Source organism: Xanthomonas sp. MUS 060, assembly GCF_000963215.1.
Classification (GTDB): domain Bacteria; phylum Pseudomonadota; class Gammaproteobacteria; order Xanthomonadales; family Xanthomonadaceae; genus Xanthomonas_A.
Genome location: NZ_JZIM01000002.1, coordinates 343,250 through 398,191 on the forward strand (window position 1 = coordinate 343,250; position 54,942 = coordinate 398,191).

Sequence of the window (54,942 nt, forward strand, 5' to 3'; positions counted from 1 at the left end):
GGCATAGACTTCGTTGAGGCTGTACTTGCCGCTGGTCGGGCCGGCTGCCAGGTCGGTGGAGATGCCCGCTTGCGCCATTGCATCCGGAGAGAAGCTGCCGCTTTCCTGGCGGTGTTCGGCACCCAGTGCCATGGCCAGATCGCCCGCTGGCAGGCTGAAGAGGCTGCCGGTAATGTTGGCGAAGAAGTTCTTCGTCTCGGTCTTCGACACGGCCTGACCGTTCTGGTACAGGAATTTCTGCACGTTCGGGTCGCGAAGGCTGTTAGGCGAGTTGTAGCCGAACGGAATCAAGGGATTCCACGGCGTGCAGTTGCCACCGGAGCTGCCCAATGGGATGGGATTTCTTGCGCTTCCGCACTGAGCCACGCCATTGGCATTGATGAAAGACGGACCGGTTGCTTGGCTCACCGCAAGGGTGTTCAAGTTGCCCGTGGTGACCTGCATGCCCTTGTTCTGGTTGTACAGATAGCCTGCGTCCCAATCCCAGAACTTGCCCTCGGCCAGTTCGAAGGTGCCGCTGAACGCGCCGGTGAAGCGGTAGGTGGAGAGATTGCTGTGCACTTCGCGCGGCACTTCCCAGCCACGACGCACGTATTGGACGGCTTGCGGGGTGGTGCCCGGGGGCAGGCCGCCGGTGGCATCGTTGCCGACCGGATTGAACACGCTGTCTGCCGACAGACCGCCCTGGGTGAGGGCGAAATCGGCACTCTTGAACGGATAGCCTGCGTTCTGTGCGAACGAATCGCGATCGGTGTAGAGGATGCTGGTGTCGAAGTGGACGTTGTCGGAGAAGTTGAACGTGCCGTTCAAGAACGCCGATTTGCGCTTGATGCCGCTGTAGACGGTCGAGGCCAGCGACGGGTTGGAGACATCGGAGCTGTTCAGTGCCCGGTAGCTGTTGATATTTGCCGGATCCAGGCCGGCAGTATCGCGGCGCAGGGTGCGGGTTTCGTTACCAGCGCTGTCCTTGTAGACGAAACGGCCAAACTGCGTGGTGCCGGACAGGCCGCCCTGACGCGGGGCGGACTTCTCGCCGGTCGGGAAACGGTTGCGGCTGAACCAGCGGTCGCGCGCCCACACCGGATCTTCCTTGCTGTATTCGACGCCGGCGTTCAGCGAACCACGATCGCTGCTGCTGCCCATCATGAAGTCATAGACCTGGCGCTGGCCGTCGCCCTGGCCGTACTGGCCGATGTAGGCGCCGGCTTCGGCGCCGTCGAAATGCTTGCGGGTGATGATGTTGATCACGCCGGAAATGGCGTCGGAACCGTAGATCGAGGAGGCGCCGTCCTTCAGCACTTCGATACGCTCCACGGCCACGGCGGGAATCGAGGACACGTCCTGCAGGCCACTGTTGGTGCTGCCCAAGCGCTTGCCATCGACCAGCACCAGCGTGCGCGCGGCGCCGAGGTTGCGCAGATCGATGTAGTAACCACCGACGTCCTCACCGCTGGCCAGGGGAGAGGTGCGGCTGAGGGCTGGAGAGCCGGCGGTGGGGATGTTCTGCAGGATGTCGGCGACGGACTTGAAGCCTTGCTTCTCGATCTGGTCGCGGCTGATCAGCATGACCGGTTGCGCGGTCTCGGTGTCGACCTGGCGGATGCGTGAGCCGGTGATTTCGATACGATCCAGGGTGGTGGCGCCGGCATTGCCCGCGTCTTGAGCGATGGCCGCACCTGCGGTGCCGCCAGCTCCCACGACCAGTGCGAGCACGACTGCGTCGCGCAGTTGGTTGGTCTTGCAATTCATTATCTCTCTCCGAATGAGATTGGGCTATCGCCCGAGGTGTGCCTGTCGTGCGGAGTCGAAAGTGCAACTCCAGGGCCGCCAGGTTGCCGGGATGGTAGCCCGACCGGAGAAAGAATTAAAGTACCGTTAACAAAGTGCTTATTTGAAGTGAATCCGTACTTTGTTCGTGCACTGTTCACGAAGTGCCAAGTGCGACTCGCTTTGCCGCGTGTCGCCGATGGCGTGCTACAGATCCTGCTCGTAGCGCACGTAGGGGATGGTGCCCTCTTCGGTGCTGATGTTGTTCGGGGCGAAGGGGTTCTTGCCGCGGGTGATGACGTTCTCTGCGCCAACGGTGAGCTGTCCACTCCAAGGAGTGCGCCAGGTCAGTCCGACCCCCAGACCCGACCACTTGCCTGGCTGGCCCGGGGCGTCGACGACGCGGCCGATGATATTGGCGCTGAAGGAGCGGTAGCCGCCGCCGATGCTCAGGCTCTTGCTGTCCCACTGATCGACCAGGGCGGGCGAGGCGTCGGCGATTGGCACCAGGCGCGCGCGTGCATACGTGCCGCCAATGGAGACGAAGCCTTCGCGGCCGATGTTCTGCTGGGCGAACACGGTCAGATCGTTTTGCTCCATGCGCATCGACGGCGTTTTGTTGGCGCCGGCCAGCCATGCCGGGAGGTTCTCGCGTCCGCTGCCGACGGACAGCGACAGGTGCCCGCCGGGACGATTGAAAGAGGTGGTGGCGGCAATGTGGTGGCCGATTGCGCCATCCTCGTCGCCCAGGCTGGCGAGCATGCAGTGGCTGGCCAGTCCGCTGATACTGCTGCCGCTGGCGCTATTACACAGTAGGCCGAGCGAGTCGCCGGAGGACAGCCCAAACGCCGCATCCAGTGAGTTGCCACCGAAGTGCCAGCGCGCGCCGACGGCTTGTTCGCCGGTCGGCTCCAGGTACAGCAGAGCCTCGACCTTGCCACTGCCCTTGTTCCAGATCGGCAGCACGGTGTGATCGTTGGGGTTGTCGGGCTTGCTCTGCGCGTGCGCGCCCGTCATCGCCGAGAAGGCGATCAGTAGGGCTAGCGGCAGGCGCAGGAGGGCTCGCATCGGTTGTTTGATACTCATGGAGGGAACGAAAGTTCCCGCATGGCAGGGGTTCGGATGATAGTTTGTTTATGTTTATTTAACAAGTCGGGTGTCCGGCTCCCGACGCGTCCTCCTGTTACTGCATGCGCTCCGATGACGGAGGTTCAGGCTGCGTTACGGCAAACAATACGCCGAATTCTGCCAATGGGAAATCGTAGCGGTGTCCGCAGAACTCGCAGCGGATCTCGACCTGCCCCGTCGCCTCGGCTGCGGCTCGCGCCTCCTCCTCGCCCAGCGAGCGGAGCATTGCCGCGACTCGCTCGCGCGAACAGGAGCAGCCGAAGCGCAGTGGTCGGGTTCCGAGTAATTGCGGCGTCTCTTCATGGAAGAGTCGGTGCAGCAGGGTGTCGGCCTGGGTGATCAGCAGTTCTGTCGCGGCGAGCGTCTCGAACAGGGCACCGGCGCGGTTCCAGCCGTCGGCGTCGCCGCTATCGCCGGGCAGCTTTTGTAGCAGCAGACCTGCCGCCTGGGTTCCTTCGGCGGCCAGAATCAGTCGGGTCGGCAATTGCTCTGACTGGCGGAAGTAGTCCTCAAGTGCCTCGTCCAGTTCGGCCGATGACAAGGCCACCAGGCTCTGGTAGCGCTGCGGTTCGCGCGGGTCCAGGCCGGGGTTCTCGATGGTGATCGCCAGCAGGGCAGCGTCGCCGAGTGTGCGCAGATCCCGTGGTGCGTCCTGGCCTTCGTCCAACTGGACGATGCCGCGCAGGGTGCCGGCGGCGGTGCATTCGGCGAACAGGGTGCGTAGCGCGCCTTGGCTGCGTAGTTGCACCGATAGGCGTCCATCGACCTTGGTGTGGCCGGTGAACAGGGCGGCGGCGACGCAGGCTTCGCCAAGCAGTTCGGTCGCGGCGGTCGGATAATCCGCCGGTGCCTGGATCTCGCGCCAAGTGTCCTGCAAGCGCACATGGACGCCGCGCACGCCGGCTTGGGGGAGCAGGAAGCGGGTCAGGCGGTCGTCGGAAGAGTGCATTGCGGCCTCGCTTGGCATGGGAAGATGGCGACCGCAGGAGAATGGATCATCGCGGTGGACCAGATCGAAGAAAGCATTGCAATGGGGGCGACACGACATGAAGCAAGTGCCATGCCTGCGCGCAGATCGCCTGCGCGACGCTGGCTGCGCGGATTGCTGCTGTTGCCGTTGATTTTCGGATTGGTGAGTGTCTCGCAAGTGCTGGTGCTGCGTTTTGTGGATCCGCCGTTCTCGGCGATGATGCTGGAGCGTCAGGTCGGTGCCTGGGCCAGTGGCGAGTGGTCGTTCCGTATCGCCTATCGCTGGCGCGATAGCGCGCAGATTGCGCCCAGTCTGCCGATCTCGCTGGTGGCGGCGGAGGATCAGCGCTTTCCCCGTCACCATGGCTTCGATTTGCAGGCGATCGAGAAGGCGCGCGACCACAATGCGCGCGGCGGGCGTCTGCGCGGTGCCAGTACAATCAGTCAGCAGGTGGCCAAGAATCTGTTCCTCTGGTCGGGCCGCAGTTGGCTGCGCAAAGGGCTGGAGGCCTGGTATACGGTGCTGATCGAAGCGCTGTGGTCGAAGCAGCGGATTCTGGAGGTCTACGCCAATCTCGCCGAGTTCGGCGACGGGGTGTACGGTGCGCAGGCGGCGGCCGCTCGCTTCTGGGGCAAGGACGCGGCGCAACTGACCCCGACACAGAGTGCGTTGCTGGCTGCGGTGTTGCCGGCCCCGCAGCGCTATGACGCCGCGCGACCTGGGGCGTATGTGCAGCGCCGCGCCGACTGGATCCAGCGCCAGGCTCGACAACTGGGAGGCCCAGGTTACTTGCTGTCACCTTAGCGTGACCGAACAACACCTCGCCAGTCACTAATCACTAATCGTGCGGGCGCGGACAGTGCGCAGGAGCCGCAGTGTGCAGGTGCTACAGGAGCGTTCCGCGCACTGTTGCGCGCGCGGCGGTGCTGCGGTCGTTTTAGGTTTTTAGCCACTGCTCGTGCGCGTGATGCAGGTGGTCCGAGGGCATGGAGATGTCGGTGCCGCTGCGTCGGCGTTGGATATTGCGGCCATTGTCTGAGGCGTGCGGGATCACTGGTGCAGTTGCGCCACCCTTCGTACCATTCACGGATGGAACCCGAACGTCTCACCGTCGTCGTTACTGCGTTCAACGAGGCGCAAACGCTGCCGTTGTTGCACCCGCGCATCCTTGCCGCGCTCGATGCGCTGGAGGGGGTGCAAGGCCGCGTGTTGTACGTAGACGACGGTAGCCGCGATGCGACTTGGGACACCATGCTGGCGCTGGCCGAGTCCGATCCGCGGGTCGGGGCGCTGCGGTTGTCGCGCAATTTTGGCAAGGAACTGGCCTTGACCGCAGGGCTGGATTTCGTCGAATGCGGCGCGGCGATGTTGCTGGATGCCGATGGCCAGGATCCGCCGGAATTGATCGGGCAGTTCGTCGCACACTGGCGTGACGGCTACGACGACATCTACGGCACGCGTATCCTGCGCGAGGGCGAAAGCTGGCTCAAGCGCGGCACCGCCGCCTTGTTCTATCGGGTGATCGGGTACCTGTCGAAGACACCGATCCCGGCCGACACCGGCGATTTCCGCCTATTGTCACCGCGTGCACTGGCCGCGCTGCGTCAGTTGCGCGAGCGCCACCGTTTCATGAAGGGCCTGTTCGGCTGGGTCGGTTTCCGTCGCTTTGCGGTGCCTTATCGGCGCGCGCCGCGTTTGGCTGGGCACAGCAAGTTCAGCCTGTGGCGGCTGTGGAATTTCGCCCTGGATGGGATCACCGGTTTCTCCACCGCGCCGTTGCGGGTGGCGACGTATCTTGGCCTGGTGACCGCCGTTGCCGCATTTGTGTTCGGGCTGGTCGTGGTGGTCAAGGCGGCGCTATGGGGCGATCGGGTCGCCGGCTGGCCGACGATGATGGCGGTGATTCTGTTCCTGGGCGGCGTGCAGCTGATCGCCTTGGGGCTGATCGGCGAGTATCTCGGTCGCTTGTACGAGGAGTCCAAGCAACGTCCACTGTATTTGGTGGATACCTGGCGTGCACCCGGCGAAGGAGTATGCTCGGACCCGCGATCCAGCGAACCGGGAGGCAGTGATGCGTACGGTACGGCATGTGTTGAGCGAGAAGGGCGGTGAGATCCACGCGATCGCACCGGATGCGGCGGTGATCGAGGCACTGCGGTTGATGGCCGACAAGGGCATCGGCGCAGTGCTGGTGATGCAGGACGGGCATCTGGCCGGGATCCTGTCCGAGCGCGACTACGCGCGCAAGGTGGTGTTGCAGGAGCGTTCTTCGGCCACCACGCCGGTGCGCGACATCATGAGCGACAAGGTCCACACCGTGGATCCTGCGCAGAGCGTGCAGCAGTGTATGCAGCTGATGACCGGGCACCGCATCCGTCACTTGCCGGTGGTGGAGGCGGGTGCGGTGATCGGGCTGATTTCGATCGGCGATCTGGTCAAGGCGGTGATCGAGGAGCAACGTCAGGAACTGGATCAGTTGCAGCGCTATATCGCCAGTTGAGCCGCCTGGTGTTTGTGAATTCGAGATTCGGAAAGGCACCGGCATGTGGTCGCGCGTCGGTGCTTCAGCTGTTTGTCTTTCCGCGTTCTGGTGCCATTTAGAGCATGGATGCTGGTGCACAGACGCGTTATCGGTGAAGCGCTGTCGCCTGAGTGGTGCGAAATGCGGTGGCGGCGGCCTCAGAGCACTTGTCCGGTCACCGCGACGAAATGGCAGACGCTGCCGGCGAGGACGAACAGATGCCAGATCGCGTGGAAGTAGCGCACGGTGTCGCGTTGATAGAAATAGGTCCCAAGGGTGTAGAACAAACCCCCGGCCAAGAGCCAGCCAAGTGTTCGCGCATCGATCGCGCGCAACAGTGGCTCGATCGCGACCACGATCAGCCAGCCCATGGCGATGTACAGGAAGGTCGAGAGCAGACGGAAACGCCCGGTGAAGAACAGCTTGAAGATCACTCCGGCCACGGCGATGCTCCAGATTGCCGCGAACAAGCCCCAACCCCATGGGCCACGCAGTCCGATCAGGGTGAATGGGGTGTAGGTGCCGGCGATCAGCAGGTAGATCGCGCAGTGGTCGAAGATTTGCAGACGTGCCTTCGCACCTGGATGTGAGATGGCGTGGTACAGGGTTGAGGCCACGTACAGCAGCAGCAAGGTCACGCTGAACACGATGGCAGTGGCCAGTTGCCAGCCATCGCCGTAGATCGCCGCAAGGGTAATCAATACTGAGCCGCCAGCTAGCGCTGCGATTGCGCCCAATCCATGGGTCAGCGTGCTGGCGAGTTCGTCGCGCCAGTCCGTGGAGGGGGACGTATCTGCGTGTGTGGAGGCGGGCGAGTGGTCTGCGTCCATGGCGACATACGTTAAAGCAATTGCGAGCGGTTCGCATCCATCGTGGTGCAACATGGCGCTGCTGGTTGGGCGTGCGCTCAGGTGTCGTAATACATCGCCGCGTTGTCAGCGGTTTGTAGGGTGGCTAACAAAGCGGCTGTGTCACCGCCGGACGGGCGCGGGCAGTGCTCGGAATCCTCACCTCAGTATCCCCATCAGTACACCGGGTCCTTGGGCGCTGTCCGCGCCCACCCGGCAGCGATTGACGACGTTGTTAGCCACTCTTAGTCCAGCGCCACGCTGTGCGCGTGTTCGCGGGTGGCGGCGAAGCGCACGTCCGGCGCGCGTTCCTGTGCCAGTTGTAGATTGACCCGGGTCGGTGCCAGGTAGACCAATTCGCCAGCGGCGTCGATGCCGAGGTTCATTGCGTTTTTCTCGCGGAATTCCTCCAGTTTCTTGGCGTTGTCGCAATGCACCCAGCGTGCGGTGACGACGCCGACCGGCTCGAAGCTGGCATCCACGCCGTATTCGTCCTTGAGTCGATAGGCGACCACGTCGAATTGCAGCGTGCCGACCGCACCGAGGATCAGGTCGTTGCTCATCAGTGGGCGGAAGAACTGCGTGGCGCCTTCTTCGGACAACTGTGCCAAACCTTTCTGCAATTGTTTGAGTTTGAGTGGATCGCGCAGCCGCGCGCGGCGGAACAATTCCGGTGCGAAATTGGGAATGCCGGTGAACGACAGCGCCTCGCCCTCGGTGAAGGTGTCGCCGATGGAAATGGTGCCGTGGTTGTGGATGCCGATGACGTCGCCGGGGTAGGCTTCGGCGGCGATCTCGCGGTCGCTGGCCATGAAGGTCAGCGCATTGGCCAGTTTTACTTCCTTGCCGGTACGTACGTGCAGGGTCTTCATCCCGGCACCGAAACGACCGGAGCAGATACGCATGAACGCGACGCGGTCGCGGTGTTGCGGGTCCATGTTGGCCTGGATCTTGAACACGAAGCCGCTCAACTTGTCTTCCTCGGCCCGCACCTGGCGGCCGGTGGTGGCGCGTGGCTGCGGCGGCGGTGCATGTTCGGCGAAGAAGTCCAGCAACGGCTGCACACCGAAGTTGTTGACGCCCGAGCCGAAGAACACCGGCGTCTGCTTGCCGGCGCGATAGGCGTCCAGGTCGAACGCATGGCTGGCGCCTTGCACCAGTTCCAGTTCCTCGCGCAGTTCGGCCAGCATTTGTTCGCCGATTTTCTCGGCCAGGCCGGGCGCGTCCAGCGATGGGAAGATGGTCGAATCCTGGCGGGTGAAATTGCGGCCCTGCTCGTACAGGTGTACTTCGCCGCTGATCAGGTGCACGACGCCCTTGAGCCGTTGGCCCATGCCGATCGGCCAGGTTACCGGCGCGCACTGGATGCCGAGCACGGTCTCCACTTCGTCGAGCAAGTCGATCGGATCCTTGCCTTCGCGGTCGAGCTTGTTGATGAAGGTCATGATCGGCGTATCGCGCAACCGGCACACTTCCATCAGTTTGATGGTGCGTTCTTCCACGCCCTTGGCCACGTCGATCACCATCAGCGCCGAATCCACCGCAGTGAGCACGCGGTAGGTGTCCTCGCCGAAGTCGGCGTGGCCGGGGGTATCGAGCAGGTTGATGATCTTGCCGTCGTAGGGGAACTGCATCACCGACGAGGTCACCGAGATGCCGCGTTCCTTTTCCAGTGCCATCCAGTCCGAGGTGGCGTGGCGTGCGGCTTTGCGGCCCTTGACCGAGCCGGCCATCTGGATCGCCCCACCGAACAGCAACAGTTTTTCGGTCAGCGTGGTCTTGCCGGCGTCGGGATGGGAAATGATGGCGAAGGTGCGGCGACGCGCGGCTTCGGTGGCGACTTCGGACATGGGCAGCACGCCCGGCGGGCGTCATCGGAAACGGGGAAGCCGGCGATTATAGCGGGCTTGTCTGTTGGCCCGTTCGGTTGCCATGCCGGACTTCAGTGAGATCGGGATGGGCGAAGCGCAGTTCGCCGAGCGGGCCGGTCATGCGCAACGGTACCGATTCCAGGCGCAGGCCGCGATTGAGCTGCACCACGAAGTGCAGGTGCGGCGCGGTCGTCAGGCCGCTATTGCCGGACAGACCGAGCCGCTCGCCGCGCTGTACGCTCTGTCCAACCCGAACCTGCACGCCGCCGGCGGTCAGGTGGGCGTAGAGCGCCATGCTGCCGTCCGCATGCACGATACGCACCAGATTGGCGGCCTGGCCCAGGCGTGCGGCATCGGTACCGGACTCGCGAAAGTCGTCGCGGATTTCCATCACCACGCCCTCGCGCGCGGCCAGAATCGGAGTGCCTTCGGGCAGCGCGAAGTCCAGTGCGTAGAAGTTGGCCGGATCGTGGTGGCTGAAGCCGCCGCCGAATCCCTGATCGATGCGGATTGGCACGCCCTTGAAAGGCAATTGGTAGAGGACAGGCTCGGCGTGAGCGTGCGGCGAGCCGGGGATCGCCTCGATGTGCAGGTCCGCGCTGGCACCACTGGCGTCGGTGCCGCCGTCGAGCGGGTACAGGCAGCTCGCCAGGCGGCGTTCGCCCGCCGCCAGTTCGATGTCGCGCGGCAGTGCCGGAATGGCCTTGAACCCATTGACCTCGCCGTAGAGCCGGATCTGCACGGGTCCACCCAGTGGATTGCCCAGCCAGATTTCACGCAGGCCGTTGCGGCGTGGAGTGACCGTCAGCCAAGTTGGGGCCGTATGCGCGACCGGGTGGGGCGCGTTCCAACGCAGCAGTGTTTGTGCACATGTGCTCCACGCAAGCGCCAGCAGCCAAGCCATTGCAAACCAGCGGTGAGAGGAGTGTCGGCGCACGTAGAGCGGTGCTTGGTCAGGGCGTGGGAGTATGGCCGATACCAGGGAGTCGACATGTTTTGTATCGCTTCATCCGAATAAAGCGATTGACATTGCCGAAAAACGCTGGCATCGTGGCATCACCATCGAGACCGGCGGAGGGACAGGCCCTTTGATGCCGGGGCAGCCAGCGGGCGCGCAAGCGCTTGTGTCGGTGCCAAATCCTGCGGTGACCGACGCGTCCGCCGAAAGATGGTTCGATCCATGCTCTGTGCATGGCGAACGCGAGCTCCGCGAAGCTCGATGGCCGTTCCTCACTGGATACCGCCATGCGTCTCGTGAATACGTCCGATTGCTCTACCTCTCTCCCTGCGCCTCACGACCGCTATGGCGTGTCGGCGGTGCCTGCCGATGGCGTGCGGGCCATGCGCGGTGAGATCGCGGTGGCGCTGCCGCTGCGTCATGCGGGCGTGCAGTTGCTGCGCTTGCGCTATGAGCTGAGCGGCCCGGCCAGCGTGCCGGTGGTATTCGTGGCCGGCGGCATTTCCGCGCATCGTCATCTGGCTGCCAATGCCACGTTCCCCGAGAAGGGCTGGGCCGAGGATTTGGTCGCGCCAGGACGTGCGCTGGATCCGACCCAGTTGCGGGTGCTGGCGTTCGATTTCGTCGGTGCCGACGGCAGCCTGGACGCACCGATCGACAGTGCCGACCAGGCCGACGCGATCGCCGCATTGTTGGATGCCCTGGATATCGTCCAATTACATGGCTTCGTCGGGTATTCCTACGGCGCGCTGGTCGGCCTGCAATTGGCGGTGCGCCATCCGCAGCGTCTGCGCAAGCTGGTCGCGGTCAGTGGCGCCCATCGCGCGCATCCTTATGCTGCGGCATGGCGCGCGTTGCAGCGCCGTGCGGTGGCGTTGGGTCAATTGCAGTGCGCCGAACACCATGGACTGTCGCTGGCGCGGCAGTTCGCGATGCTCAGCTATCGCACGCCCGAAGAATTCGGCGAACGCTTCGATGCGGCGCCGGAAGTGATCAATGGCCGTGTACGCGTCGCCGCCGAGGATTACCTCGATGCCGCCGGTGCCCAGTACGTGGCGCGCACCCAGGTCAACGCTTATCTGCGCCTGTCCGAATCGATCGACCTGCACCGCATCGATCCCAGCGCCGTCGCCGTGTCCACCGTGGTGGTCGCGGTCGAGGGCGACCGCCTGGTGCCGTTGTCCGACCTGGTGACCCTGGTCGAAGGGTTGGGGCCACGCGGCAGTCTGCGCGTACTGCGTTCGCCCTACGGACACGATGCCTTTCTGAAAGAAACCGATCGCATCGACGCGATCCTCGCCACTGCCCTTCGCCCCACCGGAGTTGACGCATGAGTAACGCACACGACACCGATCTGCCTTGTACTGCCGCCACCGCCGCAGTGCGCGCCGGCATCGACCGCGACACCACCCACGGTGCCGTGACCCCGCCCATCGTGCTGTCGTCGAACTTCAGCTTCGATGGCTTCGGCAACAAGCGCCAGTACGACTACACCCGCAGCGGCAACCCAACCCGCGACCTGCTCGGCGAAGCGTTGGCGGAGCTGGAAGGCGGTGCCGGCGGTGTGGTCACCGCCACCGGCATGGGCGCGATCAATTTGGTACTCAATGCGCTGCTGCAGCCGGGTGACACGTTGGTGGTGCCGCACGATGCCTATGGCGGCAGCTGGCGGTTGTTCGATGCGTTGGCGAAAAAAGGCCACTTCGTTTTGATCACCGTCGATTTGACCGATCCGCGCGCGTTGGCCGAGGCGTTGGCGCAATCGCCACGGCTGGTGATGATCGAGACCCCATCCAATCCGTTGCTGCGCATCACCGATCTGCGTTTCGTCATCGACGCCGCGCACAAGGCCGGTGCGCTGGTGGTGGTCGACAACACGTTCTTGTCTCCGGTGCTACAGAAGCCGCTGGCTTTTGGCGCCGACCTGGTGATTCATTCCACCACCAAGTACGTCAACGGCCACAGCGATGTCGTCGGTGGTGCGGTGGTCGCCGCCGATGCCGAATTGCACAAGCAACTGGCATGGTGGGCGAACGCACTGGGCTTGACCGGTTCGCCGTTCGATGCGTTCCTGACCTTGCGCGGCCTGCGCACGCTGGATGCGCGTTTGCGTGTACACCAGGAAAATGCGCAGGCGGTGGTGGAGCTGCTGCAGACGCACCCGGCAGTGCGGCAGGTGTACTACCCAGGCATCCCCACGCATCCCGGACATGCCATCGCGGCGCGTCAGCAACAGGGCTTCGGCGCGATGATCAGTTTCGAACTGGCTGGGGCCGAGCCCGAAGTGCGTGCCTTCGTCGATGGATTGCGCTATTTCACCCTGGCCGAATCGTTGGGCGGTGTGGAAAGTTTGATTGCCCATCCGGCGTCGATGACGCACGCGGCGATGACCCCGCAAGCGCGGGCCAACGCTGGTATTTCCGATGGCCTGTTGCGTTTGTCGGTGGGCATCGAGTCCAGCGCCGACCTGCTGGCCGACCTGCAGGCGGGTCTGGAGCGTGCGCAGCGCGCCAGCGAGGCGGTGCCGCGTAAACGGGTGGATGCGTGAGCAACGCGTTGGCCGATGCGTGTTCGCTGCCGTTGGGGCAAGTCGCGCGGGCCGTGCCACAGTTGGGCTTGCTAGGCACTGGCACCGTCGGTCGCGCCTTCGTCGCGCGCTATCAGGCGCTGCAACGCCGCCGTGTCGGTCTGCCTGCGTTCGTCTGGCTGGCCAATTCGCGCACGGTGGTCGAGTGCGCGCACGCACCGGCGCAGGCCCTGGCCCAGGCCAATGCCGCCGAGCGTGGCGCTGTAGCGGTGGTGTTGCCGGAGAACCTGCGCCACGGCGATATTGTCGTCGATGCCACGGCCAGCGAGGTGGTGGCGCAGCGCCATGCTCAATGGTTGCGAGGCGGTGTGCATGTGGTCACCGCCAACAAGCTCGGTCAAGGTGCCGCGCTTGCCCGCGCCGAGCAGATTCATGCCGCCTGCCATGCCGTTGGCGCGCACTATGGCGATAGCGCCACGGTTGGCGCAGGCCTGCCGTTGCTGAGCAGTCTGCGTGCACTGGTGGCCGGCGGCGATCATATCCATGCGGTGGAAGGGATCTTGTCCGGCTCGTTGGCCTGGCTGCTGCATCGCTACGATGGTCGCTGTGCGTTCTCTGCGTGCGTGCGCGAAGCCGCTGCGGCCGGTTATACCGAGCCCGATCCGCGCGAGGACCTATCCGGCGAAGATGTGCGTCGCAAGCTGTTGATCCTTGCGCGTGCCGCAGGCTTGCCGTTGCAGGCCGAGCAGGTGCATGTGGAGTCGCTGGTGCCGGAAGTTTTGGCGGCGGCGACGTTACCGGCGTTGGACGCGGCCTTGTCGGAGTTGGATGCGCCATTGGCCGCGCGCCTGGCGCAGGCGCGCGCGCATGGTGCGTGCTTGCGCTTCGTCGGCCGGTTCGATGCGCACGGTGCCTCGGTGGGCCTGCGCGAATTGCCGTTGTCGCATGCGCTGGCCAGTGGCGTCGGCACCGATAACCGGGTTGCCATCTACAGCGACCGCTATTTGCAGCAGCCACTGCTGATTCAGGGGCCGGGCGCCGGGGCCGAGGTTACCGCCGCGGCGTTGTTGGACGATGTGTTGCGGATTGTGATGTCCGAACGGTGGCGCTGACCAGTCGCAGCGCCACCGCAGGCTTCAGCCTCAGTGCAATCCTTGGTACAGCGCATGGAGCATGTTGCCCTGTTCGTCGTCCCCGCTTAACTCCCAGAAGAATGCGCCGCCCAGCCCTAGCGCTTTGACGTAGCCGCCCTTGATGCTGGCCATTGCCGGGTCGTCGTAGCTCCAGAAGGTGGAGCTGGTGCTATCGTATTTCCAGTGGGCGAAGGCGTGGGGGTCGTAATAATCGTTGCCGGCGTGTATTTTCAATGTCTTGTACTTTGATACGCCGGCATTGTCGCCTGTCTGATAGAGGCCATTGTTGATATCGGCGACATTTTGGCGGCGGCGACGTTACCGGCGTTGGACGCGGCCTTGTCGGAGTTGGATGCGCCATTGGCCGCGCGCCTGGCGCAGGCGCGCGCGCATGGTGCGTGCTTGCGCTTCGTCGGCCGGTTCGATGCGCACGGTGCCTCGGTGGGCCTGCGCGAATTGCCGTTGTCGCATGCGCTGGCCAGTGGCGTCGGCACCGATAACCGGGTTGCCATCTACAGCGACCGCTATTTGCAGCAGCCACTGCTGATTCAGGGGCCGGGCGCCGGGGCCGAGGTTACCGCCGCGGCGTTGTTGGACGATGTGTTGCGGATTGTGATGTCCGAACGGTGGCGCTGACCAGTCGCAGCGCCACCGCAGGCTTCAGCCTCAGTGCAATCCTTGGTACAGCGCATGGAGCATGTTGCCCTGTTCGTCGTCCCCGCTTAACTCCCAGAAGAATGCGCCGCCCAGCCCTAGCGCTTTGACGTAGCCGCCCTTGATGCTGGCCATTGCCGGGTCGTCGTAGCTCCAGAAGGTGGAGCTGGTGCTATCGTATTTCCAGTGGGCGAAGGCGTGGGGGTCGTAATAATCGTTGCCGGCGTGTATTTTCAATGTCTTGTACTTTGATACGCCGGCATTGTCGCCTGTCTGATAGAGGCCATTGTTGATATCGGCGACATTTTTCCAGCCATGCCCGTAGAAACCGATGCCAAGATTGAGCTTGCGCGCAGGAACCCCACGCTTCAGGAATGCCAGTATCGCGTCGGTGCTGTTGTAATAGTGCTCAATTCCGGTGGATGGATCGAACGGTGAGTGGAACAGCGCGGAGTGATGGTTGGTGATCGTGTCTGACGCACCGCCGTGGAAGTCGTAGGTCATCACGTCGATGTAGTCCAGGTAATGCTGATACACGCCCGGATCGGTGACTTCGATTTTGTCGATGCCTGCGCCTGCATCCACGGCCAACAACAACCCAGGACGCACGGCGTCAAGCTGGCGGCGGAATTCTGCGATCAGCGCGGTGTAGTTCGCCCGATCTTCGGGGGTGCCGCAGGTCAGTCCGCATACGACCGGGTATTCCCAGTCGAGGATAAAGCCGTCGAACACGCCAAGCGCCGCGCCCGGCCCACCTGCGCCATCAACGACGGGCAGGTTGCCGTGGATGTAGGCATCGATGCATGAGGCGACGAAGGCTTGGCGGTTCTCCGGACGCGCCGCGCTGGCGAAGCCGGATGACCAACTCCAACCACCAAGCGCCATCACCACCTTGAGTTGGGGATGCAGTGCCTTGAGTTTGCGCAACTGGTTCCAATTGCCGCGCAGCGGCTGCGTAGCTGTGTCGGCGACACCATCCACGCTCTGCGTTGCATTGACGCTGCGCGTGTAGTCGGCATAGGCGTCGCCACCTGCGCCGGTATCCGGGTCGATGGCCTGGTTGACGCCGACTTCGCAACGGTTGTTGTGCACGTTGCCGAATGCGTAGTGCAGATGGGTCAGGTGCTGTGCTGCGCCGCTGGTCTCGATATCGCGAACCTGATAGTTGCTACCGTAGATGCTCCACTGAGTGAAGTAGCCAATTAGCCGCGGATTGTTGGCGTTGGTCGTTTCGGCATGCGTGCAGGTGGTGCCGAGCACGAGGAGAACGAAGCTGCAAGAGAGGCATCGTAGGGATGCGCGGATGAAAGAGTACATGAGAAATTTCCTTACTCACTTGGATAGCGAGGTTGGTGTACGCTCTGGATATAAGTCGTGAAATGTCACTCTCGTTATTAGAATCGAGGATTTCCATACTGGACACAGTTAACTGTGATTTGAATCGCACCTATTTGTTTGATTGTCTACATAAAGATCTGTGCGTGTGCTGGTAATTTTTTGCTGCGCGTTAAGGCGATGGTTTTCGGATCGTCATGCAGATCTATGAGTGATTGCCTTTATCCACGTGTATGCGCTAGCGCATATCGTAGAGGTGACATGATCCAGAAGTTTCTGTTCAGTTCATGTGATTAACTTGGTAAACAGTGATCCAGTCGTAGATCGCTTACAGACCATGCACCAGGTGCTCAAATCGGCGGCGATGCGCGCATTGCTGCTTGAGTATGCGGATTACCCGTTCAATTATCCCGTTCTGCTGCGCACAGTGCGCGGTGATGAGTTTCTGTTTCATGCCATCGTCGCGCACCAAGCGAGTGTCGCGGTAGTTGGTGAACACCAAGCCTTGGCAGACACTTTGGTCGGTGTGTCGTACAGGGTGCGGCGTGCCACGCCGAACCAGCGGCACAGCTTTTTCATCGGCACACTTATCGCTTCTATTTGTAGCCCCTGCCGGATCGAGCGCATCAACTCTCGTCCTTGGCAGGGTTTCAGTGGGTCATTGTCCTGATGCGCAACGCAGCGCGCATTTGCGTCACTTCAGAGTTGGGCGCTGCAGTTGTTGTGGACGAGGGTTAGGCATGTGTGATGCGTCATGTGTTCGGACGGTTCCTGCAGCGCCGCCAGGACCTGTTCGGCTTGGGTGCCGGGCAGCGGTCGGTACGCTGCCCAGCCGTTGCGGCCTCTGGCCTTGGCTTGATATAGCGCGCGATCAGCTAAAACCAGTAGTTGTTCCCAGCCGAGCTGATTGTCCGGGTCGTGCACGAAGGGAAATTCGGCGATCCCGATCGAGCAGGTGACCCGCCCCTGCTTGCCCTGGTCGAACACGAACGGATGCGCCGCGATCGCATGGCATAGCCGCTCGGCGGCGACGGTCAGGTTCTCGTGTGGGGCCGAGCGCATGACCAGCAGAAATTCCTCGCCGCCCCAGCGCACCACGTGGTCGCTCTTGCGGGTCAGCTTGACCAGTAACTTTGCCATCTGTTGCAGGATGGCGTCGCCGGTGTGGTGCCCGCTGCTGTCGTTGATCGCCTTGAAATGGTCGATGTCGATCAGCGCGAACAGCATGCCCGTGCACGATGCCATGTCTTGATCGTCGTCGGTCATGCGTCGGTACAGGGCGATGTCGCTGGGGATGTGCAGGGATAGGTAGCGACGGTTGCGTAATTGGGTCAGTTCGTCGGTGAAGCTGGCTTCCTGCAGGCGCTGGTTGGCTTCCTGCAGCGCTTTGGTGCGCTCGCGCATCTGTTCTTCCAGCGTCTCGCGCTGACGTCGATTGTGCAGCCGCGCCAACTGTACGGTGAGCAGGATCAGCCCAAGCTCACCCAGTCCCAGTAATAGCTTGAAATACGGTGTTTCCCGCAAACGTGGCTGAATCCGCAATGGCAATCGCGCCGGTGCCACCGCCCACACTCCGCCATTGTTGCGGGCATTGACCTCGAACAGGTAATTACCGCCGGGTAAATTGGTATAGGTCGCCACGCGTTGGCGGATGTCGTCGGGCGAATGCCAGCGGGTGTCGTAGCCGAGTAGCCGGTAGCGCAATTCGATGCTTTCCGGGACCTGGAGCGAGGCGGCTGTGAATTCGAAATCCAGATCGCGCGCCTGTTTGGGCAGTGGGGTGGGCAGTGCCTGCGGGCTCAACCACTGTCCCAGTACGCGCACTCGCTCCACCACGGGCAGCGGCGCTACCGGATTCTTGACGATGCCAGTGGTGTTCATGGCGACCACGCCGTCGCGGCTGGGTAGCCAGAGCGTGCCGTTTTCGATGAATCCCTTGCCGTTACCGATGCCATTGCAGCACACCCCGCGCATGCCGCCATGGTGCTGCGCGCGTTCGCTGAGCATCCGCTCGGCTTGTAACGCGACGGATGGCGTGGCGGCGTGCGCTAGCAGATTGCTCAGGCGCAGACGGTAGATGCCGCGCAGCCCGGTCACCCAGACGTTGCCTTGAGGATCGTCGGTGATGAAGAACGGCGCATTCGCCGGCAGTCCATCGGTTTCGTCGAACATGCTCCAACGCTTGCCATCGAATAGCCACAATTCTTCGGACAGTGTGCCGACCAGCCATTGCCCGCCAGGCAACTCGTGGATCGCGGTGATGTCGGCGTTGGCCAACGCGCTATCGGGTGCGGCGAGTGCGACCAGGCGTTCGCCGCGCAATTCGTACAACCCGTCCTGCGAGCCCACCAGCAAGCGTCCGTCGTGGGTTTCGTGAAGCAGGCGGATGCGGGCGTCGCGCAGGCCTTCGCAGATGCCATAGCGGCGCAGATGCTTGCCATCGCTGCGGAACAGGCCATTGTCGCTGGCAAACCATAGACGTTGCGCGTGATCGCGCAAGATGCCGCTGATCTGCAGTTCGTGCAGGGGCGCCAGCAGCCGCGGTTGGCTGAGGTGTCCGTCGCGGTACAGGGCGATCCCGCGACGCGTTCCAATCCACAGTTGGCCTGGTTCGGCGAGTAAGGTATAGGGCGCGTCTGTCGGCAATTGATCCATGCGCAGAACCTGTTGGTAGCGTCCATCGCGTAATCGTGACAGGCCACTACCCGTGCCGACCCACAGCGATCCATCGGTATCGCGAGCCAGTGTCCACACCAGTGGGTCATTCAAGCCTTGGGGCACGCTGTAGCGCCGGGTCAAGCCGTTCCACAGGCGGCTGATGCCGTTCCAATTGCTGCCCAGCCACAGGTTGCGTTCGCGATCTTCGAAGATTGCGCTGGTGGCTGTGTTCTTGTTGGTTCCGTTATTGCGCTCGACGACCTTGCCATCGCGCACGCGTAACAGCGCGCCAGACAGGCCGACCCAGAGATTGCCGTCGCTGTCCTCGAACAGGGCATGCACCGCGCGTCGGGTCAGACCGGCCTCGTCAGCGAGCAGTTGCCAGCTTCCTGTGTGAAGATACAGTAGACCATTGCGGGTACCGGCCCACACTCGCCCTTGCGCTTCCACTAGTTGTTGCACGGGTGCATCGCGCATGTCCTGCGGCAGCGGCAGTGGTGTTGCGCTGTCCGCTCCGAGGCGCAGGACCGCGCCGCGCGTGCCGACCCAAAGTTGGTGTCCACGTGGCAGTAGCGCATACGCGCCGCCAGCGATGTGGTAGCGCAGGCGCAGGCGTTCGCCTTCCACCGCGTAAACGCCATTCTGTGCGGCGACCAGTACCGTGCCGTCGGTGTCCAAGGTGATCGCTTCGATGTTGAGCAGCGGCGTGTGCGGATCTTGCGGCAATACATTGGAAAAATGACCATCGCGATATCGTGCCAGCCCGCGGTAGGTGCCGATCCACAGTGTGCCGCTGTTGTCCACGCGTAGTGCCTGGATCAATGTGCCGGGAAGATGGGCCGGTGCTTTGTCGTTGAACGAGGTCATGCGCACGCCGTCGAAACGCGTCAGCCCGCTCATCGTGCCGATCCACAGGTAGCGTTGCCGATCCTGCGCGAATGCCTGGATGCTTACTTGCGGCAAGCCCTGGTCCAGGCCCCATGTGTCGCGTGCGTAGTGATTGAACTGCTTGTCCGCTTCCAGCGCATTGGCATCGGGGACGTAGGCATTGCACGCCCCCAGGAGCATGACCAGCCCTAGCGCACGGTGCGTGATTTGTCGGGCGATAGCACGGACTGTGGTGTAGGCGATGGCCATCGTCGGCAGCATCGGCTCAGCACTCAATGACGTTGACAGCGAGCCCGCCGCGGCTGGTTTCTTTGTACTTGTCCTGCATGTCGCGGCCAGTATCGCGCATGGTCCGGATCACTTTATCCAGCGAAACCTTGTGCTTGCCGTCGCCGCGCATGGCCATCCTGCTGGCATTGATGGCTTTCACTGCACCCATCGCATTGCGTTCGATGCATGGGATTTGCACCAGCCCGCCGATCGGGTCGCAGGTCAGGCCGAGGTTGTGTTCCATGCCGATCTCGGCGGCATTTTCGATTTGCCCGGGATTGCCGCCGAGTGCGGCGACCAGACCGCCTGCGGCCATCGAGCAGGCCACGCCGATCTCGCCCTGGCAGCCGACTTCGGCGCCGGAGATGGAGGCGTTTTCCTTGTACAGGATGCCGATCGCTGCCGCGGTGAGCAGGAAGTTGAACACGTGTTGTTCGTCGCTGCCTGGGCAAAATCGGTCGAAGTAGTGCAGGACTGCCGGGATGATGCCGGCCGCGCCATTGGTCGGTGCCGTGACCACACGGCTACCGGCAGCATTTTCCTCGTTCACCGCCAGCGCATAGAGATTGACCCAATCCAGTGTGGTCAAGGGATCGCGCATCGCCGCTTCCGGTTTGGAGGAAAGTTCGCGATACAGCATGGGCGCGCGTCGGGTGACTTGCAGGCCGCCGGGCAGTGAGCCCTCTTCGCGGATGCCGCGTGCCACGCACGCCTGCATCGCGTTCCAAATCTCGCGCAAACCCGCGCGGATCTGTTCTTCGCTGCGCCAGCATTTTTCGTTTTCGAACATCAGTGCGGCGATACTCAGGCCGCTACGCGCGGCTTGCGCTAGCAGCTCGTCGCCGCTCTTGAACGGGTAGGGCAGCGGTGTTTGGTCGGCGACGATACGGTCGTCGGCGGCATCGTCTTGATTGACCACAAAGCCGCCGCCGATCGAGTAATAGTCGCGCGTTGCGATCATCTCGTCGTTGGCGGCATAGGCGCTGAAGCGCATGCCGTTGCTGTGATGGGGGAGTTTTTGGCGTTTGTTGATCGCCAGGTCGCGCTTTTCGTCGAAGGCGATGCTGTGCTGACCAAGTAGCTGGATGCGCTTGCTGCTGCGGATGCGTTCCAGTGTGCTGGGAATGATATCCGGGTCGATCAGTTCTGGACGCTGGCCTTCCAGGCCGAGCAGCAATGCCTTATCAGTGCCGTGGCCGCGTCCTGTCAGCGCGAGGGAACCGAACACCTCCACGCGCATGCGCACGACGTTCTGTAGCGTGCCTTGATCCAGCAGCCAGCGTTTCACGAAGCGCTCGGCGGCGCGCATGGGTCCGACGGTATGGGAGGAGCTCGGCCCGATGCCGATCTTGAACAGGTCGAAGATGCTGACAGCCATGCGTGCCGTTGAGGGGGAGGCCTGAAGGACGGTTATTCTATGCCCCCGTGTGCCGGATGGGTTCGTTAATCCGTATCCAATCCAACCTATGTCTCTGATTCTCTACCAACGCGATGACTGTCACTTGTGCGATGAAGCGTTGTGGGTTCTGGCGCAGGCGCGTGCAGCCGAGCCCGACAGTGTGTTTATCGATGGCGATGCCGCCTTGGAGGCCCGCTACGGCATGCGCGTGCCGGTGTTACGTGCCGCCGATGGCCGCGAGCTGGATTGGCCGTTCGATGCGAATGGCGTGCGTTGTTGGCTGAGCGGACTGGACTGAACGTCACGGTCGATCTCCCCGCGTAGAAAAACGGCGGACCCCACGAGGAAATCTTCCGCTCAACGGCCGTGCGTCACGGCTCATGGCGAATCACTTCGCCTTGAATACCACTTTGGTGCTAATCGCGGTTTCGTTGGGGATGGTTTTGGTATCGGCCCAGTCGCCGCCGCCCACACCGAAGTCTAGACGCTTGACCGTGGCCTTGCCGGTCAGCACCGGCTGCGCGCCCGCACTCCAAGTGAAGGTAAGAGTTACCGGTTTGGACACGCCGCGCAACTCCAGCGTACCATCGGCCGCGTAGGTGTTGCTGCCGAGGGCGCGGAATTTGTCTGCGCGGTAGTGCGCGGTGGCGAACCTGGCGACATCGAAGAAGTCTGCGCTCTGCAGCGTGGAATCGCGCTCGGCGTTGCCGCTCTTGGCGCCGGTCAACGGGATCGCCACCTCAAGTTTGGCGCTGGCCAGATGAGTCGGGTCGAAGCTGAGCTTGGTGTCGAAGCCAGCGAACTGGCCGGTGAAGACTTCGCTCTCGTACTTGCTGGCGAAGACCAGAGTCGAGCCGGGCGCCTGGACGTAATCGGCGGCGAATCCAGGCGCGGCAATGAGCATGGCGACCAGGTTGGCGGCGACGGCGGCATGGGAAGCGAAACGAGACGACATGGGGCAATTCCTCAGGATTTGGACGAGGACAGCCAGCCGCGCGGGAGCATCCGCGTCAGGGTGGCATCGCGTTGAAACAGGTGGTGATAAAACGCCGCGCCAGCATGCGCCAGGACGATCACGATCAAGGCCCAGAACCCCCATTCGTGCACGCTGTGCGACAGCGCGCGCAGGTGTGCGTCTGGCGCGCTGAGCTTGGGCACGTCGATCAGCCCGAACCAGCGCAATGGACGCAGGCCGCTGCTGGAGTCGTACAGCCAACCGGAGAGTGGTATCGCGAAGATCATCAGGTACAGCAGCGCATGAGTGGCGCTGGCGATACGCGCCTGCCAGCCGGGGGTTCCCGCTATCGGCGCAGGTGTGCCAGCGTACACGCGCCAGCCCAGCCTGAAGACGACCAGTGCCAGCACGGTCAAGCCCAGCGACTTGTGCGCGGTATATACCCAGAAGTATCTGGGTGTCCTCGGCAACTCGCCCATGGTCAGGCCGACCACGCCCAGCAGCAGGATCAACAAGGCGATCAGCCAGTGCATGGTCTGGCTGACGCTGCCCCAGCGGTCTGCGGTGTTCTTGGCGGTCATGGCGTGCGGTCCTGTTCGGCTGGGCTGGTCGCCTTGTCGGACGACGGTGCCGTGGCTGATGTCGGTGTGGTGTCGGAATCGGGGCGGCCTTCGCGGGTCGCTTCGGCCTCGATGTGCAATTCTACCGTCGCGCCGATCACCGATGGCCAGGAGCTGATACCGAAGTCGGCACGTTGCACGGTGGTGGTGGCCGAGAAGCCGACGGTGCGACGGAACGGCGGCAGCGGGTGTCGCTTGATCGCGTTCATGGTCACCTCCAGGGTCACCTCGCGGCTGACGCCGTGGAGTGTCAGTTGCCCGATCACCTTGGCGTGGCGGGCGTCCACCGGTTCGATTCGAGTAGAGACGAACAGGGCTTCTGGATAGTGTTTGCCGTCGAGCAGATTGCGCGCGAGTGCGGCGCGGTTCCAGGCGTCATCGCCCAGGTCCAGTCGCTGCAAGGGTACTCGTGCTTGCAGGCGTGCGCTGCGCCAGTCTTGCGGATCGAACACCAGGGTGCCGGTACTGCCGGACACCGTGCCCAATGCCTTGGAGAAACCCGCGTGATCGATTGCGAACAGAACGCGCGTATGTACCGGGTCCAGCGCGTATTGCGCGGGGGCAGCCAGGCCCGTGCCCGGCAGAGCCAGCAAAACCACAACGAGGCAATGTTTGAACATGAGAGCACCCGCGCTGTATGGGTGGTCGGATTCTAGAGCCTGCGATGTAGGTTGAGGTGAGGCGCCTTGGTCGTGCGGGCGTGCGCTGCTTGCGGCGTCTGCGGTGCAGGATGAGTGATCCGCATGGGTAGTCGACGGTTGCCATGGGCAGTGCTTATCGCCGAGGATGATGAGCGAGCAGTGATGCCGACACCAGCCTGGAGAGTGACACGCGATGTGGTCGAGAAGGAGCTTGGGATGGCTACTGTTGGCGTGGTCCGCGGTTGCAGGCGCGGTCGTGCCGCTGACGCCGCAGCCGCGTCAGCTAACGGTGGCCGATGGCCTGCCGTCCAATACCATCAATGATTTTGCCGAAGACAAGCTCGGCTATTTGTGGATTGCCAGCAGCGATGGCCTGGCTCGGTTCGATGGACATGGGTACCGCATCTGGCGGATTGAGAACGGGCTGCGCGACAACAATCTTTTGAGCGTTCATGTCGATGCGCAGAACCGGGTCTGGTTCGGCACCAGCACTGCGCAACTAGGCATGCTCTCGGCGGACCGCCGCACGTTCCGTTACTACGACCACAGTGTCTATCCGCAAATAGGTTCCGGCGAGGTGTGGGCCATCGTTTCCACTTCCGACGGCAATATCTGGTTCGGAATTGGCCATTCCGGCTTGTACAGGTTGCAACCAGACGGCCGCCTGACCCATTTCATGCCCAAGCCTGGCGACGAACACAGTTTGCCATCGATCAATGTGACCAAGTTGGCGACCGCGCCCGATGGCGTCCTTTGGGTCGGCACTCACGACGGCGTCGCCCGCTGGAACGGGCACGGTTTCGAGCGTTTCCCCCTTTCTGGGGTTGATCACGATGTCCTCGAACTGACGCCCGAACCCGGCGGCATTCTCTGGGTCGGTAATTTTGATGGGGTGCGTTTGTTGCGTGCCGATGGTACGGCGATTGCACCTTATTGGCGTAACCTGCCGAACAATAGTGTGATTGCGATGCTGATCCACGACCGCAATGGCAATCGCTGGTTCGACACCATGGACGGCCTGGGTCTGGAGAACGAGACCGGCATCATCCACAACGTGCCGCTGTACAGCAACTCCGCGCACAGGGTGGTCAAGCCGAATTTTTTGTTGGGGTTCGAGGATCGCGAGGGCGATCTATGGTTTGCCACTGTCAACAACGGGTTGTGGTACCTGCCGTCTAGATGGCGGCAGTTCTCTGTGCTGTCTTATCGGTCGCATGACCCGGAATCGATTTACAACCCCTACGTGGTGGCCACTGCGGCCTCGCAGGATGGCGGGGTCTGGTTGGCGGGTACGGGTGGCGTACTCGACAAGCTTGACCCGGTCACGGGCGCGGTTCGCCACCACATGCGGGTGATGTTCGGGATGGATTGGCCAAAAGCCATCGTCGAAGATAATCAGGGACGTGTGTGGGGGGTCGGACCCAAAAGTTTGCTGCGCTACGATCCAGTCAGCGGCGACGTCATGCGTTGGAGCATCGGGGAGGGCAGCAATGCCTTGCTCATGGTGAACACGAATTTTGTGACTGTCAGTGGCGATGCACACCTGTGGTTGTTCAGTGATCTCGACGGTGCGCAGGTGCGCGATCTCGATGGTCACGTCCTGCGTAACATCGCGCTGGGCACAGGCGGGTTGCCTGCAGATTTGGTTGTCAATGCACTCAAGCTTGGACCGCAAGGCCAGCCCTGGTTGATCGGATCGCGCGGCGTTCTGGCCTGGAACCCGGCGCGTGCGCGTTTCGAGCCGGTGCCGGGAGCACCGCGACGGCCATTGAGTACCATCGCAATCAGTGATGGCAATGTGGTCTGGCTGGCCGGTGTAGGTTGCCTGGAGCGTTATCTGTGGGACGGTACCCGACTGAGCTTGCTCGACCGCATCGACGAAAGCCACGAGTTCCCGAGACTGGTGCCGAATGGCATGGTGGTCGATGACAAGGGCGTGGCTTGGCTGAGCAGCGTGCGCGGGCTGATCCGGGTCGATCCGGCCAGCAAGGCGATGCGCTCCTACGGTGTGCGTGATGGCTTGCCCAACCAGGAGTTTGCAACCGATACCCTGATCCAGGCGCGTGGCGGGCAAATTCTTGGTGGTACCCCGGATGGTGTGGTGTTGTTCGAGCCTTCCCAGGTCGTGCCGTCGCGGCGGCAGCCACCGCTGGTGATCGAGCGCGTCAACGTGCGCCGTGGTGATGCACTGCTGGATCTTTCGCACGCCGACACAATCGTGCTGCAGGAAGGTGACCGCGATTTGAACGTGGTCGCGCGGCTGCTGTCGTTTTACGACACCGAGTCCAACACCTACCGCTTCCGCCTGAGCGGCTACGACACGGAGTGGATCGATGTCGGCGCCAATGGCGAGCGGCTGTTTCCGCGCTTGCCATCGGGTCAATATACCTTGGAGATGCAGGCGCGGACCGCCGACAAGGTGTGGTCGAAAGTGGTGACTCTGCGCTTTCGCGTGCTGCCGCCTTGGTGGCGCAGCACGTGGGGGATAGCCGGACTGACATTGCTGGCGTTGTTGATTGTGTGGTGGTTGTCCTATCTTTACCGTCGGCGTTTGCGTCGTCGCAACTCATGGCAACTGGCCCTGCACAAACAGGAGGTGGCCGAGCAGGCCTCATTGGCCAAAACCCGCTTCCTGGCCACGTTGGGGCATGAAGTGCGCACGCCAATGACCGGCGTGCTGGGGATGAGTGAACTGCTGCTCTCCACGCCGCTGGATCCAAGACAACGCAGCTACACCGAATCGATCCGTGGTGCCGGCACGCATCTGCTGCGCCTGGTCAACGATGCGCTGGATCTGGCGCGGATCGAGGCCGGGCGTCTTGAGCTGGATCAGCAGCCATTCGATCTAGGGCAACTGATCGCCGAACTGGCCGCGATGATGGAGCCGATGGCGCAGGGACAAGGCCTGACGTTCGTATTGGACAATGCGATGCCGGAGCAGGTCACCGCGACCGGCGATGCCACACGGGTGCGGCAGATCCTGTTGAACTTGCTCAACAACGCGATCAAGTTCACCGAGCGCGGCAGCGTGCAGTTGCGGGTGGCGCCGTTGCAGGAGCGTCAAGGGGTGCGCTTCGAGGTTGTCGACACCGGTCCAGGCATCAACGCCGAACAACAGGCGCGGTTGTTCCAGCGTTTTGAACAAGCCGATGGTCCGCGCACCGCCGCGCGTTACGGCGGTAGCGGCTTGGGGCTGGCGATCTGTCAGGAATTGGCGGTGGCGATGAAGGGACACATCGATCTGCAGAGCCGGCTCGGCACTGGCACTCGCTTTGTCGTCGATCTGCCTTTGCCGTGGGTGCCGGCGCCGCTACCGCGTTCCGCCTCTGGCGTGCGTGAGGTCGTGTCCGTCTCGGTACCGCAACGGGTGCTGCTGGTCGAGGATGACCCGACCGTCGCCGAGGTGGTCAGTGGCCTGCTCAGCACGCGTGGTCACCGGGTGACCCACGCCGCGCATGCCCTGGCGGCGCTGACCGAGGTCGCGTCCAATGTCTTCGACATCGCCTTGCTCGACCTGGATCTGCCTGGCATGGATGGTTTGGCGCTGGCGCGGCAGTTGCGCGCCTTCGGTCACGCGATGCCATTGATCGCGGTAACGGCCCGCGCCGATGCCGACGCTGAACCGCAGGCGCGTGCGGCCGGTTTCGATGGTTTCCTGCGCAAGCCGGTGACGGGAGACATGCTGGCCGAAGCGCTGCAAACGCCAGCACGTACAATGCGCGATGCGGAGGGGGCGAACAGCCATGTCGATGGCGCATAAGCGTCGTGCGCAGGCTGTGCGGGTTCCGCGCAAGCCTTTGCGTTTTTGCGGCGGTCACAATGTACGTGCCGCGGTTGTAGCGTTGGATCGCCTTTCCAGGCAAGCCGCAGTTTGCCGCAACTCTGGGCCGCGTTTACTCGGCCACCGCCACATCCTCGACCTGCTTCGGATGCGATGGCATATCCGGTAATTGCCAGAAAATCAAAGTGGAGGTCAGCGTCATTGCGCCGACGCAAACGAAGGTCGCATGCAGGGCGATGACGGCACCGTGGCTGTCGCCAAAATAGTCGCCGAAGGCCGCCAGCAGACTGCCAGAGGCCGCAGCGCCGAAGCCGGTGGTCAGCATCATTACCATCGACAAAAGACTGTTGCCGGCGCTGGCCTGATCGCGTTCCAGATCGCGCAGGGTGACCGTGTTCATGACGGTGAATTGCAACGCATTGACTGCGCCGAACACGGTGAGTTGCAGAAGTTGCCAGCCCAGTGCCTGGCCCGAATCGAGCAGCACGAAGCTCGCCATCGCGGTGCCGACCAGCACCGTATTGGTCATCAGCACTCGACGGTAGCCAAAGCGCTCGACCAGTTTCACCGCAGCGCGCTTGGATGCCATTCCGGCCAGTGCCACTGGGATCATCATCAGGCCGGCGCGCATCGGAGGGATGTCCAGGCCGACCTGCAGCAGTAACGGGATCAGCAATGGCATGCTGCCGCTGCCCATGCGCGAGAACAAATTGCCGAGGATGCCGATGCGAAAACTGACCACCTTGAACAGATGTGGCGGGAACAACGGAGCCGGCGTGTTGGCTGCATGCAGCCAGTAGCCGATGAGCGCCGCCAGCCCAGCGACTGCCAGCAGCATCACGAATGCGTGGCGCAGGCCTAGCTCGGAGATGCCGTCCAGTGCCAGCGACAACGCCACCATGCCGAAGGCCAGCATGCCGTAACCAATCAGGTCGAAGTGGGTGCGCTGCTCGCCATAGAGGTCGGGCATGATCTTCAATGCGGCAGCGAAGCCGGCCGCGCCGATCGGTAGATTGATCAGAAACACCCAGTGCCACGAGGTCATCTGCACCAGCCAGCCGCCCAGGGCCGGCCCGACCAGCGGCCCGATTAGCGAAGGGATGGCGATGAAGCTCATCGCGCTGAGAAACTTCGCGCGTGATACCGAACGCATCACGGCCAGTCGTCCGACGGGCAGCAACATTGCACCGCCGATGCCTTGCAGCACTCGCGCGGCGACCAGATAGTGCAGGCGCGTCGCCGCTGCACACAGCAGCGAGCCCAGGGTGAACAACACGATCGCCACCAGGAAGACCCGGCGGGTGCCGTAACGATCCGCGATCCAGCCGGAGGCGGGGATGAACATGGCCACGGCCAGCGCATAACTGAATACCACCGACTGCATCTGCAGCGGACTTTGCTGCAGGCTGCGTGCCATCGCCGGCAGCGCGGTGTTGACGATGGTCGCATCCAGCATCTGCATGAAGATCGCCAGCGACACCAACCACAGCAGCGGGCGGAAATTCTGCCGAGTGGGGATGGTCAGCGGGTCGGGTGATGGCGCAGACATCGACCTGCATGCTGTGGCTTAAAAAACAATGATGGCGTAGTTCAGGTCGTTATGGTGTCGGCTTGGTGTAGACAGCGGTCATTTGCCTCCTGCGCTTTCAGCCTGCCGCGCGAGGCGCTTGCCTGCATGCGATAGAGAGGGGCGGTGGTGACGTTCGATAGGCAGCGACGCCATCGCGCTGAGCTTGGCAATGCCGTGCGGCTTGCTTGCTGTCGTGGGTGCGAGCCTCGCGGACTTGTGTCAGCTTCAGTGCGCTGCACTGCAACGGTGGTGGAACGCCGTGCGGGGTTATCGCGGTTGGTCGAGCGTGGCATAGACCGCATCGCGAAGTGCGGTGACGAAATGGCCGCACATGCCTTCGTGAATGGTGTTGCTGAAGGCGAGCACACTCAGCTGGCGCTCCGGATCCACGAACCAACTGTGTCCATAGGCGCTGCACCAGCGCCAGGTGCCGACCGATTCCGGCGTCGCGGCGAGTTGCCGGTCGCGTAGCACCATATAACCCAGACCATAGCCGAAACCTGGCGCGCTGGACATCTTCCATCCCCCGCTGTGATCGCGTTGCATGTCCGCGATCAGTGCACTGGGCAATAGCGTGCCGCCGTCCTGGCGCAGGGTTTCTAGCAACTGCAGGAAGTCCGTCGCGCTCCCGGCCATGCCCGCTCCGCCCGAAAGAAACATCCGTGCATCGAAGATGCGGCCCGGGCTGAAGCTCAGGCGCAGTTTGCCCTCGAAGGCCGGCACGACTTCGCCTTCGGCCAGCAGATGCGGCTGTGGCGTGTCGTTGACATAGACCGTGTCCATGCGCTGTGGATCATCCACGACGAAGCCGGTGTCGTGCATGGCCAGCGGATCGGTGACCAGTTGCCGCACACTTTCGTCCAGTGGCGCGTCGTGTACGCGCTCGATCAACGCACCCAGGATATCCGTCGCCAACGAATAGCCCCAGGCGGTGCCTGGCTCGTATAGCAGCGGCACGCTGGCGATGCGGCGCAGGTTCTCCTCCAGGCTGATGATCTGCATGTCCATGCCATCGGACACCCCGGCTCGCGTGTAGGGCCCGTCGGCATCGGTTTCGAGGAAGCGATAGCCCAGCCCGGCGGTGTGGCCGAGCAATTGCCTGACGCTGATCCGGGCGATGCGGCCATCGGCCAGATGCGGCTGGAACTCGGGCAGCCAACGGACGATATCCGCGTCCAGGTCCAGCTTGCCTTGTGCCGCCAGCACCAACGCTGCGGTCGAGACGATGAGCTTGCTCACCGATCCCAGTCGGCATAGCGTCTTCATGGTCATCGGTCGCTGGCGTTCGCGGTCCGCCCAGCCAGCGGCCTGTTGGTGGATCAAGGTGCCGTTGTGGGCGACCAGCACGCGCACGCCGACCAGACGCCGTTGCTCCAGCGCTTCCTGGACCACGGCGTCGATGCGGGGCGACAGGACGGTGCCAGTCGCAAAAGCATCCAGTGCAAACGGGGAAGCGGTCATCTGCAACCCATTCGGCGGGGGCGCTGCCTCCGATTCTAGTGGCTGCGGTCGCGACGACAAACGCCGGGCAGCGTCGCGATCCGGCGCATCAACCGCGCCGACCGTGCCGCTGCACCGCCGCGATCAGTGCGCCGACGTGTTCAGGCTGCATGTCCGGTGACAGCCCATGGCCGAGGTTGAACACATGACCGTCCGGCGAACCGTTGCCCTCGGCGTAGCTGTGCAGCACGTGCTGTACCTGGCGCTCGATGGCCTCGGGCGCACCGTACAGTACCGCTGGATCCAGATTGCCTTGCAGGGCGACGCGACCACCGGTGCGGCGCGCCGCATCGGCCAGATCGATGGTCCAATCCACGCCCACGCCTTCGGCACCCGAAGCGGCCAGTTCCTCCAGGTAGGGCGCATTGCCCTTGCCGAACAGGATCAGCGGTGTGCGTTCGACGCCCTCGCCGCGTGCCAGTTCGCGGGCGATGCGCAGCAGGTAGGGTAGCGAAAATTCGCGGTACATCGCCGGGCTGAGTACGCCGCCCCAGGTATCGAAGACCTGCAGCGCCTGCGCGCCGGCCGCGCGCTGCGCCGCCAGGTAGGCGATCACCGCATCGGTATTGACCGACAATAGCCGGTGCAAGGCGCTCGGGTCGTTCAACGCCATCGCCTTGATCCGCGCGTAGTTGTCGCTGCCGCCGCCTTCGACCATGTAGCAGGCCAGCGTCCACGGGCTTCCGGAAAACCCGATCAGCGGTACGCTGCCGTCCAGTTCGCGGCGGATCACCCGCACCGCATCCATCACGTAGCGCAGTTCGGTTTCCATGTCCGGCACGCCGAGCCGGGCGATGGCCGCCGCATCGCGCACCGGATGGCGGAACTTGGGGCCTTCGCCTTCGACGAAGTACAACTCCAGGCCCATCGCATCGGGAATGGTGAGGATGTCGGAGAACAGGATCGCCGCGTCCAGGGGGAAACGCGCCAGTGGCTGCAGGGTCACCTCGCAGGCCAGTTCCGGGGTTTTGGCCATCGCCAGGAAGCTGCCGGCGCGGGCGCGCGTGGCGCGATACTCGGGCAGGTAGCGCCCGGCTTGGCGCATCAGCCATACGGGGGTCTGGTCCACGGGCTCGCGGCGCAGCGCGCGCAGCAGGCGGTCGTTCTTGAGCATGGGAAGATTCCTCAGTGCGGCGCGTCGGCGCCACGGGTGGAGATGACCTGGAAGCCGCGCTTGAGTTGCGCATCGCGGGCTTTTTCGAAGGCGGCATGGGCCTCGTGTTGATGCAGGTATTGCGCGCGCTTGAGTTGCGCGCGCCCGCCGATCTGGCCGCTTTCGCGTAGTAGTTCCCAGCCACCGAACAGGTCCGGTTGCAGGATCAGTTGGATGTAGCGCGGCGGCTCGTTGCCGTCGGGGCGTTGTTGCAGGAAGACACGCATGCACGGATTGTAGCTGTTGCTCGTGCGTGCGGCTCATCGGCGCATGCTGGCCGGATGTTGGCGAAAACGCGGTTTCAGGTAGTTTCAGGTATTGCCATGTCACCCCATGCCTGCGGCAGCCGGGCTTGGAAGCGTCTACCGAGGTGCCGTGTCGCGTCCTCTTGCCTTTGCCGTCGTTGTGACGTCGCCGTGATTGGCATGGCCACCGCGTTCGCACACAATGCTGGAACCTATGCTATGGCGCATAGTCATTCACTCCGATTGCGGACCCGGCCGGCATGCAAGTCACAGAAATGCATCTTTTCCCGAGCAAAACGCCGATCTCAGTGCGGGGCTTGGTGCCTTGAAGCGCGCCGCCAACGATGATGTCGGTGCGGCGATGCACGCCAAGGCGCGAGGAGACAACCGTGGCTAAAATGCGCGCCAATCGCGGTGTGGGGCGGGTTGGGGTGCTTGCAGGGCTGATTGTGTCGTGCCTTGTGATCGCTGCCGTCTGGTACTGGATCGCGCATCGCCGCCAGCCGACGCCGGCTCCTGCGCCATTGCGGGTGGAGACGATGACGGTTGCACCGCATGGGGTGCCGGATATCATCGAAACCTCGGGCACGATCACCTCGCCGCACACGGTCACTGTCCGCCCGCAGACCGACGGTGTGCTGCAATCGGCGCTGATTCACGATGGCGAGCAGGTCCACAAGGGACAACTGCTGTTCACGATCGATCCCCGGCCACTGCGCACAGCGCTGGCCCAGGCGCGCGCCACTCTTGCGCGCGATCAAGCGCTCGCCGCCGATGCCGCCGATACCGAAGCGCGTTACAGCAAACTTTCCAAGACCGGCGCGGTCGATCCGAAGACCTACATCACAGCGGCCGAGGCGTTGCGGTCCTTGCGTGCAACTGTCGCTTCCGATCAGGCCCAGGTCGAGCAGACTCAGCTATCGTTGGCCTACACCCAGATTCGCGCGCCCATCGACGGGCGGGCTGGGGCCATCGCGGTCAAGCCGGGTAATCTCGTTTCCAACGGCGCGGGGACTGCGTTGGTGACCATCAACGTGAACGCGCCGATCGAGACGAGCTTCGCGCTTGCGCACGTGCAGGTCGATGCCGTGCGCGCGGCACGCGCAGGGCGCGATGGCATCGGGCTGCCTGTCCTGGCGCTGGATTCGGTGAGTGGCAAACTGCTCGACCGTGGTCAGTTGTATTTTCTCGATAATGCCTTCGATACCAGTAGCGGGACGCTTGCACTGCGTGCGCGTTTCGCCAATGCCGACGGGACACTCTGGCCCGGGCAGTTCGTGACCGTTCGGGTGATCCTTGCGGAAGATCCGCAGGTCCTGTCCGTTCCCGAGGGCGCGTTGCAGCAGGGGCAGCATGGTGCGTATGTCTACTGCGTGGTCAACGGGCGCGCGGTCTCGCGTCCGCTGAGCGTGGCCCGCTTGATCGATGGGCAGGCGGTGATCGCCAAGGGCTTGCGCACGGGCGATACCGTCATCCTGACGGTGCCAAATGAACTGCGCGATGGTTCCGCCGTGCAATCGAGCAATCAACGCACCGCGCAGGATGCGGCGGTGACGGGACGGCATGCGTGAATCTATCGGCCGTCTTCATCCGTCGTGCGGTGATGACATCGATCGTGATGATCGCGCTTGTGCTGGCAGGCGGCATGGCCTATTTCGCGCTGCCGGTGAGCGAACTGCCCGATGTCAGTTTCCCCACGATCACCGTCAACATGTCGCTTCCGGGCGCCAATCCCGAGACGATGGCGGCGGCCGTGGCGACGCCGCTGGAACGCCAGTTCAGCGGCCTGCAGGGGCTGGATACGATGAGCTCGACGAGCAGCGTCGGCGCCACGCGGATCGTGCTGCAATTTTCGTTGAGTCGCAATGTCGATGCGGCGGCGCAGGATGTGCAAAATGCGGTCTCGCAGGCGGCCGGGCTGCTGCCGCGTGAAATCAATCCGGCGCAGATCCAGAAGGAGGATCCCAGCGCCGCGCCGATCATGCATCTGATCCTGCGCTCGAAGACAATCGCGCTGCCACTGCTCAACCAGTTCGCCAAGGACCGTGTCGCGTTGCGTCTGGCCTCGGTGCCGGGTGCCGGGCAGATCGACGTCAATGGCGCGCAGAAGTATGCCGTGCGTCTGTTCGTCAATCCGCACCTGCTCGCCGCCCGACATCTGGGATTTGACCAGATCGTTTCTGCCGTGCAGGCCGGCAACAGCAACGCGCCGGCAGGGACGCTGATGGGGCGTGCGCGTTCCTACACCGTCAAGGCCGATGGGCAGCTCAAGACGGCGGCCGATTTCGACAAACTGGTCTTGACCTACGCGGACGGCGCGCCGGTGCGTTTCCAGGATGTCGGACATGCACAAGATAGTGTCGAAAACCTGCAGACCGCGGCGTCCCTCAACGGCCAGCGTGCGATCGAGATCAACATTCATCGTCAGCCGGGGGCCAATACGTTGTCGGTGACGAAAGGCATCCAGGCGGCGCTGCCAGGGATTCGCGCGCAACTGCCCGGCGATACCGAACTCGACGTGCTCTACGACCGTGGCGATTACATCGGTGCGTCGGTGGAGGACGTGGAGTGGACGCTGGTTGGATCGCTGGTGCTGGTGATCGTCGTGATCCTGCTCTTTCTCCGCAGTTGGATCGCGACGTTGATCGTCGCCCTGGCGCTGCCGACCTCGTTGATCGGCACCTTCGCGGTGATGCACCTGTTGCACTACAGCCTCGATAATATCTCGATGCTGGCGCTGACCTTGTCGGTCGGCTTCGTGGTCGACGATGCGATCGTCGTGATCGAGAATATCGTCCGCCATGCCGAACAGGGCGCCAGCCGCATGGAGGCGGCGATGATGGCCTCCAAGGAAATCGGTTTCACCGTGTTGTCGATGACGCTTTCGTTGTCGGCGGTGTTCTTGCCGATCGTGTTCATGGGTGGCTTGGTCGGACGGCTGTTCTCCGAGTTCGGCATGGTGATCGCGATCGCGGTCATCCTCTCCGGGATCATCTCGCTGACGCTCACGCCGATGCTGGCCAGTCGCTGGCTCGATCCGAAGAAGAGTGCGGGCTGGGTGTTCGAACGCTTCGACCGGCTCATCGATGCATCCGAGCGCGGTTATACGCGCTCTCTCGAATGGGCCACGCGCCACGTCGGCTTGATGTGCGTGATCGGCATCGCGACGTTGTTCGGCACGGCGGGCGTCTATGCCATCGTCGATAAGGGTTTCATTCCCCAGGTCGATTCCGGAAAGATCGATGGTGAGACCCGCGTGCCGGAAGGCACCGCCTTCGCCGATTTCGTTGCCAAACAGAACGCGGTGGTCAAGATCATTCAAGCCGATCCGAACGTCGCCAATGTGGAATCGGTGATCGGTTCGAGTGGCACGCTCAGTAACAGTGGACGCTTGCTGATCGGGCTTAAACCGCTTTCCGAACGCAAGGGCACCGCGGACGATGTCATCCAGCAGGTCCGCGCGAAGGTGGCCAAGATTGAAGGCATCACGCTCAACATGCGCAATCCGCCGGCGATCGACATGGGGCCGACGGCGTCGAACGGATCCTTGCAATACGTGCTGCAGTCCACCGACCAGAAGGCGCTGTACGCCCAGTCGGAGACGATCCTGCAAAGTATCAAGCGTCTTCAGCAGATCCAGGATCCGAAAAGCGACCTGCAGATCAAGAATCCCGAAATCGATGTGATCCTGCATCGCGAGCAGGCCGCATCCTTGGGCGTCACCGCCGCCGGTGTGCAGGACACACTGCAGAGCGCATACGGCGGGCGCAAGATCAGCACCATCTATGGCGACACCGATCAGTACGAGGTGCTGCTGCAGGTCGCGCCATCGGCGCAGGCCGATCTCAACGCGCTGGATGCCTTGTCCTTCAATGGCAACCAGAACCCGGGTATCACCGCGATCGGCACGCAGACCTCCAACAGCAGTTCGGGCACCAGCGCGGTGTTGACCGCCGCAGGCGGCCCGATGGTGCCGCTTCGCGCGGTGGCGGACGTGCGCATGGGCGTCGGTCCGGTGGCGATCAATCACTATGCCGGCCTGCCAGCGGTGACGCTGTCGATGAATCTGGCGCCCGGTGTCGCATTGGGCGATGCCGCTGCCGGGATCGGCAACCTGATGGCGCAGACGCTGGGCAAGGGCGACGCACGCGCCATCAGCGGCCAGTTCGCCGGCTCGGCGCAGGCGTTCGAAAATTCGTTGAAGACGCTGCCGATGCTGCTGCTCATCACGGTGCTGCTGATCTACGGCGTGCTCGCGATTCTCTACGAGGATGCGTTGCACCCGATCACGATCCTGACCTCGCTTCCGCTCGCCGGATTCGGTGCCATTTTCATGTTGGTGCTTTTCAGGCAGGAGTTGAATCTTTTCAGTTTTGTCGGTCTCATTCTGCTGGTCGGGCTGGTCAAGAAGAACGGCATCATGATGGTGGATTACGCGCTGGAACTGGAGCGTTCGGGCGAGGAACAATGGAAACATCCACGCGCGGCGATGATCGAAGCGGCGAAGGTGCGCTTCCGTCCGATCATGATGACGACCCTCGCGGCGGTCCTTGGCTCGTTGCCCATCGCGCTGGGCTTCGGTGCAGGCGCCGAAGCGCGCCGCCCGCTCGGCATCGCGGTCGTGGGTGGCTTGCTCTTTTCGCAGGCGTTGACCCTCTATCTGACACCGGCGTTCCATATCGCGATGGCGGAATGGATGCTGCGCCGCCGTGCGCGTCGCGGCGCGAACACGCCGCCGCCTGCGCCATCGATGGCAGAGCCGGCCTGATGCGTTATATCGCCGTCATGATGGTGTGCCTGCTGTCGGCATGTCGCCTGGCACCGGTTTATGTACGTCCCGCACCGCCGATACCGCCGTCGTGGCCGGCAGGCGACGCCTACCTGACGCGGAACGAAGCGGCGCTGCCTTCGCTCACGTATCGGCAAATATTTCGTGACCCGCGGCTACAGCGTCTGATTGCGCAAGCATTGGACAATAATCGGGATTTACGGATTGCCATTGCCAACATCGCCCAGGCGCGTGCGCAATATCGGATCCAGCGCGCCGAATTGCTGCCCGAGGTCAGTGGGACGGCGAACGGCGTGCGTTCTTATCGAGGCAGGGGCGCGGCAGCGGCGCCAGCCACGGCAGGCGGGTCGGGCGCAACGACGGTTGTCGCCCCAGCGCAAGGCGATAGCCGCGATTACAGCCTCGGTGTCGGCATCACCGCGTTCGAAATCGACTTGTTCGGACGGGTTCGCTCGCTGACCACTGCCGCGCAACAGCGTTACCTGGAACAAGAGGCCGCCGCGCGCGCCACCCGCCTGACGTTGGTCGGTGACATCGCCACGGCGTGGTTGACCTACGCCAGCGATAGCAGCCTGCTGAAGATCGCGCAGGACACGGTGCAAAGCGCGAGCCTGAGCGTTGCGCTGACCCGGCAGCGGTTCGAGGGTGGGATCGCGCCGCATTCGGATCTGTATCAGGCCAACCAGGTGCTGCATACGGCGCAATCGGACCTGGCCGAGCAGACCACCGCGATGGCCCAGGACGTCAACGCGCTGCGTCTGCTGGTGGGTGGCCCGGTGGATCCGGCCCTGTTGCCGGGCTCGATCCAGGACGCTGCGGCGAGCATCGGCGAACTGCCGGCTGGACTGGATTCGAGCATTCTGCTGCGCCGGCCTGACGTGGTGCAGGCGGAGTACGAATTGCGCGCGGTCAATGCCCAGATTGGCGCCGCTCGCGCAGCGTTGTTCCCGCGCATCACCCTGACCGGCATGCTGGGGTTGAGCAGTACGGCACTGTCGGACCTGTTCACGCACGCCGCATTCAACAGGACGGTGGGGGCTGGCGCGAGCGCGGCCATTTTCGACGCCGGCGCGGCGCGAGCCAACGTGAAATACACCCAGGCACAACGCGACGCCGCATTGGCGACATACGAAAAGACCCTGCAAACGGCCTTCAGCGAAGTCTCCGATGCGCTGGCCAGACGCGGCACCATCGATGCGCAGTTGCTTGCGCAGCAAAATCTCGTGGCCGATTCCGCCAGCAACTATCAATTCAGCGATCAGCGCTATCGCGGCGGTGTCGAGCCGTTCCTGTCCAATCTCGATGCGCAGCGCAGCTACTACGCGGCACAACGCGGTCTGGTCGCGACGGAGCTGGTCAAGGCGACCAATCGGGTGACGCTGTATCGAACCCTCGGCGGCGATGCGACGTTGGAAAGCGTGCAGAACTGAGTCGGCCTGGGCGTTTGTCCGCCTCGCAATGCGTGCTGCTGCATTGCGTCAGGCATCGAGACAGGCGCCAATGCGTGAGCGTCGCGGCGGTGTTGCCGCTCAGCCGGCGGCCAGCACCGCCAGGACCTCGGCTTCGTCCACGTCGGGGACGATTTCGGCGTGGCCGATGCCACGCCACAATACCAGGCGTAGGCGACCTGCCAGGTTTTTCTTGTCCAGGCGCATGCGTGCCAGCAATGCTTGCGGCGCCAGTCCGCTCGGCAACGTCGTGGGGAGGCCGAAGTCGATGAGCTGGGCGCGCAGCCGCGCGGTGTCCTGTGCCGAAGCCAGGCCCAGTCGTGCCGATAATTCGGCGGCCAGTACCATGCCCACCGCGATCGCTTCGCCATGGTTGAGGTTGCTGTTATCGGGTGCGCCGTAGCCTTGCTCTGTCTCGATGGCGTGGCCGAAGGTGTGGCCGAGGTTGAGCAGGGCGCGCTCGCCTTTTTCCAGCGGATCGCGGGCGACGATGTCGGCCTTGTGTTCGCAACTGCGCGCGATGGCCTGCGCCAGTGCGGCAGGGTCGGCCGCCAGCAGCGCGTGGCGTTCGGCGTGCAGCCATTCGAAGAACAGCGGGTCGCGGATGGCGCCGTACTTGATCACCTCGGCTAATCCAGCACGCAATTCCCGTGGCGGCAGGGTGCGCAGTGTGGTGGTGTCGGCCAGCACGGCGCGCGGCGGATGGAATGCGCCGACGAGGTTCTTGCCTTGCGCGATGTCCACGGCGGTCTTGCCGCCGACCGAGGAGTCGACCATCGCCAGCAGCGTGGTCGGCAACTGCACGCAGTCCACGCCACGCATCCAGCATGCGGCGGCGAAGCCGGCCAGGTCGCCGACCACGCCGCCGCCCAGGGCCAGCACGCAAGCGTCGCGGGTGGCGCCGAGTTCGGCCAGGGCGGCAATCGCCCCGCCGAAACTGTCCAGGGTCTTGGACGCCTCGCCAGCGGCGATCACGAATGCGCCGATCTGCAACTGCGGGCGTGCGGCCAGCAATGCCTCGCGGACCTGCTGCGCATACAGCGGCGCGACGTGGCTGTCGCTGAGCAGCAGGACATGGCGGCCACGCACGTGTGTGGCCAGCAAGGTGCCGTTGTCGAGCAGTCCCGGCTCGATACGGATGGTGTAGGCCGGGTCGCCAGCGACCTCGACCGTGCGCGATGCGGCGCTCATACAGTGGGTTCCGGAAGTTTCCACGACGCGATCAGGCGCACGACCAGTTGTGCGGTGGCCTCGGCGGGAGTGAGGTTGTCGGTGTCCATGATCAGGTCGGCGACCTCGCGGTACAGCGGCTCGCGCACCGCTTGCAAGTCACGCAGTACCTGCTCGCGGTCTCCTTCGTGCAACAGCGGGCGGTTGCGGTCGCGTTGCAGGCGCTGCAACTGCTCGTCGACGCCGACACGCAGGTACACCACGAAGCCGTGTTCGCGCATCTCGCGGCGGCTGTCGGCGTTGAGCACGGCGCCGCCGCCAGTGGAAATGAGGTGGCCGGGAGTATCCAGCACGCTTTGCAGGAAGGCGCGCTCGTGCTCGCGGAAGCCTGCTTCGCCGCTTCGCTCGAACAGTGCGGGGATGCTAGCGCCGGTGCGCTCGACGATGGCCTGGTCGCTATCGACGAAGACCAGACAGAAGCGCTCGGCCAGGCGGCGGCCGATGACACTCTTGCCAGCGCCCATCGGGCCGACCAGCACCAAATTGGGGGCGGGATTCATCCGCAGATGCTAGCAGAGACCCACCTCGCCCCGCGCGTTGGCGCAGCGCTGCGCCAACGCGCGTGCGTCGGCCAGCGCCTGGGGCGACAATAGCGCTTGGTCCGCCGAGTGTTTGCTGTCATGCCCGCCCGATCTCTACCAGGAAGCGTTGTCCACGTTCACCGACCTATTTGCCGAGGCGCGCGTCAGCGACGAGGCCGAATACAACGCCATGGTGGTGTCCTCGGCGACGCTGGAAGCACGTCCATCTTCGCGTGTCGTGCTGCTGAAGGCCTATGACGCGCGTGGTTTTGTGTTCTATAGCCATCTAGATAGCCAGAAGGGACGCGAGTTGCAGGCCAATCCACAGGCATCGTTGTTGTTTCTGTGGCGACGCATGCGCGAAGACGGCGTGCAGGTGCGTATCGATGGCGAGGTGCATCTTGTTGCCGATGCCGAGGCCGATGCGTATTTTGCCTCGCGCCCGCGCATGAGTCAGATCGGTGCCTGGGCTTCGGCGCAATCGCATACGCTGCACTCGCGTGAAGAGTTCGAGGAGCGCGTGGCCAAGGCCGAGGCCAGCTTCGAGGGCCGCGAAGTGCCGCGCCCGGACGGTTGGGGTGGGTTCCGCGTGATTCCGCGCAGTTTCGAGTTCTGGTACGGCGCCAAGTACCGCCTGCACGAGCGCTGGCGCTACGAGGCCGACGTTGCGGGCCACTGGAGCAAACGCATGCTGTTCCCATGACCGAGACGTTCTCGGTTCGCGCCGCGCTTGCAGCGGACCTGCGTCTGCGCGTGTTCGCCTAGGCCGAACGCATCGTGTATCTGGTTGTCTCGCGCGATCGAGTCTGATTTCGGCCGGGGTTTGCCCGAACGATGATCCCGCATGTCTGGGATGCGCTCGGTGCGCAGTGGGTTGCAGCGCGGCTCCGGTTCAGTCGTTGGCGGCCGACAGGGCGCGGCCGCGCGCTGCTGCTGCGGCGATCGCGGCGGCGGTTAGTGCTTCGAAGCCGCCGGCCTGAAAGGTCTCGATCGCGGCCTGGGTGGTGCCATTGGGCGAAGTCACTCGTTGCCGCAGGACGCTCGGCGCTTCGCCGGACTCGGTAAGCATGCGCGCGGCGCCGAGCAGGGTTTGCTGGACCAGCGTGCGCGCCGCCTCGGCTGACAAGCCTTGCGCGATGCCGGCGGTTTCCATCGCTTCGGCGAGCAGAAACACGTAGGCCGGGCCGCTGCCGGATACGGCGGTGACCGCGTCGATCAACGCCTCGTCCTCGACCCATACGGTGACGCCGGCTGCGGCCAGCAGTTGTTCGGCGCGCGCGCGCTGGGCGGCGTTGGTGCGGGCATTGGCGAACAGGCCGCTGACGCCGGCGCCGAGCAGGGCGGCTGTGTTCGGCATCGCCCGGATCAGGGCGTGTCCGCCGCCCAGCCAGCGGTCGAGTTGGTCGGTGGTGATGCCGGCGGCGATCGATACCAAGAGTGGTCGCTGCGTCAGCGCCAGCGCTGCCACCTCGCTGCAGACGCTACGCAGTACCTGCGGTTTGACCGCGAAGATCCATACCCCTGCACCATCAACCGCTGTTGCGGCGGTGTCGACCGATTGGACGGCGTAGTCCGCGGCCAGCGCCTTGCGCAACGCGGCCACCGGCTCGGCGACGCAAATGCGCTGCGGATCGACGCCTTGGCGGATCAGGCCGGCGATCAGGCTGCGCGCCATATTGCCGCCGCCGACGAAGCCAATGTCGGCAGCGCGAGAGGCCTGGGAAGCAGAGGACATCACACAGCACCATGGCGGGAAAAAGGAAGTGCCATGGTAGCGGTTACGCCACGCCACGGTCGTGCTGCGCGGTGTGGCGTGGTGGCTGGCGACATCCGGCGCCACGGTGGAGATTGCGCCGGCGAGGGTCTCGCGCCGGCGCGGGAGGGGTCAGTTCGCCTCGGTGAAGGTGATCGATGGCATCTGGCCGCCGAGAGCATGACAGTTGCCAAGATACAGGTTGTTGGTCTCGCCGGTGGTGCCTTGACCCGAGGTGCAGGTCGGGGCGGCGGTGTCGCCATTGAGCGCGGCCACCTTCACCGTGATCGACGAACCCCGGTTGAAATTCGCCTGGGACGCACCGCCGTTGCCGAACACGTTGAATTCCGAATCCGTCCACACCGTGGCGATATCGAGCACGTTGTCACTGGCGCTGACGCTGTAGGCGGTGCCGCCGTAGGTGAGGGTCACGGTGTCCGTGCCGTCGGCGACGGCCGAGGCGGTGAGCTTGACGCTGGCCAGTTGGGTGGCCGGCACGTTTGGCGCGCTGATCCCGTCGCTGCTGCGGTAGCAGCTTGTATTGCCGTCGCTGATCCAGTCGGTGGGGCAGTCGGAACCGTAGTTTTGCAGCCAATACTGCATGAATACACCGCCCTGTGCCTCGGGACCGTTGTCGGCGTAGATGAACTGTTGCCACACAGTGCAGTCCGATCGGTCTGCGCAGGCATTGGTGGTGGCATCGTAGTTGGAATTGATTTGCAACGAGTATTGGTTGGCGCCACCGGTGCCGCCACCGCTTTCGGAGGTGACTCCGCTGACCCGGGGGAAGCTGCCGACGGTCTGGCTGATGAGACTATCGGAGCTGAGCACGTAGTCGTTGCCGTTGCCGACGCTTTGGATGGCGCTCAATCGGGTGTTGCGCGCGTTGCGGTGGGTCGGGTGCACGAGTGGGGGCAGGGTCGTGCAGGCCTGCGCGTGCCAAGTCGTGTCGGGGTAGTTGGCGTGGAAACAGCCTTTCGTCGGCGTGCGCTGATGCGCCATAGTCTCGCGCCAGTCCGCGTGTGCCTGGATTTCGTAGGGCGTCATCCGCGCTTCGTCGGTGTCCGATGCTGGTGTCGTTGTCGGCGCGGCGATCGCCGCGGGCAAGTGCAGCAGTGCGATAAAGCAGGAGCCAAACAGAAATTTGCTTGATACTTGCATCTCTATGACCTTCTATGACCTTGTTGTAGCCGAGTGCATTCGGCGATGGGCGGTGGAGGAGCCGCCGCCAGAAGCCATCGGAACCTAATACCGCGCGCCAAGAACGTTAACCATTTAACGAATCGTGATTTGATGAAAGCGAGACGGTCACCGTCCTGTTGCTGACTTTTATCTGCTTTCGACTCTAAATTCTAAATATTTCAGACGCTTGAAATTCAAGAGTCGGGTGGCGCCACTGAACTCGTGGGCAATCCGGGGGCGCGTGGCATTCCTGCGGACGGTTGCGCGTGGTGTATTGCGCCGCGTGCGGCGCGCGCGCCGAACAGCGCGGTGCCGCGACGGACCAGCGTCGTGCTTGCGGCGGTTACCTGGGCGAAATCGCCGCTCATCCCCATCGACAGCGTGTCCACCTGCGCGGACGTGTTACGCAGTCGCTCGAACAGTGTGCGCATGCGCATGAAAGCGGCGTCGCGGCGTTCGGTCTCGGGCCGGGGGGCGGGAATGGCCATCAGCCCAGGCAAGACCAATGCTGGCTGCGCGGCGATGGCGTGGTCGGTGCGGCTGGGTCGGTCTGCTGTGCTGCGTGTAATGCGCCGGCGACGGTTTGCCGCGCCGGCGCGGGACGGATCAGTTCGCCTCGGTGAACGTGATCGAAGGCATATTGCCCCCAGTGGCGTAACAATTGCCTAGATACAGGTTGTTGGTCTCGGCGGTGGTGCCGCCCGCCGTGCAGGTCGGGGCGGCCGTGTCGCCATTGAACGCGGCCACTTTCACCGTGATCGACGAACCCCGGTTGAAATTCGCGCGCGATGAATTCGAATTGCCGAACACGTTGAATTCCGAATCCGTCCATACCGTTGCGATATTGACCGCGTTGTCACTGGCGCTGACGCTGTGGGCAGTGTTGCCATTGGTGAAGGTCACGGTATCCAGGCCGTTGGCGTTCGCCGAGCCGGTCAGCTTGAGGTTGGCCAGATGCGTGGCCGGCACGCTGGGCAACACGACGGCGTTGCTGTTGCGATAGCAACTGACATTGCCGTCGCTGACCCAGCCACTGGGGCAGTCGGAGCCGTAGTTCTGCAGCCAGTACTGCATGAATAGTCCTGCCTGCTTCTCGGAACCGCCGTTGTCGTAGATGAACTGTTGCCACACTGTGCAGTCTGATCGGTCTGCGCATGCGCTGGTGGTGGCATCGTCGTTTGAATTGATCTGCAACGAGTATTCGTCGGGACCGAGGCCGCCGCTGCCGTTGAGGCCGCGCTCGGAGGTGACGCCGCTGACCTTGGGGAAGCTACCGACGGTCTTGCTGATGAGCGTAGCGGAGCTGAGCACGTAGTCGCCGCCGTTGCCGACGGCCTGGATGGTGCGCATGCGGGTGTTGCGCGGGTGCGGATTGGAGTACACGCGAGGCGGCAGGGTTGTGCAGGTGTCGGCTTGCCAAGTGGTGTCGGGGTAGTTGGCGTGGAAGCAGCCTTCTGCCGGCGTGGGCTGATGCGCCATGGTGTCGCGCCAGTTTTCCGTGCAGGTCGGGGCGGCCGTGTCGCCATTGAACGCGGCCACTTTCACCGTGATCGACGAACCCCGGTTGAAATTCGCGCGCGATGAATTCGAATTGCCGAACACGTTGAATTCCGAATCCGTCCATACCGTTGCGATATTGACCGCGTTGTCACTGGCGCTGACGCTGTGGGCAGTGTTGCCATTGGTGAAGGTCACGGTATCCAGGCCGTTGGCGTTCGCCGAGCCGGTCAGCTTGAGGTTGGCCAGATGCGTGGCCGGCACGCTGGGCAACACGACGGCGTTGCTGTTGCGATAGCAACTGACATTGCCGTCGCTGACCCAGCCACTGGGGCAGTCGGAGCCGTAGTTCTGCAGCCAGTACTGCATGAATAGTCCTGCCTGCTTCTCGGAACCGCCGTTGTCGTAGATGAACTGTTGCCACACTGTGCAGTCTGATCGGTCTGCGCATGCGCTGGTGGTGGCATCGTCGTTTGAATTGATCTGCAACGAGTATTCGTCGGGACCGAGGCCGCCGCTGCCGTTGAGGCCGCGCTCGGAGGTGACGCCGCTGACCTTGGGGAAGCTACCGACGGTCTTGCTGATGAGCGTAGCGGAGCTGAGCACGTAGTCGCCGCCGTTGCCGACGGCCTGGATGGTGCGCATGCGGGTGTTGCGCGGGTGCGGATTGGAGTACACGCGAGGCGGCAGGGTTGTGCAGGTGTCGGCTTGCCAAGTGGTGTCGGGGTAGTTGGCGTGGAAGCAGCCTTCTGCCGGCGTGGGCTGATGCGCCATGGTGTCGCGCCAGTTTTTATGCGCCTGGACTTCCTCGGGTGTCATCCGTGCTTCGTTCGTATCCCATGCCGCCGCTGGTGCGGCGGTTGCTGCGGTTGAATGCAACAACGCGATCAAGCAGGAGCCAAGCAATGATTTGGTGGATGCTTTCATCTTTGATGATCTCATTGGCGCCGAGCACATTCGGCCATGGGCGGCGGACAGCCCGCCGCCGGGGCGTATCAGAGCCTGACCTCACGGACCAAGAATGTGAACTGTTTAACGGATTGCGGCGGCGGAGACCGTGCGCTGTCGCTGTCTTCGGAGTAATTGTGGATTCCGTCAAAAATTCAATATTTTTCAATAACTTGTAATAATATGAGGGCGCGGGAACTGCGCTGGGGGGCGTTGCCGCTGCAGTGGGGGCGGCATGCCTGTGCGTGTCGGCACACGTTTATTGCGCCACCTGTAGCGTGCGTGCACCGAACAGCGCGGTGCCGATACGCACCAAGGTCGCGCCCGCTGCGATCGCCTGGGCGAAATCGCCGCTCATGCCCATCGATAGCGTATCCACCTGCGGGTAGGCGTCGCGCAGGCGTTCGAATAATGTGCGCATGCGCATGAAGGCGGCTTGGCGGCGTTCCGCCTCGGGCCAGGGCGCGGGAATGGCCATCAGCCCGCGCAAGGCCAATGCCGGCTGCGTGGCGATGGCGGCGGCCAGGGACTCCATCTGATCGGGGTGACAGCCGTGCTTGCTGGCTTCGTCGTCGATGTTGACCTGGATCAACACATTCAGCGGTGCCCGCGTGCCGGGCCGCCCCTTGGCCAGTGGGGCGATCAGTTTGGGCCGGTCCACGCTCTGCACCCAGTCGAACAGGGTTGCCGCCAGTTCGGCCTTGTTTGACTGCAGGTGCCCGATCAGATGCCATTCCAGGCCGGCCTGTGCTAAAGCGGCGATCTTGTCCGCCGCCTCCTGCACGTAGTTCTCGCCGAATGCGCGTTGTCCCTGCGCGGCCAGCGCCGCGACCGCCGCCGCCGTCTGGGTCTTGGACACCGCGAGCAGGTGCGCGGGCGGCCGCCCAGCGGTGTCGGCGGCGCGGTCCATCTCCAGGCGGATCTGTTGCAGCGTGACGTGGCTCACGGGGGGCGATTCCGGTAGGGGGAAGGGCGCTATACTGCCGATCGGGGAATCATCCTTCCAGTCGCAGCCCAAGGGGGAAAGCAGCGCATGGATATTGCTGAACTATTGGCATTTTCGGTCAAGAACAAGGCGTCGGACCTGCACCTGTCCGCAGGCTTGCCGCCGATGATCCGGGTCGACGGCGACGTGCGCCGCATCAACATCCCAGCCCTGGACCATAAGCAAGTCCATGCGTTGGTCTACGACATCATGTCGGACCGGCAACGTCGCGACTACGAGGAATTCCTCGAGGTCGACTTCTCGTTCGAGATTCCCAGCCTGGCGCGGTTTCGCGTTAACGCGTTCAACCAGAACCGTGGCGCTGGCGCGGTGTTCCGGACCATTCCTTCGGAAGTGTTGACCCTGGAAGACCTGGGCTGCCCGCCGATTTTCCGCCAATTGATCGACCAGCCGCAGGGGCTGATCCTGGTGACCGGGCCGACCGGTTCCGGCAAGTCGACCACGCTGGCGGGCATGATCGACTACATCAACAAGAACGAATACGGCCACATTCTCACGGTCGAGGACCCGATCGAATTCGTGCATACCTCGCAGAAGTGCCTGATCAATCAGCGCGAGGTGCACCGCGATACCCTCGGATTCAACGAAGCGCTGCGTTCGGCCTTGCGCGAAGACCCCGATATCATCCTGGTCGGCGAGTTGCGCGATCTGGAGACCATCCGTCTGGCGCTGACCGCGGCGGAAACCGGCCACTTGGTGTTTGGCACCTTGCACACCAGTTCGGCCGCCAAGACCATCGACCGCATCATCGACGTGTTTCCCGCTGGCGAAAAGCCGATGGTGCGTTCGATGCTGTCCGAATCGCTGCGAGCGGTGATTTCCCAGGCGCTGCTGAAGAAGGTCGGCGGCGGCCGCGCCGCCGCCTGGGAGATCATGGTCGGCACCCCGGCGATTCGTAACCTGATTCGCGAGGACAAGGTGGCGCAGATGTATTCGGCGATCCAGACCGGTCAGCAGAGCGGCATGCAGACCCTGGACCAGCATCTGCAAGACCTGGTCAAGCGCAGTCTGATCACCCGGCACCAGGCCCGCGAGTATGCCAAGGACAAGCGGATTTTCGAATGAGACCGGGCCACAGGCATGCTCATCTCTTTCAGCGTAATTTGATATTCCATTAGATGGGCCGGATAGGATCGGGATCAGCCGCGTGTGCTGTTCGCATCCTGAGCCCGAGTCCCGGAGCCACAGCATGAGCGCCACCGACTTCACCTCGTTCTTGAAACTGATGGCGCACCAGAAGGCGTCGGATCTGTTCATCACCTCGGGCATGCCGCCGGCGATCAAGGTGCATGGAAAGATCAGCCCGATCACGCAGACGCCGCTGACCCCGCAGCAAAGCCGCGACATGGTGTTGAACGTGATGACGCCGGGGCAGCGCGAGGAATTCGAGAAGACCCACGAGTGCAATTTCGCCATCGGCGTGTCCGGTGTTGGCCGTTTCCGCGTCAGTTGCTTCTACCAGCGTAACCAGGTCGGCATGGTGTTGCGCCGGATCGAAACGCGCATTCCCAGTGTCGACGAACTGAGCTTGCCGCCGGTGATTAAGACCCTGGCGATGACCAAGCGCGGCATCATCATCTTCGTTGGTGCGACCGGCGCCGGTAAATCGACCTCGCTGGCGGCGATGATCGGTTATCGCAACCAGAACTCCACCGGACACATCATCACTATCGAAGATCCGATCGAGTTCGTGCACAAGCACGAGGGTTGCATCATTACCCAGCGCGAGGTCGGGATCGACACCGATAGCTGGGAAAACGCATTGAAAAATACCCTGCGTCAGGCGCCGGATGTGATCATGATCGGCGAGGTGCGCACCCGCGAGGGCATGGACCACGCCATCTCCTTCGCCGAAACCGGCCACCTGGTGCTGTGTACGCTGCACGCCAATAACGCCAACCAGGCAATGGACCGCGTGATCAACTTCTTCCCCGAGGACCGTCGCAGTCAATTGCTGATGGATCTATCGCTGAACCTGCGTGGCGTGGTCGCCCAGCAATTGATCCCGACCCCGGATGGCAAGAGTCGTCGGGTGGCGATGGAAATCATGCTCGGGACTCCGTTGATCCAGGATTACATCCGCGATGGCGAGATCCACAAGCTCAAGGACGTGATGAAGGAGTCCATCAACCTGGGCATGCGCACCTTCGATCAGAGTTTGTTCGAGTTGTATCAGGCTGGCGAGATCAGCTACGAGGACGCGCTGCGTCATGCCGATTCGCAGAACGAAGTGCGCCTACGCATCAAGTTGGCCCAGGGTGGCGACGCCAGAACCCTGGCGCAGGGCTTGGACGGAGTCGAGATCGCCGAAGTGCGTTGAGTTGGTTCGCTTGCAGCATCCGCTGACAGGGTTGGGTCAGCTCTCGCGCATCCATGGCGGATTCAATCGCGCGATGCGCGCGTATGCCGGGCAGTCGGCTCGATGCGCACCGGGTAGATAGCCCAGACTCATCAGGAATTCGCCGGTGATCTCGCCGCCGGTGAAGCGGAACGTGCGCTTGAACAGTGCGACCCACTCGGGCTTGCTAAGTGGATGGTGCACATCCAGCCAATTGGCGAAGCTGCCGTGAGCAGCGCGCAGGCTCAGGATCACCTGCGCGTTGTGGATCGCTGCTTGCACTTTGAGACGGTTGCGGATGATGTCGGGATCGGCGAGCAGACGTCGTACATCGGCCTCGCCATAGGCCGCGACCGTGTCCACGTCGAACCGGGCGTAAGCGGCGCGGAAGCCTTGGCGCTTCTTCAACATCAGCTCCCAACTCAGCCCGGCCTGATTGATCTCCAGCACCAGGCGCTCGAACAGCACCCTGTCGGCGCGTTGCGGCACGCCGTATTCGGCGTCGTGATAAGGGCCATGCAAGGGATGCCCGGGGGCGATGTCGCAATAGCTGCTCATGCGGGAGGTGTCCGTCAATCGTCTTTGTCGTCGTGCGCGAGCTGTAGCGCGGCATGCTGCGCGCCCGTTAACGCAGATCATGCCAGGTCACACGCATCGTCAAGCGAAGGTGTGCTGCCATAAGCGCGGGGCGTCGATACGCGCAACCGACAGCGAGAACATCGTCGGTACGGTCAGCACCAAGGCATCCCAGCACACTCTTACGCCCAGTGCGCCGAACGGCCATACGCCGGTCTCGGCGCCGCGTTGCGCCAGATACAGCGCGGCACCTTGCAGCAGGGCCACAAGGACGATAAGGGCGCGGCTCTGGCGTGGTGGGTCGGTGGGCATGTCCATATGCTGCGGTATCCTTGGGAGCGCGCATCGCGCGATGTCGGGTGATTATGCCGATCATTGCAATCGAGCGCAGCGCGCGTGCAGCAGGGGCGATAGAATGGGTGCATGTCTGCCTTGCCCACGCCCCTGGCCAACCAACTGCTGATCGCGCTGCCGGCGCTGTCCGACCCCAACTTCGCGCGTAGCGTAGCGCTGATCTGTCAGCACGACGAAAACGGTGCGATGGGCGTGGTGGTCAACCGTGCTTCCGAATACACACTGGGCGAAGTGCTGGCGCAGATGGGCATCGCGACCATCGATGCGACGTTGCGCGAGCAGGTGGTGCTCAATGGCGGGCCGGTGCATCCGGAACGCGGCTTCGTGATTCACGACGGCGATCACCCCTGGAATTCGAGCCTGGCATTCGCCGAGGGCTTGTACCTCACTACCTCACGCGACGTGCTCGAAGCGATGGCACGTGGCGAGGGGCCGCGCAATGCGGTGGTCGCGCTGGGTTGCGCGGGCTGGGGGGCCGGGCAGCTCGAATACGAACTGGGCGAGAACAGTTGGCTGACCGCGCCGGCCGATGCGGAGTTGCTGTTCGTACTCCCGCTGGAGCGGCGTTGGCTGACCGCGGCCGGACGTATCGGCGTGGATCTGTTTCGCCTCACCGACTATAGCGGGCATGCCTGAAACGGTCACCCTCACTCCTGGCAACGACGGCTCCGCCACGATCCGTCACGACGCGACCGTGCTTGGTTTCGATGTTGGCCATCGTCGTATCGGCGTGGCGGTCGGCAGCCGTTTCGGCAGCGGCGCACGTGCACTGGCGGTGATCGATGTGCATGCGCAAGGGCCGGATTGGCCTGCGTTGGATCGCCTGCATGCCCAGTGGCGCCCGCATGGGTTGGTGGTCGGCGACCCGCTCACCCTCGATGGTGCCGATCAACCCAACCGCAAGCGCGCCCATGCCTTTGCCCGCGAACTCGGTGCGCGCTATCGCCTGCCGGTGGTGCTGGTCGACGAACGTTCCAGTTCGGTCGAGGCGGCTCAGCGTTTTGCCGTGGATCGTGCCGCTGGCCGTAAGCGCCGTCGTGACGCCGATGCGCTGGACGCGCTGGCGGCTGCCGTGATCGTCGAGCGTTGGTTGGCCGCGCCCGACGACGCGATTTCTCCTCTCTGACTGTTTGCCCGGATTCGTTATGACATATCCGCAACTCGATTCTCATGGACGCCTGCGTCATTTGCTCACCTTGGAAGGACTGCCGCGTGCGGTCCTATTGCAACTGCTGGACCGTGCCGGCCAGATCCGCGACGCGGCGGTGGGACGTGTCGGCAAGCGCAGCGTGCTGGCCGGGAGCGCGGTGTGCACGCTGTTCTTCGAGCCTTCCACGCGCACCCGTAGTTCGTTCCAACTGGCCGCACAGCGGCTGGGCGCGGACGTGTTGAACTTCGATGCCTCCACCTCGTCCACGCGCAAGGGCGAAACCGCGCGTGACACGTTGAAAAATCTGGAGGCGATGGGTGTGCGCGGCTTCATCGTGCGCCATCCGGAGGACGGCGCAGTCGCGCAGCTTGCCGAAGCGGCGGGCGAGGGGACTGCGCTGATCAATGCCGGCGATGGCCGCAGTGCGCATCCGACCCAGGGCCTGCTCGACATGCTGACCCTGCGACATGCCAAGGGCGGCGATTTCTCCAAGCTCAAGTTGATCATCGTCGGCGACGTCAAACACTCGCGGGTGGCGCGCTCGGACCTGCATGCCCTGCGCACCTTGGGTGCTGGCGAGGTGCGCGTGTGCGGCCCGCAGACGCTGTTGCCGGACGACGATACCCTGCACGGCTGCGTGGTCGGCGATGACCTCGACGCCATGCTCGAAGGCGTGGACGCAGTGATGATGCTGCGGCTACAGCGCGAACGTATGGAGGAGGGCCTGGTGGCATCGCTGGAACAGTACCACGCCCAGTATGGCCTCACCGCCGAACGCTTGCGTCGCGCGTCCAAGGACGCCGTTGTGCTGCATCCGGGTCCGATCAATCGCGGCGTGGAGATCACCGACGAAGTCGCCGATGGCGCGCAATCGTGCGTGCTGCGCCAGGTCGCCAACGGTGTGGCGGTGCGCATGGCGGTGCTGGAGACACTGTTGGGTTGAGCGGTGTGGGCCATGAGGGGCGTGGCCGACTGCGGCGCTCGCCCCTTCCGGCATATCCGTGTCGGGCCGATTCGGCTTAGCATTGACGACGGTTCTGCCCACGGATGTCACCATGCACCACGATCTGCGTCGCGCCAGTTGCGCTGCGGTTTGCCTTTTCTGCCTCGCCTTCGCCCAAGCGCGTGCCGCTGCTCCGGTGTCGGCGTCGACCAGTGCATACGATCCGCTCGCTCTGTTCGCCCCGCTGCAATTGCCGCAACCAGCCACTGCCTACCGCAGCGGTAGTGGCGTTCCTGGGCCGCTGTATTGGCAGAATCGTGCCGACTACACCTTGCAGGTGACGTTGGAACCGGACACGCATACGCTCCGAGGCCAGGAAACCATCACCTACAGCAATCGCAGCCCGGATACGCTGGAGGTGCTGTGGCTGCAACTTGACCAGAACTTGTATCGCGCCGACGCACGTGCGCGCAGTCTTCATGCCGCGCGCGCCGACCGACCAGCCACCGACGGCGACCGCATTGCGAGAGTGGAACTGGAGCAGGACGGCAAGCGTGTGCCGGCGAAGTTCCTGGTCGACGACACCCGGATGCGGGTGGATTTGCCGCAGCCGCTGCGCAGCGGCAAGGCACTCAAACTGCACATCGACTATGCCTATACCGTGCCTGGTACCTGGGGCGGTCGCACGGCGGTCACCCCGACCCGCGATGGCGACATCTACGAAATCGCACAGTGGTATCCGCGCATGGCGGTGTACGACGATCTGCGCGGCTGGGACACGCAGCCCTACCTAAACGCTGAGTTTTATCTGGAATACGGCGATTTCGACTACGCGGTGACAGTGCCGTGGAACTACCTGGTTGCCGGCTCTGGCGAACTGGTGAATCCCACGCAGGTGTTGACTGCCACGCAGCGCCAACGGCTGGCCCAAGCCGCTGCCAGCGACCGTACCGTGACCATCCGTGGCGCTGACGAAATCGGCGACCCGGCCAGTCGCCCCAGCGCCAGCGGTACCCAGACTTGGCGCTTCCATATGGACCATACCCGCGATGTGGCATTTGCCGCCTCGCCGGCGTTCGTCTGGGATGCCGCGCGCATCAATCTGCCGCAGGGCCGGCACGCGCTGGCGATGTCGGTGTACCCGCGTCAGTCGGTCGGTGCCGATAAGTGGGGCCGTTCCACTGAATTTGTGAAAGCGTCGATCGAACATTTTTCGCAGTGGTATCCGTATCCGTGGCCGGTGGCGGTGAATCTCGGTGGACATGGCGCCGACATGGAATATCCCGGCATCGTCTTCGAGGACATGGATGATAGCGGCAAGCAGCTGTTCTGGATCACTGCTCATGAACTGGGACATGGCTGGTTCCCGATGATCGTCGGTTCCAACGAGCGTCGTCATGCGTTCATGGACGAAGGGTTCAACACCTTCATCGATGTCTATGCTTCCGACGCATTCAATCACGGCGAATACGCGCCTAAGCGCGACGGCGAATACGCGCCGAATGGCGGCAACCCGGTGGATGAAATCCTGCCACTGCTGGCCGATGCGCAGGCACCGACGTTACTCGCCCATGCCGATGCCACACGCGAGACCTATCGACATCCGGTGATCTATTTCAAGGCAGCTCTGGGTCTGGTGCTATTGCGCGAACAAATCCTCGGGCCGGCGCGCTTCGACCCGGCTTTCCGCAAGTACATCGCCACCTGGGCCTACAAGCATCCGACACCATCGGATTTCTTCCGACTGATGGAAAGCGAGTCCGGCGAGGATCTGTCCTGGTGGTGGCGCGGTTGGTACTTCAACAACTGGCAACTGGACATGGGCGTGCAAGCCGCCGCGTATGTCGACCACGATCCGGCCAAGGGCTTACTGGTAACCCTGCGCAGCCGGCAGAAGCTGGTGATGCCGGCGACGTTGCGTATCGATTTCGCCGATGGCCACCATCTGGACCAGCGTGTGCCGGTCGAAACCTGGATGCAGCAGACCGAGCCGCAGATTCGCGTGCCAAGCACGCAGAAAGTGCTTCACGTGACGCTCGATCCCGACCACGTGTTGCCTGACGCCGACCGTGGCGACAACCGTCTGGACAGGGTGAGCTGAGTCGGAGCGCACCGGTTGCACTGCATTGCGGTTGCTACAGCGCCGCCGCGCGAACGTGCTGCAGCAGTAAATTTGTTATCGCAACAAATGGCACGCTCTGTCCCGTGAATGTCGTTGTGCGCGCAGACTTACCTTATTGCCGAAATTCTGCGTGCCCCATCAGATTGCATGAGTGATCTGCGTTGCGTTTCCTCTTTCCTCATGAGGCAGGAATCAAAACGGATGCTCATTGGTTCGTCAAGAACCTGGGGTACTGGCCGTTACAGTCAAGCGAGCACTCAAACGGGATATCGCCGCTGTGGTGGGTACGAAGTGTGTTTTTGTCTTTCCTCCTCATCTTGTCTGACTGGGAGGCTGGCAGATGTGTCGCGTGATCCTTGATCGTGGCGCGTGCTCCTCCAACTTTCTCATTATTTGGTGATCTGATGATCCATTTCCTTCAGCGCTACAACGTCGGCACGCGCCTATCTTCGGCCTTCGGTGTGCTCATTTTGCTCTCCTGCGGTCTTGTCGTCGCCGGTTTGATCGCATTGGCTCAGGCGCGTGACCGGATGGATATGATCGTCAAGCGCAACATGACCATTCTCGATTACACCAGCACGATGCGCGGCTCAAGCTCGGCCATCGCCGTGCAACTGCGTAACGTCGTGCTGCCGACATCGAAGGAAGAAAACATCGGTTTCGCCAAGATCATCGAGCAACAGCGCGCCTCTTATATTGAAGCGCACGACAAGCTTTATAAGATTCCTGTGCTTGGTGAAACTGGTGCGCAGATGCGTCGGCAGATCGACCAAACCTACGAGCGCGCCGAGGCCGCCAACCAGAAAGTGTTCGATCTTGGCATGAACGACAAGCCTGACGAGGCGCTCAAGGAGTTGATGGCGAATGCAGCGCCTGCCACCCAGAAGTGGCAGGACGCTATCAACGCGTATGCCAAGCGGCAGCGCGACAACAACACCAATGCCTACGACGTCGCCAATAAGGCGATGAATAATGGCCGCATGCTACTGATCATGGGAGGTGTTGCCGTATTGGTAGTCAGCAGCCTGCTGGCGTGGTTGATCACCCGTAGTCTGACCGTGCCGCTGGGGCGCGCCACCCGTGCAGCCGAATCCATTGCCAGCGGTAATCTGGATAACGACGTGCGCACCGACGCCAAGGACGAGACCGGCCGGCTGTTGATCGCGATGGATGGAATGCAGCGGCAGTTGCGCAGACTGATCGGCGCACAGTTGGAGATGGCCAAACGCCACGATGCCGGTGAGGTCAGTCATCGTATCGATGCGCAGACGTTCCCCGGCGATTATGGGCGGATGGCGGCGGAAACCAATGCACTGGTGTCCTCGCACCTGGCGGTCAAGACCAAGCTGGCGCAGATCATGGGGCGCTATGCGATTGGCGATCTGAGTCAGGACATGGATCGCCTGCCCGGCGAGGAAGCGGTATTGAGCAAGACCATGGACGAGGTGAAGGCGAACCTGTCAGCGATGAATGGGCAGATCAAGCAATTGGCGCACTCGGCGGCGCATGGCGACTTCGCCGCGCGCGGTGATGCCGAGCGCTTCCAGTACGACTTCCGGTTGATGGTGGAGAGCCTCAATCAACTGATGTCCACGGCCGATGGCAATCTACAGTCCTTGTCGGCGCTGCTGCAGGCGATTGCGGCGGGCGATCTGACCGCGCGCATGCATGGCGAGTTCCACGGTGTGTTCGC

The 54,942-nt window shown here is 63.2% G+C and carries 44 protein-coding genes, 3 pseudogenes and 1 riboswitch (1 of these 48 running past the window's edge); of the genes and pseudogenes, 21 read left to right on the forward strand and 26 right to left on the reverse strand.

All coding sequences use genetic code 11. The annotated features are described in order from the left end of the window. The 3 genes from XANALMUS060_RS04480 to XANALMUS060_RS04490 form a co-directional block, all read right to left on the reverse strand. Positions 1–1,749, reverse strand: the 5' portion of a protein-coding gene (locus tag XANALMUS060_RS04480) for a TonB-dependent receptor (protein WP_045737308.1). Its footprint begins 1,176 nt before the window's first position; 1,749 of the gene's 2,925 nt are visible here — the first part of the coding sequence; it begins with the start codon at positions 1,747–1,749; its stop codon lies off the left edge, out of view. Between the two features lie 225 nt (positions 1,750–1,974). Continuing rightward, the gene (locus XANALMUS060_RS04485; protein ID WP_045737394.1) at positions 1,975–2,835 is read right to left on the reverse strand and encodes a hypothetical protein; all 861 of its coding nucleotides are present in this window, start codon (positions 2,833–2,835) and stop codon (positions 1,975–1,977) included. Between the two features lie 115 nt (positions 2,836–2,950). After that, a complete protein-coding gene (locus tag XANALMUS060_RS04490) occupies positions 2,951–3,844 on the reverse strand; it encodes an Hsp33 family molecular chaperone HslO (RefSeq protein WP_045737309.1) in 894 nt (297 codons plus the stop codon). Between the two features lie 81 nt (positions 3,845–3,925). On the opposite strand from XANALMUS060_RS04490, the gene mtgA reads away from it, so the two are divergent. The 3 genes from mtgA (at position 3,926) to XANALMUS060_RS04505 (ending at position 6,365) form a co-directional block, all read left to right on the forward strand. Next, positions 3,926–4,669 carry a monofunctional biosynthetic peptidoglycan transglycosylase gene (gene mtgA / locus XANALMUS060_RS04495; RefSeq protein WP_045737395.1) on the forward strand — a complete coding sequence of 248 codons (744 nt, stop codon included), beginning with the start codon at positions 3,926–3,928 and terminating at the stop codon, positions 4,667–4,669. A 285-nt stretch (positions 4,670–4,954) separates the two neighbouring features. Further along, positions 4,955–5,977: a glycosyltransferase family 2 protein gene (locus XANALMUS060_RS04500; RefSeq protein WP_045737310.1), complete on the forward strand. Its 1,023-nt coding sequence runs from the start codon at positions 4,955–4,957 to the stop codon at positions 5,975–5,977. Further along, positions 5,937–6,365, forward strand: a complete 429-nt coding sequence (locus XANALMUS060_RS04505) for a CBS domain-containing protein (RefSeq protein WP_045728035.1) — start codon at positions 5,937–5,939, stop codon at positions 6,363–6,365. The genes XANALMUS060_RS04500 and XANALMUS060_RS04505 overlap by 41 nt, the downstream gene beginning before the upstream one ends. A 179-nt stretch (positions 6,366–6,544) precedes the next feature. Here XANALMUS060_RS04505 and XANALMUS060_RS04510 read toward each other — a convergent pair whose 3' ends face one another. From XANALMUS060_RS04510 to XANALMUS060_RS04520, 3 genes are all read right to left on the reverse strand, one after another. Beyond that, positions 6,545–7,216 carry a hemolysin III family protein gene (locus tag XANALMUS060_RS04510; RefSeq protein ID WP_045737311.1) on the reverse strand — a complete coding sequence of 224 codons (672 nt, stop codon included), beginning with the start codon at positions 7,214–7,216 and terminating at the stop codon, positions 6,545–6,547. Between the two features lie 263 nt (positions 7,217–7,479). After that, positions 7,480–9,084, reverse strand: a complete 1,605-nt coding sequence (locus XANALMUS060_RS04515; protein WP_045737312.1) for a peptide chain release factor 3 — start codon at positions 9,082–9,084, stop codon at positions 7,480–7,482. Positions 9,085–9,130: 46 nt separating this feature from the next. Beyond that, positions 9,131–10,009: a M23 family metallopeptidase gene (locus tag XANALMUS060_RS04520; protein ID WP_052688097.1), complete on the reverse strand. Its 879-nt coding sequence runs from the start codon at positions 10,007–10,009 to the stop codon at positions 9,131–9,133. 152 nt (positions 10,010–10,161) lie between these two features. Then, a riboswitch (SAM riboswitch) is annotated at positions 10,162–10,280 on the forward strand. Positions 10,281–10,290: 10 nt separating this feature from the next. Between XANALMUS060_RS04520 and XANALMUS060_RS04525 the strand changes: the two genes are divergently transcribed. Genes XANALMUS060_RS04525 through XANALMUS060_RS04535 form a run of 3 tightly spaced genes read left to right on the forward strand, consistent with a single transcriptional unit; the run spans position 10,291 to position 13,702 of the window. Then, entirely contained in the window at positions 10,291–11,397 is a 1,107-nt protein-coding gene (locus XANALMUS060_RS04525) for a homoserine O-succinyltransferase (RefSeq protein ID WP_152640387.1), read from the forward strand. Continuing rightward, entirely contained in the window at positions 11,394–12,611 is a 1,218-nt protein-coding gene (locus XANALMUS060_RS04530) for an O-succinylhomoserine (thiol)-lyase (protein ID WP_045737313.1), read from the forward strand. Before XANALMUS060_RS04525 ends, XANALMUS060_RS04530 begins: the two co-directional genes overlap by 4 nt. An 8-nt stretch (positions 12,612–12,619) precedes the next feature. After that, positions 12,620–13,702: a homoserine dehydrogenase gene (locus XANALMUS060_RS04535; RefSeq protein WP_235430358.1), complete on the forward strand. Its 1,083-nt coding sequence runs from the start codon at positions 12,620–12,622 to the stop codon at positions 13,700–13,702. Between the two features lie 30 nt (positions 13,703–13,732). Here the strand turns inward: XANALMUS060_RS04535 and XANALMUS060_RS04540 are convergent, their stop codons facing one another. Next, positions 13,733–14,014: a glycosyl hydrolase family 18 protein gene (locus XANALMUS060_RS04540; protein WP_082064912.1), complete on the reverse strand. Its 282-nt coding sequence runs from the start codon at positions 14,012–14,014 to the stop codon at positions 13,733–13,735. Between the two features lie 36 nt (positions 14,015–14,050). Here XANALMUS060_RS04540 and XANALMUS060_RS04545 point away from each other — a divergent pair. Continuing rightward, positions 14,051–14,359, forward strand: a pseudogene (locus XANALMUS060_RS04545) (homoserine dehydrogenase); the annotation flags it as partial. 30 nt (positions 14,360–14,389) lie between these two features. Here the strand turns inward: XANALMUS060_RS04545 and XANALMUS060_RS04550 are convergent. Beyond that, complete coding sequence (locus tag XANALMUS060_RS04550) at positions 14,390–15,637, reverse strand: glycoside hydrolase family 18 protein (protein ID WP_045737317.1); 1,248 nt, start codon at positions 15,635–15,637, stop codon at positions 14,390–14,392. A gap of 412 nt (positions 15,638–16,049) precedes the next feature. Here XANALMUS060_RS04550 and XANALMUS060_RS20470 point away from each other — a divergent pair, with 412 nt between their 5' ends. Continuing rightward, on the forward strand, positions 16,050–16,382 hold the full coding sequence (locus XANALMUS060_RS20470) for a hypothetical protein (RefSeq protein ID WP_045737318.1): 333 nt from the start codon (positions 16,050–16,052) through the stop codon (positions 16,380–16,382). 29 nt (positions 16,383–16,411) lie between these two features. On the opposite strand, the gene XANALMUS060_RS04560 is transcribed toward XANALMUS060_RS20470, so the two are convergent. Both XANALMUS060_RS04560 and XANALMUS060_RS04565 read right to left on the reverse strand, forming a co-directional pair. Next, on the reverse strand, positions 16,412–19,519 hold the full coding sequence (locus tag XANALMUS060_RS04560; protein WP_235430352.1) for a ligand-binding sensor domain-containing diguanylate cyclase: 3,108 nt from the start codon (positions 19,517–19,519) through the stop codon (positions 16,412–16,414). Positions 19,520–19,523: 4 nt separating this feature from the next. Then, entirely contained in the window at positions 19,524–20,906 is a 1,383-nt protein-coding gene (locus XANALMUS060_RS04565; protein ID WP_045737319.1) for an L-serine ammonia-lyase, read from the reverse strand. Between the two features lie 88 nt (positions 20,907–20,994). Here XANALMUS060_RS04565 and XANALMUS060_RS04570 point away from each other — a divergent pair, with 88 nt between their 5' ends. After that, the gene (locus tag XANALMUS060_RS04570; RefSeq protein ID WP_045737320.1) at positions 20,995–21,225 is read left to right on the forward strand and encodes a glutaredoxin family protein; all 231 of its coding nucleotides are present in this window, start codon (positions 20,995–20,997) and stop codon (positions 21,223–21,225) included. A gap of 90 nt (positions 21,226–21,315) precedes the next feature. Here XANALMUS060_RS04570 and XANALMUS060_RS04575 read toward each other — a convergent pair whose 3' ends face one another. From XANALMUS060_RS04575 to XANALMUS060_RS04585, 3 genes are read right to left on the reverse strand one after another with little or no spacing between them, the layout of a single operon-like run. Further along, entirely contained in the window at positions 21,316–21,882 is a 567-nt protein-coding gene (locus XANALMUS060_RS04575) for a YceI family protein (protein WP_045737321.1), read from the reverse strand. Between the two features lie 11 nt (positions 21,883–21,893). Then, positions 21,894–22,463 carry a cytochrome b gene (locus XANALMUS060_RS04580; RefSeq protein WP_045737322.1) on the reverse strand — a complete coding sequence of 190 codons (570 nt, stop codon included), beginning with the start codon at positions 22,461–22,463 and terminating at the stop codon, positions 21,894–21,896. Continuing rightward, positions 22,460–23,122 (reverse strand): YceI family protein, encoded by a 663-nt coding sequence (locus XANALMUS060_RS04585; RefSeq protein WP_045737323.1) that lies wholly within the window; start codon positions 23,120–23,122, stop codon positions 22,460–22,462. Before XANALMUS060_RS04585 ends, XANALMUS060_RS04580 begins: the two co-directional genes overlap by 4 nt. 214 nt (positions 23,123–23,336) lie before the next feature. Between XANALMUS060_RS04585 and XANALMUS060_RS04590 the strand changes: the two genes are divergently transcribed. Beyond that, complete coding sequence (locus XANALMUS060_RS04590) at positions 23,337–26,903, forward strand: ATP-binding protein (RefSeq protein WP_045737324.1); 3,567 nt, start codon at positions 23,337–23,339, stop codon at positions 26,901–26,903. 133 nt (positions 26,904–27,036) lie between these two features. On the opposite strand, the gene mdtD is transcribed toward XANALMUS060_RS04590, so the two are convergent. The 4 genes from mdtD to XANALMUS060_RS04610 all read right to left on the reverse strand — a co-directional run bounded on the left by mdtD (position 27,037) and on the right by XANALMUS060_RS04610 (position 31,374). Next, a complete protein-coding gene (gene mdtD, locus XANALMUS060_RS04595) occupies positions 27,037–28,473 on the reverse strand; it encodes a multidrug transporter subunit MdtD (protein ID WP_045737325.1) in 1,437 nt (478 codons plus the stop codon). Between the two features lie 288 nt (positions 28,474–28,761). Next, positions 28,762–29,955, reverse strand: a complete 1,194-nt coding sequence (locus XANALMUS060_RS04600; protein WP_045737326.1) for a serine hydrolase domain-containing protein — start codon at positions 29,953–29,955, stop codon at positions 28,762–28,764. 88 nt (positions 29,956–30,043) lie between these two features. Next, positions 30,044–31,108: a uroporphyrinogen decarboxylase gene (gene hemE / locus XANALMUS060_RS04605; RefSeq protein ID WP_045737327.1), complete on the reverse strand. Its 1,065-nt coding sequence runs from the start codon at positions 31,106–31,108 to the stop codon at positions 30,044–30,046. Between the two features lie 11 nt (positions 31,109–31,119). Next, on the reverse strand, positions 31,120–31,374 hold the full coding sequence (locus tag XANALMUS060_RS04610) for a WGR domain-containing protein (RefSeq protein ID WP_045737328.1): 255 nt from the start codon (positions 31,372–31,374) through the stop codon (positions 31,120–31,122). A gap of 416 nt (positions 31,375–31,790) precedes the next feature. Here XANALMUS060_RS04610 and XANALMUS060_RS04615 point away from each other — a divergent pair, with 416 nt between their 5' ends. Genes XANALMUS060_RS04615 through XANALMUS060_RS04625 form a run of 3 tightly spaced genes read left to right on the forward strand, consistent with a single transcriptional unit; the run spans position 31,791 to position 37,611 of the window. Beyond that, complete coding sequence (locus XANALMUS060_RS04615) at positions 31,791–32,963, forward strand: efflux RND transporter periplasmic adaptor subunit (protein ID WP_235430359.1); 1,173 nt, start codon at positions 31,791–31,793, stop codon at positions 32,961–32,963. After that, positions 32,960–36,160 (forward strand): efflux RND transporter permease subunit, encoded by a 3,201-nt coding sequence (locus XANALMUS060_RS04620; protein WP_045737329.1) that lies wholly within the window; start codon positions 32,960–32,962, stop codon positions 36,158–36,160. Before XANALMUS060_RS04615 ends, XANALMUS060_RS04620 begins: the two co-directional genes overlap by 4 nt. Next, the gene (locus XANALMUS060_RS04625; RefSeq protein WP_052688103.1) at positions 36,160–37,611 is read left to right on the forward strand and encodes an efflux transporter outer membrane subunit; all 1,452 of its coding nucleotides are present in this window, start codon (positions 36,160–36,162) and stop codon (positions 37,609–37,611) included. Before XANALMUS060_RS04620 ends, XANALMUS060_RS04625 begins: the two co-directional genes overlap by 1 nt. A gap of 99 nt (positions 37,612–37,710) precedes the next feature. Here XANALMUS060_RS04625 and aroB read toward each other — a convergent pair whose 3' ends face one another. Beyond that, entirely contained in the window at positions 37,711–38,820 is a 1,110-nt protein-coding gene (gene aroB / locus XANALMUS060_RS04630) for a 3-dehydroquinate synthase (RefSeq protein WP_045737330.1), read from the reverse strand. Continuing rightward, entirely contained in the window at positions 38,817–39,359 is a 543-nt protein-coding gene (locus XANALMUS060_RS04635; protein ID WP_045737331.1) for a shikimate kinase, read from the reverse strand. The genes aroB and XANALMUS060_RS04635 overlap by 4 nt, the downstream gene beginning before the upstream one ends. A 115-nt stretch (positions 39,360–39,474) precedes the next feature. On the opposite strand from XANALMUS060_RS04635, the gene pdxH reads away from it, so the two are divergent. After that, positions 39,475–40,083, forward strand: coding sequence for a pyridoxamine 5'-phosphate oxidase (pdxH, locus tag XANALMUS060_RS04640; protein WP_045737401.1), 609 nt, complete (start codon positions 39,475–39,477; stop codon positions 40,081–40,083). A 189-nt stretch (positions 40,084–40,272) separates the two neighbouring features. Here pdxH and proC read toward each other — a convergent pair whose 3' ends face one another. From proC to XANALMUS060_RS04670, 5 genes and pseudogenes are all read right to left on the reverse strand, one after another. Continuing rightward, on the reverse strand, positions 40,273–41,115 hold the full coding sequence (proC, locus tag XANALMUS060_RS04645; protein WP_045737332.1) for a pyrroline-5-carboxylate reductase: 843 nt from the start codon (positions 41,113–41,115) through the stop codon (positions 40,273–40,275). Positions 41,116–41,265: 150 nt separating this feature from the next. Continuing rightward, positions 41,266–42,294 (reverse strand): hypothetical protein, encoded by a 1,029-nt coding sequence (locus tag XANALMUS060_RS04650; RefSeq protein WP_045737333.1) that lies wholly within the window; start codon positions 42,292–42,294, stop codon positions 41,266–41,268. A gap of 311 nt (positions 42,295–42,605) precedes the next feature. Continuing rightward, positions 42,606–42,842: pseudogene (locus tag XANALMUS060_RS04655) on the reverse strand (alanine racemase); the annotation flags it as partial. Between the two features lie 79 nt (positions 42,843–42,921). Then, complete coding sequence (locus XANALMUS060_RS17435) at positions 42,922–44,739, reverse strand: hypothetical protein (protein WP_052688099.1); 1,818 nt, start codon at positions 44,737–44,739, stop codon at positions 42,922–42,924. A gap of 280 nt (positions 44,740–45,019) precedes the next feature. Continuing rightward, positions 45,020–45,682 (reverse strand): YggS family pyridoxal phosphate-dependent enzyme, encoded by a 663-nt coding sequence (locus tag XANALMUS060_RS04670; protein WP_255352348.1) that lies wholly within the window; start codon positions 45,680–45,682, stop codon positions 45,020–45,022. A gap of 111 nt (positions 45,683–45,793) precedes the next feature. On the opposite strand from XANALMUS060_RS04670, the gene XANALMUS060_RS04675 reads away from it, so the two are divergent. Further along, entirely contained in the window at positions 45,794–46,831 is a 1,038-nt protein-coding gene (locus tag XANALMUS060_RS04675) for a type IV pilus twitching motility protein PilT (protein WP_045728012.1), read from the forward strand. 124 nt (positions 46,832–46,955) lie between these two features. Beyond that, the gene (locus XANALMUS060_RS04680; RefSeq protein ID WP_045737334.1) at positions 46,956–48,086 is read left to right on the forward strand and encodes a PilT/PilU family type 4a pilus ATPase; all 1,131 of its coding nucleotides are present in this window, start codon (positions 46,956–46,958) and stop codon (positions 48,084–48,086) included. Positions 48,087–48,122: 36 nt separating this feature from the next. Here XANALMUS060_RS04680 and XANALMUS060_RS04685 read toward each other — a convergent pair whose 3' ends face one another. Both XANALMUS060_RS04685 and XANALMUS060_RS04690 read right to left on the reverse strand, forming a co-directional pair. After that, positions 48,123–48,662, reverse strand: coding sequence for a DNA-3-methyladenine glycosylase I (locus tag XANALMUS060_RS04685; RefSeq protein ID WP_045737335.1), 540 nt, complete (start codon positions 48,660–48,662; stop codon positions 48,123–48,125). A 111-nt stretch (positions 48,663–48,773) separates the two neighbouring features. Further along, positions 48,774–48,998 (reverse strand): annotated as a pseudogene (locus tag XANALMUS060_RS04690) (DUF4153 domain-containing protein); the annotation flags it as partial. A gap of 105 nt (positions 48,999–49,103) precedes the next feature. Between XANALMUS060_RS04690 and XANALMUS060_RS04695 the strand changes: the two are divergent. The 5 genes from XANALMUS060_RS04695 to XANALMUS060_RS04715 all read left to right on the forward strand — a co-directional run. Beyond that, positions 49,104–49,670 carry a YqgE/AlgH family protein gene (locus XANALMUS060_RS04695; protein WP_045737337.1) on the forward strand — a complete coding sequence of 189 codons (567 nt, stop codon included), beginning with the start codon at positions 49,104–49,106 and terminating at the stop codon, positions 49,668–49,670. Beyond that, positions 49,663–50,160: a Holliday junction resolvase RuvX gene (ruvX, locus tag XANALMUS060_RS04700; protein WP_045728007.1), complete on the forward strand. Its 498-nt coding sequence runs from the start codon at positions 49,663–49,665 to the stop codon at positions 50,158–50,160. Before XANALMUS060_RS04695 ends, ruvX begins: the two co-directional genes overlap by 8 nt. A gap of 19 nt (positions 50,161–50,179) precedes the next feature. Continuing rightward, positions 50,180–51,127: an aspartate carbamoyltransferase catalytic subunit gene (locus XANALMUS060_RS04705; protein ID WP_045737338.1), complete on the forward strand. Its 948-nt coding sequence runs from the start codon at positions 50,180–50,182 to the stop codon at positions 51,125–51,127. Between the two features lie 112 nt (positions 51,128–51,239). Continuing rightward, entirely contained in the window at positions 51,240–53,228 is a 1,989-nt protein-coding gene (locus XANALMUS060_RS04710) for a M1 family metallopeptidase (RefSeq protein WP_045737339.1), read from the forward strand. A gap of 425 nt (positions 53,229–53,653) precedes the next feature. Next, the coding region (locus tag XANALMUS060_RS04715; RefSeq protein WP_045737340.1) for a HAMP domain-containing protein at positions 53,654–54,942 on the forward strand (1,289 nt) is incomplete at its 3' end.

Bases quoted from the DNA above. Each gene is read 5' to 3' on its own strand.
- XANALMUS060_RS04510 (WP_045737311.1), bottom strand. From the start codon at position 7,216: ATGGACGCAGACCACTCGCCCGCCTCCACACACGCAGATACGTCCCCC.
- XANALMUS060_RS17435 (WP_052688099.1), bottom strand. From the start codon at position 44,739: ATGAAAGCATCCACCAAATCATTGCTTGGCTCCTGCTTGATCGCGTTG.
- XANALMUS060_RS04625 (WP_052688103.1), top strand. From the start codon at position 36,160: ATGCGTTATATCGCCGTCATGATGGTGTGCCTGCTGTCGGCATGTCGC.
- XANALMUS060_RS04500 (WP_045737310.1), top strand. From the start codon at position 4,955: ATGGAACCCGAACGTCTCACCGTCGTCGTTACTGCGTTCAACGAGGCG.
- aroB (WP_045737330.1), bottom strand. From the start codon at position 38,820: ATGAGCGCCGCATCGCGCACGGTCGAGGTCGCTGGCGACCCGGCCTAC.
- XANALMUS060_RS04610 (WP_045737328.1), bottom strand. From the start codon at position 31,374: ATGCGTGTCTTCCTGCAACAACGCCCCGACGGCAACGAGCCGCCGCGC.
- XANALMUS060_RS04680 (WP_045737334.1), top strand. From the start codon at position 46,956: ATGAGCGCCACCGACTTCACCTCGTTCTTGAAACTGATGGCGCACCAG.
- XANALMUS060_RS04490 (WP_045737309.1), bottom strand. From the start codon at position 3,844: ATGCACTCTTCCGACGACCGCCTGACCCGCTTCCTGCTCCCCCAAGCC.
- XANALMUS060_RS04520 (WP_052688097.1), bottom strand. From the start codon at position 10,009: ATGGCTTGGCTGCTGGCGCTTGCGTGGAGCACATGTGCACAAACACTG.
- XANALMUS060_RS04575 (WP_045737321.1), bottom strand. From the start codon at position 21,882: ATGTCGTCTCGTTTCGCTTCCCATGCCGCCGTCGCCGCCAACCTGGTC.
- XANALMUS060_RS04650 (WP_045737333.1), bottom strand. From the start codon at position 42,294: ATGCAAGTATCAAGCAAATTTCTGTTTGGCTCCTGCTTTATCGCACTG.
- XANALMUS060_RS04600 (WP_045737326.1), bottom strand. From the start codon at position 29,955: ATGACCGCTTCCCCGTTTGCACTGGATGCTTTTGCGACTGGCACCGTC.
- XANALMUS060_RS04580 (WP_045737322.1), bottom strand. From the start codon at position 22,463: ATGACCGCCAAGAACACCGCAGACCGCTGGGGCAGCGTCAGCCAGACC.
- XANALMUS060_RS04505 (WP_045728035.1), top strand. From the start codon at position 5,937: ATGCGTACGGTACGGCATGTGTTGAGCGAGAAGGGCGGTGAGATCCAC.
- mtgA (WP_045737395.1), top strand. From the start codon at position 3,926: ATGGGGGCGACACGACATGAAGCAAGTGCCATGCCTGCGCGCAGATCG.
- XANALMUS060_RS04710 (WP_045737339.1), top strand. From the start codon at position 51,240: ATGCACCACGATCTGCGTCGCGCCAGTTGCGCTGCGGTTTGCCTTTTC.
- XANALMUS060_RS04675 (WP_045728012.1), top strand. From the start codon at position 45,794: ATGGATATTGCTGAACTATTGGCATTTTCGGTCAAGAACAAGGCGTCG.
- XANALMUS060_RS04485 (WP_045737394.1), bottom strand. From the start codon at position 2,835: ATGCGAGCCCTCCTGCGCCTGCCGCTAGCCCTACTGATCGCCTTCTCG.
- proC (WP_045737332.1), bottom strand. From the start codon at position 41,115: ATGTCCTCTGCTTCCCAGGCCTCTCGCGCTGCCGACATTGGCTTCGTC.
- ruvX (WP_045728007.1), top strand. From the start codon at position 49,663: ATGCCTGAAACGGTCACCCTCACTCCTGGCAACGACGGCTCCGCCACG.
- XANALMUS060_RS04615 (WP_235430359.1), top strand. From the start codon at position 31,791: ATGCGCGCCAATCGCGGTGTGGGGCGGGTTGGGGTGCTTGCAGGGCTG.
- XANALMUS060_RS20470 (WP_045737318.1), top strand. From the start codon at position 16,050: ATGCACCAGGTGCTCAAATCGGCGGCGATGCGCGCATTGCTGCTTGAG.
- XANALMUS060_RS04515 (WP_045737312.1), bottom strand. From the start codon at position 9,084: ATGTCCGAAGTCGCCACCGAAGCCGCGCGTCGCCGCACCTTCGCCATC.
- XANALMUS060_RS04635 (WP_045737331.1), bottom strand. From the start codon at position 39,359: ATGAATCCCGCCCCCAATTTGGTGCTGGTCGGCCCGATGGGCGCTGGC.
- XANALMUS060_RS04685 (WP_045737335.1), bottom strand. From the start codon at position 48,662: ATGAGCAGCTATTGCGACATCGCCCCCGGGCATCCCTTGCATGGCCCT.
- mdtD (WP_045737325.1), bottom strand. From the start codon at position 28,473: ATGTCTGCGCCATCACCCGACCCGCTGACCATCCCCACTCGGCAGAAT.
- XANALMUS060_RS04570 (WP_045737320.1), top strand. From the start codon at position 20,995: ATGTCTCTGATTCTCTACCAACGCGATGACTGTCACTTGTGCGATGAA.
- XANALMUS060_RS04590 (WP_045737324.1), top strand. From the start codon at position 23,337: ATGTGGTCGAGAAGGAGCTTGGGATGGCTACTGTTGGCGTGGTCCGCG.
- XANALMUS060_RS04565 (WP_045737319.1), bottom strand. From the start codon at position 20,906: ATGGCTGTCAGCATCTTCGACCTGTTCAAGATCGGCATCGGGCCGAGC.
- XANALMUS060_RS04585 (WP_045737323.1), bottom strand. From the start codon at position 23,122: ATGTTCAAACATTGCCTCGTTGTGGTTTTGCTGGCTCTGCCGGGCACG.
- XANALMUS060_RS04560 (WP_235430352.1), bottom strand. From the start codon at position 19,519: ATGCTGCCGACGATGGCCATCGCCTACACCACAGTCCGTGCTATCGCC.
- XANALMUS060_RS04530 (WP_045737313.1), top strand. From the start codon at position 11,394: ATGAGTAACGCACACGACACCGATCTGCCTTGTACTGCCGCCACCGCC.
- hemE (WP_045737327.1), bottom strand. From the start codon at position 31,108: ATGCTCAAGAACGACCGCCTGCTGCGCGCGCTGCGCCGCGAGCCCGTG.
- XANALMUS060_RS04705 (WP_045737338.1), top strand. From the start codon at position 50,180: ATGACATATCCGCAACTCGATTCTCATGGACGCCTGCGTCATTTGCTC.
- XANALMUS060_RS04695 (WP_045737337.1), top strand. From the start codon at position 49,104: ATGTCTGCCTTGCCCACGCCCCTGGCCAACCAACTGCTGATCGCGCTG.